Below are 57671 nucleotides of genomic sequence, written 5' to 3'. Positions count from 1 at the left end.
TCATAGCCGAACGGACGGGCGAACATACCCATGGTAAGGGCCATGATATCCCACTGCCCGTCGAACACGCGGCCCCAGAAGTCGCGGATGTTCACGCCCCGCTCGGTACCGTCGAACTGGAATACGAACTGCACCGTAGGGAGGTTTCTTTTATTGAAATGCGCGTAGTCGAAACGAACACGGCCGCGACGCAGCATGAAACGGTTGTCTGACTGGCTGCCGAAATCCCCGCCGCTGTAGCTGTCGATGCCTTTGTGAGACGCGTACTGGAACTGGGGCTGCATGTACCCGCTGATGCGCAGGTGGTCGAATTTTTTATAAATGGAAATCATGCCCTTGCCCAGGCTGGTAGAGGTATCGATCATATCCATCAGGAACTGCGCCCGGGCCGTTACCGACATAAACAAACCCAATCCAGCCAACAGTAGTATTCGCGTAATTCTCATTATAAATGCTCAAGTTTCGGGGCAAATTTAAGCATCTAAACAGAATTGTCTCCCCCAATCTGCACCCGGACGGGTACCGCAGACATTAAAAAGCCGCCCTGCGCTTTACGGGGCGGCTTTCAATCCATCTATGGTCAACGTTGTTTTTAGCTGTTCAGCCGGAACACATAAAACCCGGTGATATCTTTCACGGCGGGGTTGGCATCCGATACGAGCTCGATACGGATATTCCCTTCGGTGTACAGGTTCGGGAAATTCAGCGCCTGGTATACCTGCAGCCTCGAGAATGTGGCGCTGCCGGTGTTGGGCAGCCCCGTTCCGAGCGTGCCTTTGTACACCCCATGCTGGTACAGTTTGATCGTAACGCCGGAAGTGGTATGCAGGCTTGTATTCCAGGTCACAGTCAGGGTCTGGTCGTCTTCCACAAGGTGCACGATGTTGTTGGGGGCTTTGGCATCGGGGGAAGTGATCCATTTGTCCATCGGGTTCGACCAGGGATACAGGTACTGCACCGCCGTCACGTCGCCCGCCGAAAAGCCTGCCCAGTTGTTATTCGCGGTGCCGCTTCTCATCACAGAGTTAAAATCGTTCCAGGGGGTACCGGGAATGTGGTTGGCGCCGATGCTGCCTGCACCTTCGTTTTCCCAATCGGCGTGGCGCAGCCCGAGGCAGTGCCCCAGTTCGTGCACCATGTTGTAAACTTTAGAGGCATACGTTACCTGCTGGCCCGGATTGGACGGGTTCGGCTGGAATTCGCGGTTGATCCGGATCCGGTAACCGGGCGTTCCGGTAACGGTAGGCCACTCCGCGGCTGCGATCACGTAATAAGGCAGGGGCTCCGCCGCATCGTTCATAAAGGTGATGGACACGTTGGCATCCACCGCGAACGCGCCATAGTTCACGATGTTGATTTTTGTGCCGGCCACTTCATTCCAGTAGCGGGCCGCATCGAGAATAGCATCGTACCAGGTCCAGTCAACGCCGGCGGAAGATTGATCCTGCCGGATGATGTGAATGGCCACCGCTTCCACGTTGGCGCTGCTCACCACGTTGTTGGTATGCGCCTGGGCGATATCGCCCATCCGGCCCAGCACGGTTGCCTCGTCTGTTTTGGGTTTGCTGAAATACCGGTCCATCAGGCCGATATCGGCGTTTTTCTTGTGGAAATACATGTCTCCGTCTACCGCATAGTACTGCCCCGCATCTTTGATCCGCGCTTCGGGAATGCCATACGATTTCAGTTTCTGTAATACCAGGCCATCGTCTGTGCCGGTGGCTGTTTCGGGCTTCGAGGGAACGTCCTGTTTTTTACAGGCGGCCATGAGGGTAACAATGCACACGAGCAGTGCAATAGGGCGATTCATTGTCTTCATCGGGTTAATTTTTAACAGGGTTAATGGGAAAAAATATCTACCTAATATAGGATGAAACAACAAGGCATTTTTTAATCATGTGTTATGTTAGTATGAAGAAAATGTTACCGACAAAAAAGCGTCCCGGAATAATCCGGGACGCTGCAATCAATTCTTGATATATTAAGTACGCAGTATGATTAGTAGCTGGCGTTTTTGGGATCGAAGTTGGTCCAGCCGTTCATCCATGCATCGTTCACGTCGAGCGCACCTACGTAGGTTACTTTGGTAAAATATGCGTCGGTGGATTTACCTGCGGTAAAGGCAGCTTTACCCAGCAGCGGAGAACCTGCAACGGGGCGCACGTCGATACCGGCCAGCGAGGTCAGGTCTTTTATTTTCGCGAATTTGAAATCGTCTACGTTGTTGTAGGTGGTATCGTTACCGCGGTTGTTCATGAACCAGGTATTGATGTTCAGCGTAGAAGCGGTCAGCTTGCTGTCCAGTTTCTTTTTGGAAGCGACGCCTACGAAAGTATTGCGGATGTCCAGTTCTGCTGCGGTAGCGTCGGCTGATTTGTCACCATCGATATAGATACCGGTGGGGAAACCAACTACAACGGAGTTGTAGAGCGACTGGCGGGAATTCAGCCTGATGTGCGCGCCACGGCCGAATACGTTGTTGGAAGGAATACCGGTGCCGCCGTTGATCGCCCAGGGGCCAACGATGGTCATGTTTGAAAACACAGGCGCAGTGAAAGGTACGTTATCGGAACCAGCTGCGTCGTTATCCGATTCGAAGCTGTTGGAAGTACCGGGCAGCGCGAAGTCGGAAACGTCTTTATCGCGGATGGCCACACCGAACTGTACGCGGCCGGTAAAACCGTTGTCTGTATCAAAGTCGTCGTCCAGTGTACGGAAAGAAATAAGGTTCTTCGCGTTCACGGTACCGCCGAACCACTCGAAAGCGTCGTCGCCGCCGAAAGAGCACTGTACGTATTCGATCTTGGTCTGTTTACCTACGGCGATCATAGTGAGGCTGTTCAACTCGGTGTTCGGCGTGGCGGATAATGCCATACCTGCAAACTCGATACGAACATATTTGAAAACACCGGAGTTATCGTTGTCGTCGTCACCACCACCTACGATATCATCACCGAGGTCCTGGATCTCAGAGGTAAGGAAACCTTCCACCTGTTTTCTGCCGGGAGTACCGCCGAAGGTAGAGTTCACTTTCGCTTTACCGAGGATTACAACACCACCCCAGTCTGCCGCAGCCCTTGTGCCTGCAGCCTGGTTGGAGGTGAATACGATGGGCTTGCTGGCAGTGCCTTCAGCCATGATTTTACCGCCTCTGGCCACGATGAGCACCGCTTTCACGGTACCGCTCTTGATACCTTTGATCACTACACCGGGCTCGATGGTCAGCGTAACACCATTTTTTACAACGGCAGGGCCGTTGATATAATAAATTTTGCCGGCTTTCAGCGTTCTGTTGGCAGAGATAGCGCCCTTCAACGTGTCAGACTCCGTGTTGCCACCGGGATTCGGTGCCGGGTTATTGTTTTTGGAACAGGCGGAAATGATAATCGTTGCTAAAACAAATAAAGCGAACAAGCTTCTTTTCATAATTTATTTTTTGGATGCTCAAAATTCAGGTTACTGTATTATGCGATTGTGAACACTATCTTAATTATTCATTAATTCTTCTAGAAACGGTAGCTGAACTGCACGCCAACGTTGGTCCCGAAGTTGAATTTGTTGATCACGAGATCTTTGGACGTATCGTACTTTTTGTTGTCGTTCCGCTCCCAGTAGAACACGCTGCTCTTCGAGAGCATGTCGGACACGGTGAACTTCAGGTCCGCATTGGAAAACAGGCGCTGTGTGATCTGGAAGTCGAGGATCGGACGGGGGTTTTCCCAAACGTCCGGGAAGTCGGAGTTACCCACCTGGGCAATCCTTTTGCCGATCACGTTAAACAGTACGGAAGCGTTGGTACCTGATTTCTGATCGTCGAACTGCAGGCCGGCATTGATCACGTAAGGCGACTGGCCCTGCATGGGCCTGTTGCGCACCCCAGCAAATCCTTTCGGGAATTTCACTTCGTTTTTGATCACCGCTACGTTGGAGAAAGCGGTCAGCTTTTCGAGGAAACCCTCTTCAATAAACCCGAGGTTTTTCCTGAACTCCAGTTCCACACCAAGGCTGGTAGCGCTTTTGGCGTTCTGGTAAGAGAACGAAGGCGTGCCCTGTGCTTCGTAGTTGGTTTCGATCGGGTTCTCGAAATATTTGAAGAACGCACCGAAGGTCAGCACCTCGCCCGGGTTGGGATAAAGCTCATACCGCGCGTCTACGTTCGTGATTTTCGTACGGGTGAGGGTATTGTTACCGAACACGATACCGTTTCTTTCGAAGTCGTAGAAGTTAAAGGGAGAAATTTCCCTGAACTCCGGACGGGCAACGGTTTGTGAAGCGGAGAACCGGATATTGGTTTTGTTGTTGACCAGGTAGGTCAGGTTCAGCGACGGCAATACGTCGGTAGAAGTATTTTCGATCGCGTTGGTGTTGAGCGACTGCAGGTTCTGCAGGAAGTATTCCACGCGCACACCCCACACGAGGCGCCATTTTTCCCCGAACTGGTTGTCGAACTGGAGGAAGCCTGCGCCGAGGTTGGAGAACGCTTTATAGCTGTCTGAGTTACCGGTGAGGTCGTCGAGATAAAATTTCTCCGCGCCGTAGTTTTCCTTGGCGAAGATCTTATCGGGGCTCAGGTAGATCAGGTCTTCGCTCTGGCTGCCGCGGATGATGGCCAGCGCTCTTGCATGGAAATTACGGTCTTTACGCTGGAACAGGCCACCTACCTTCACCTGCTGCTGGTTACCCAGCCATTTGAAGGTTTTGGCGATATCGGCGGAACCGCCGTAGATGTTCTCATCGAGGTTGGAATAGAAACGGCCGGCATTTCTCGGGGCACCGGTGTTGTGCGGCACGTTCACGAAATACTCGCCACCGTTTACGGAGGTATATTTCAGCCTGCGCAGGTCGGGCATGTCCTGTTTCATCAGCGCGTAGTTGGCGTTCCAGCGGATGCGGTAGTTGCCGTTGCGGATGAAGTGGTCGCCCACCAGTTGGGTGTTGTACAGGCGGTTAGACACGAAGCTCAGTTCCTGGCTGCGGATGCCGTAGCGGATGTCGCCATCGATGTCCTCTCCGTTACGGATGGTCGTCTGGTCGTTACTGTTGATGCTGTAGGAGTTCTTCCAGTTGAATTTGCTGTTGCCTAAGCGGTAAGTCAGGTTGGCGATACCGCCCAGCAATACGTTCTGGCTGCTCAGCAGGTCGCTGTAGTTAAAGCGGGGACTGCCGTCGAGCTCATAATAATTGCGGTTGATGTTCACGAGCCTGTTCTGTTTATTATAGCTCAGGCCGAACACACCGCCGAATCCTTTGGATGCGCTTTGTTTGCTGCTGAAACCGCCGCTCACCTGGAAATTGGTATTGAGGGGAGCGCTGTTGGTGTTGGTGCTCCACACATCACTCAGCAGCTGGCCGTATTCCGCTCTTGCAGCCGCGGTAGAAGAACGCAGGTCGCCGGTGGAAGGGAAAACGGACGACAGTTTGCGGCCGTCGTCAATGCCGAGGAAGTCGAGCTTGCCGCCGTTATAGGTATGGAAGTCTTTCCCGATGGTGCGGGTGTTGAAGCCGCTACCCACTGTCATGTGCAGGAAGTTGTTGTCCGGTACGTCTTTGGTGTTGATCTGCACCAGGCCGCCGGCGAACTCGCCGGGCATTTCCGGGGTGGCCGCTTTGTTAATAATGATATTATCGATAATGGATGAAGGGAAAATGTCGAATGCGAAAGACTTCCTGTCCGGCTCTGTGCTGGGCAGCAGGGCGCCGTTGATGGTAGCCTGGTTATAGCGGTCGGCCAGACCCCTTACTACTAGGAACTTACCGTCCTGCATGGAGGCGCCGGAAACACGTTTCAGCACTTCACTGGTGTTGCGGTCCGGGGATTTTTTGATCGACTCGGCCGATACCACCTGGGCCACCGTGTTGGTATTTTTCTGGAAGGTCAGCAGCGCGTTCAGGGTTTCTGTGCGGGCAGAACCTTTCACCACAAATTCTTTCAGGTCCTGGGATTTGGGCTCGTCCAGCACCACATCCTGTGTAGCGGCCGGTCCGCCTTTTACCACTACGTCGGCGATGGACTTGGTCTGGTAGCCCATCAGTTTATATAATAAGGTATAAGTGCCGGGCTGAACGTTCAGCGTATAGCGTCCTTCCACGTCGGTTACCGCACCCAGGGATGTTCCCTGCACGAGCACGGTTACCCCGATGAGCGCTTCTCCCGATCTTTTATCGGTCACCTTGCCGGTAATTTTTCCGCCGGATTGGGCAAAACCAGTCAGGCCAATCAATACTAAAGCAAATAAAAGTGTAATGGTACGTTTCACGATCTGTTTCTATTTATGCCGCAAAACTACCGTGGCCCTATTACCGCATTGTTAAGCCAATATTACCAGAATGTTAATTGTTAAGAAATCATTAAAGAATCGTTAACACCGCAGGGGCGCTAAAGGGAGCAACTCTTGAGGGCAAAACGGGTAGCAGCAAGGATTTGAGCGAACCGCTCTGATTGCCGGCCTGGATGGCGGCAGCAAGGAGATATCGGTTTTCATCGGGTGTCTTCGCCGGATATGGATGGTTATTCATCTTCCTGTTTACCTCACACCGCCCTGTTCTGCTGGCTGTTCCCTTTTCCCTGGCGGGCCAGGAGCTCCAGTGAAATGTCCAGTTGCCGGGCGTCCGCATCGTTGCTGCAAGGCGTGATCTGGAACAGGCGGAGACTTTTGTTGGTGAACGGCTTCGAGTCTTTGTTGCACAGCTCCAGCGAAAAATTGAACTTTTCTTCCAGCTCCTCTTCAAATTCGCGGAGGCTGAGGGTTTCGTCGATAGGATGTTCTATCATCACATTTTCTTCCAGTCCCGCGTCGCGCAGGGTGTTGAATGCCCCTGCGAGGGAGTGGTGTATATAGACCGTAGCATTACAATGTAGCAACCGTTGAATCTGCATCTGTAATAAGGAAATGGTCATTAAAGGGTGTAGCTTGAGCGTCTTCATCTAAATTCATGCTGGTTTACCAAACTTACGATCAGGGCGTTAATTAAATATTAATGGTAGATTATCTAATTATGAAGAGATGGGTTAAAAATTGATGACTTTACTGGCAACGGCCCATTCCGCCACGTTCAGTTGCTCGTCTTCCTCCTCCGTCACGGCCTCCTTTTTGCCCGCCGCGTGCTGGTACAACTGCCAGCTGCCATGGCTGTATTCGAGCGCGGTGAGGCTTTCCACCCAGTCGCCGGAATTGAGATAGGTCACCATTTTACCGTTGAATTCCATGTTTTTGATAATCGGCTGGTGGATATGACCGCAGCATACCACATCAAACTCTTTGTCTACCGCAATTTCCACCACGGTCTGCTCAAAATCGGAGATGAATTTCACGGCCTGCTTCACGCTTTCCTTCACCTTTTTGGAAAACGACATTTTTTCCCGGCCCATTTTTTCGAGCATGTGGTTCACGAGGCGGTTGAGGATGATGAGGATGTCGTACCCCTTCCCACCGAGTTTTGCCAGCCATTTAGAGTTTTTCATGGTAATATCGTACACGTCCCCGTGAAAAAACCAGTGCCTTTTGCCGTCCACTTCCAGGATGAGCTTGTTGTCGATCACAAAATTGCTGAGCCCGAAGCCGGCGTATTTACGCAGGGCTTCGTCGTGGTTGCCTGTGAGGTAATAGACCTCCGTGCCTTTCCCGATCATTTTGAGGATGCGGCGGATAACCTTGGTATGGGACTTCGGGAAATACCGTTTGCTGAACTGCCAGATGTCGATGATATCCCCGTTGAGGATCAGCACCCTGGGGTCTACCGAGTCGAGGTAATTGGCCAGTTCTTTCGCATGGCAGCCGTAAATGCCGAGGTGTACATCGGATATGACAAGTATGTCTAGTGGTCGTTTACCGCTCATTATTTTGTTGCATTAAGCCCGGCCCGTACTGTTGACAGAACTTTTTCAAATACAATTTGTTACTTATATGATTTTCATTATTTCACGGTACGGGAGGCAACACAAAGGAAAAATTGCTATATTACTTTTATATTAATCCAGTGTTACCAAATTATTAATTCTTGCTTTTTGTTGGCTCCTATACCTTCTGAAAACTAATTTTGCGGCAAATTTTCATCTAATACAAACTTATATGGGAGGCTTTAATTCGATTGTCAAACTGTTCATGCCTAAAGACCGGGTGTTTTATTCACTTTTCGAGGATGTTGCGGCAAACCTGGTAGAGATGGGGAAAGTGCTGACGGAGCTGGTGGAAACAAACGATCCCCAGGTCCGCAAGGATAAAGTGCACCTGATCGAGCGGCTCGAGCACAAGAACGATGACTATACCCATCGTATTTTCGTTGAATTGGGCCAGAACTTCATTACCCCTTTTGACCGGGAAGACATTCACTACCTGGCAGCCACGCTGGATGACGTGGCTGACTACATCCACGGTTCCGCCAAACGTATCGACATTTATAAAGTAACGACCATGACCGACAGCGTGCGCAAACTGGCCGACCTGATTTACCAGGGTACGGTGGAGCTGTCACGGGCCATTCCCGAGCTGCGCAACATGGCCAACATGCGGGTGATCACCGATGCCTGCGTGAAGATCAACAGCCTGGAAAACCATGCCGACGATATCTATGACCGTGCCATTGCCGACCTTTTCGAGCAGGAGAGCAATGCCGTGGAGCTGATAAAAATGCGTGAAATCTATCAGGCGCTGGAAATTGCCACAGACAAATGTGAAGATTCCGCCAATGTGATAGAAACCATTATTATCAAATACGCATAGTAGAAGCGAAATAACATCCTGTCATGGTCTTTCTTGTAATTATCATCATACTGGCTTTCATTTTTGATTATATCAACGGTTTCCACGACGCGGCCAACTCCATTGCCACGATCGTGTCCACCAAGGTACTGACGCCTTTCCAGGCCGTGCTCTGGGCGGCGTTGTTCAACTTTGCGGCCTTCTTTGTTTCCAAATACATTTACGGGGAGTTTAAAGTGGGCAATACGATTGCCAAATCCGTATTTGAGCAGTTCATCACCCTGAAAGTGATTTTCTCCGGCCTGATTGCCGCCATCGCCTGGAACCTGCTGACCTGGTGGTACGGCATCCCCTCCAGCTCCTCGCACACACTGATCGGGGGCTTCATCGGCGCCGCGGTGGCCAATGCCGGCGGTTCTTTCGACGTGATCAACTACGCCAAGGTGCTGCCTACCGTGTATTTCATCGTACTGGCGCCCTTTATCGGCATGGTGGTGGCTTTCCTCATTACCGTACTGATCGTGAACATCTGTAAAAAAGCCAATCCTTACCGGGCCGACAACTGGTTCAAACGCCTGCAACTCGTATCGTCTGCCGCATTCAGCCTTGGCCACGGCGGTAACGATGCCCAGAAGGTGATGGGTATCATTGCAGCGGCCATGGTGGCCCACGGCGGCATCGAGGGCGTTACCACCATCAAGGACGTGCCGGACTGGGTGCCGTTCGCCTGTTTCACCGCCATCGGCCTGGGTACGCTCAGTGGCGGCTGGAAAATCGTTAAAACGATGGGCACCCGTATCACCAAAGTAACCCCGCTGGAAGGTGTGAGCGCCGAAACAGCCGGCGCCCTCACGCTGTACCTGACGGAGAGCTTCGGTATCCCGGTGAGCACCACCCATACGATCACCGGCTCCATCATCGGGGTGGGCGCTACCAAAAGGCTGTCGGCCGTTCGGTGGGGCGTTACCGTCAACCTGCTCTGGGCCTGGATACTGACCATCCCCATCAGTGCACTGCTGGCGGCCGGGGTGTTCTTTGTCGTGAACCTTTTTGTGAAATAAGATATTCCTGACTATACTGCAGGGCGGCTCCGGTTCGGGGCCGCTTTTTTATTCCCGGTAACCTCACCAACACGATTGAATCAGTTAGCCATCCTTCTGCGATCCTTGTGCAGTCCTCCTGTGTTTGTCCTGTGATCCTCCTGTCATTCTCCTGTGCCGTTCAATACCCTGGCGGGTTTGAAGGTGTTTCACAGGAGGATGACAGGAGGATCACAGAAGGATGGCAGGTTTCAGGCACACCACCCAATCTATCTATTTGATTAACAATAATTTACAACGCACTCTTTTCAGCTTGCGCCGGCCGGCCTGGCGCAAGCGGGCGGGAATCGGGTATCCGGTCGTTCAGGCCAGGCGAGCCTATTGACGATCCGGCAAACACATGTGCATTTTGAAAATATGATGCAAATCATGCCCTCATATATTTTTTTATTTTTTAAATCAAATATCTAGGGCAAATAGGAAAGACCTCCTATTTTTGTGCCTCCAAACTTAATCGTTGTCCATGAAAGGAATTATCCTTGCAGGCGGGTCCGGCACCAGGCTGCACCCCATCACATATGCCATCAGTAAGCAGATCATGCCGGTTTATGATAAACCGATGATTTATTACCCGCTTTCCACGCTCATGCTCGCTGGCATCAGGGAAATCCTGATTATCAGCACGCCCCACGATTTACCCGCATTTAAACGGCTTTTTGGCGATGGCAGCCAGTTTGGGCTGAATCTTTCCTACGCCGAGCAGGCAGTCCCCAACGGCCTGGCCCAGGCATTTGTGATCGGGAAGGAATTTATCGGGAAGGATAACGTGGCCCTGGTGTTGGGCGATAATATCTTTTACGGCGCCGGCCTTGGCACCCAGCTGGCCGATAACGCCAACCCGGAAGGAGGCATCGTATACGCCTACCAGGTATCCGACCCGGAACGTTACGGCGTGGTGGAGTTCGACGAAAAGATGCATGCAGTATCCATCGAAGAAAAGCCGGCCAGGCCCAAATCGAGCTACGCCGTGCCCGGTCTTTACTTTTACGATAACGAAGTGGTGAATATTGCAGAAAACCTGCAGCCCAGCCCCCGCGGGGAATATGAAATCACCGACGTGAACAGGGAATACCTGAAAAGAGGCCGGCTGAAAGTGTCGATTTTACCACGCGGTACTGCCTGGCTCGATACGGGTACGTTCGACTCCCTGATGCAGGCTTCCCAGTTTGTACAGGTGATCGAACAACGGCAGGGGATAAAAATCGCCTGCATCGAAGAAATCGCTTTCCGGAAGGGTTTTATCGACCGGGAACAGCTGGAAAAACTCGCCGCACCGCTCGTAAAAAGCGGGTATGGCGCGTACCTGACGAATCTGATTAAATAAACTACCAAATACTTAACTACTCAGTATGCAAAAAGTTCTTGTAACAGGCGGTTGCGGATATATAGGGGCCCATACGATCGTGGACCTGATCAACAATGGTTTTGACGTGGTGAATGTGGACAATAACATGCGCAGCACCACCAAACTCCTCGATGGGGTGGAACAGATCACCGGCAAAAAAGTGCGTAATTACAAGGTAGATCTTTGCAACCTGGAAGATACACACGCCGTGTTTCATGAAAACCGCGATATCGTGGGCGTTATCCACTTTGCGGCACTGAAAAGCGTGGGCGAATCGGTGAATGAGCCCCTGTTGTATTTTCAGAACAACATCACCTCGCTCGTGAATGTACTGAAATGTGTAAAAGAGTTCAACATTCCCAATTTTGTGTTTTCTTCCTCCTGCTCCGTGTACGGCAACTCCGCCGCCCTCCCCGTGGTAGAGGAAACGCCGCTGGGTGAGGCGCAGTCGCCTTATGCCCGCACCAAACAGATGGGCGAACAGATTATCGAGGATTTCAGCCGTGTAAACCCTACACAGTCCATTCTGCTCCGTTATTTTAATCCGGTAGGCGCGCATCCCTCCGCCCTCATCGGTGAGCTTCCCCTCGGCAAGCCGGATAACCTGGTGCCCGTGATTACGCAGGTGGCCATCGGCAAACTCCCTAAACTGACCGTGTTCGGCACCCATTACGATACGCGCGATGGTTCTTGCATCCGTGATTACATCCATGTAACGGATATCGCCAATGCACACACCAAAGCGTTGCAATACCTGCTGGAAAAACGCAACGGCACCAACTGCGAAGTGTTCAACCTGGGCACCGGTATGGGCGTAACCGTACTGGAAGCCATCAACGCCTTCGAAAAAATCTCCGGGATGAAGCTCAACTACGAGCTGGGTGAGCCCCGCCCCGGCGACGTGATCGCCATTTATGCCAACAATACCAAAGCCCGCGAAAAACTCGGATGGGAACCGAAATCAGGCATCGAAGACATGATGCGCACCGCCTGGCAGTGGGAAGTAGCGCTGCGCGACCGGGTGCTCAATAATTAAAAAATCATCACTCCATTTCTATATTTTACTAGCTTTGCGGCACAAATATCAGGGACTATGGTAAAAGACATACAGATACTGAACGAAAAAGAAACCCGTGGCGGTTTCGGCGAAGGCATACTGGAAGCCGGCAGAAGAAATCCGAATGTGGTAGCCCTTACGGCCGACCTGCTCGGTTCCATGAAACTGCAGGCCTTCATCAAGGAATTTCCCGAGCGCTTTGTTCAGTGCGGCATCGCCGAAGCAAATATGATCGGCGTGGCTGCGGGTTTGACCATCGGCGGTAAAATCCCGTATACTACCACTTTTGCCAACTTCTCCACCGGCCGCGTATACGACCAGATCCGCCAGTCTGTGGCCTATTCCGGTAAAAACGTGAAAATCTGCGCTTCCCACGCGGGCCTTACCCTCGGGGAAGACGGCGCCACCCACCAGATCCTGGAAGATATCGGCATGATGAAAATGCTGCCGGGGATGACGGTGATCGTGCCCTGCGATTTTAACCAGACGAAAGCTGCCACCATCGCCATTGCAGACCACGAAGGCCCCGTATACCTGCGTTTCGGCCGTCCGAAATGGCCCAACTTCACCCCTGAAAACCAGGAATTCCAGATCGGGAAAGCCCAGGTGCTCAACGAAGGCACAGACATCACCCTGTTTGCCTGCGGCCACCTCGTATGGAAATGCGTGGAAGCCGGCCGTATCCTCGAAGAAAAGGGCTACAGCGTGGAACTGATCAACATACACACCATCAAACCGCTGGATGAAGCGGCCGTGCTGAAATCCATCACCAAAACCCGCTGCGCCGTTACCGCCGAGGAACATAACGTGCTGGGCGGCCTGGGAGACAGCATTGCACAGGTTGCGGCCCGTCACCTGCCCATCCCCATCGAATACATCGGCACCCACGATACCTTCGGCGAAAGCGGCAAGCCCACCGAGCTGCTGACCAAATACGGCCTGGATACGCCCGATATCGTAGCCGCCGCCGAAAAGGCCCTCGCCAGAAAAAAAGGTTAAAATTTATAAACGGATTAAACTTTCCGGCTTAAAAACCATCCTAGTGATGGTTTTTATTGTTTCAGGGGGTGATGTACCGCTATTCGGTCAGTTGCATAATTATTCATATATTTATCCTGTGCATCAACCATTTACGGTCACTTCAACATACTGTTTAACCGCCTATGGCTGTAACGCAAGAAGATAAAGAACTGCTGGCACTATACGGGCATCCTGATACGAAAGAAAGGGGGTTTACACAGATTGTACGGAAATACCAGGAACGATTGTACTGGCACATCCGGCGGCTGGTAATCGACCATGAGGATGCGAACGATGTACTGCAAAATGTGTTCATTAAAATGTGGAAAGGCCTGGAGGGTTTCCGGGAAGACGCACGCCTGTATACCTGGTTATACAAAATCGCCACCAACGAAAGCCTCAGTTTCCTGGAACAGCAAAAAAGGAAATCCGCCATCTCTTTATCTGACGTAGAAACCGGCCTGAGCAACAAATTACAGGCAGACAGTCATTACGACGCCAATAAGATAGAATGGAAATTACAGAAAGCGATTTTAAGCCTGCCGGAAAAACAGCGCGCCGTATTCACATTGCGGTATTATGAAGAAATGCCGTATGAGGAAATGAGCAAGGTGCTGGATACGTCGGAAGGTGCACTGAAAGCCTCTTACCACCATGCGGTGAAAAAAGTGGAAGAGTTTTTAAAAAACAACGGACATTAAACCATCCCCGCAAATGCGGGTCTTAATATCATGACGCACAAACAGAAAGATATCGTGGACGAATTGCGGGACATAGCCCCGGCATGGAGCGATCTGGGCGCGCAGCCGCACTTTGACGTGCCGGCAGGATATTTTGATGCCTTCCCCTCAAAACTGATGGAGCGCATCCGCACCATCGAAAGCAGCGATGCGGTGACGGAAGAACTGGAAACACTCTCCCCCCTGCTCGCAGGCATCTCCCGGGAAACGCCATACAGCGTGCCCGAAGGATATTTCAGCGGGCTGGCCGGCCGGCTGGCCGACGAAAAAAACCGCGCAGCCGAAGGCCGCGTGGTAAAAATGGGCCGTACTATCCGGCTCTTCAAACAATGCCTTGCCGCAGCCTGTATAGCCGGCGTGATCGCTGCGGGCGCCGTACTGGTGTCGCGCTCGGTCAACCACTCTTCCCTGGACCGTATGCTGGCTAAAATCAGCGACCAGGAAATTGAAGAATATCTCACCTACAGCACCGACGCATTTGATAATGAGAATATCTTTACAAATGTTTCGCTGGAGGAAGAACTGCCTTCGGTATTGCCGGAGGACCTGTCTGCCAAGGATATCGACAACCTGCTGGAAGACAACCTTTTACAAGACGATCCACTTAACCAATGATAATGATGATGCGAAGTAGCAAGCTGATACGGATGGTAATCATTTTATTATGCTCGGCAGTGTTCTCCGCCGGCAGCCTGCTGGCGCAGGATGCCGACCAGAACGACGCCTCCAAGCAGGATAAAATCAAGGCCCTGGAAGTTGCCTATATAGCCAGGGAACTGGACCTTACACCGGAAGAAGCACAGAAATTCTGGCCGCTGTACAACAAATACTCCAAAGAGATACACGACCTGATCCGCGAAAGGAAAAAGAAATCGCAGGAGCTGAAAGGCAAACCGCGGACGGATGATGTGGCGGACGCCACCCTCGACAAGGAACTGAATTACGAGCGGAAACTGCTTGATATCAAAACTCGCTACCGCGAGGAATTCGGTAAAGTATTGCCGGCCCGCAAAGTGGGTAACCTCTACCGTGCGGAAAGGGAATTCCGCGGCATGATGATACGCCAGCTGAAAGAACGTAAAGATAACCGGATGATGCGCGGCAAACCGCCCCGCCAGTAACCGCTATTGAAATGTAGTGGTGGGTAACTTTGTATCGTGATAGAATAAGAAGATCCAGCCTTCCGCTTTTCCCCGCTCCATATATTGCTGACGCAGCTCCATCGTACGCTTACCATCGTAATCATACTTGGCCACAAAACGGCTTTTCATCATCGATATCTGCGGCGCCTCATCTCCCCCGAAAAACACTTTATCCTCCCCGTCGTCAATTAAAAATACCTGGTGGTATGGGCAATGCCCGCCGCTGAACTCGTAGTGGATATACCCGTCTATCGTACCGCTCCCTTCCAGGAACGCCACATTGTCGCGTTTGGGCAACAGGTTCACCTCTTCGGCCAGGTACGATTTTCCGTCGTTTTCCAATGCATACTCCAGTTCTTTCCGGCTTACATAATAGGTGGCATGGGGAAAAGAAAGGCTGCGTTCCCCCGTCATGAGGTCTTCCACGCTCACGCCGCCGGCATGGTCTTTATGCAGGTGGCTCATCAGCACTTTGGTGACTTCCATGGGATTGATGCCATGGTCGATCATGTTCTGATGCAGCTGCAAAATACCGTCCGCATTGCGAAAACCAAGCCCGGTATCGAGCAGCAGGATGTCGCGGCCGGTAATCACCAGGAACGGTTGAATCTCCACCAGCAGGGAGCCCGCCGATCTGTCTTTCATGGAATCTTTCCGGTCGTCGAAGGGAATGAATCTTTTGGTGCCGTCTACGGTAAAACTGCCTTCCGATAATGGTATGATACGTGCCATCCTGCAAAAGTAGGGCTTATCTCAATACCATTTGCCTGTCTGCATCGAGGCGAAGCATAATGAAGATGAGCATCGTGAACGTCATCAGCGACGATCCGCCGTAACTCACCAGCGGCAAGGGGATACCGATCACCGGCGCCAGGCCGATGGTCATGGAGATATTGATGAAGAGATGAAAAAATATGATACTGGCTACCCCGTAGGCATACACGCGGCTGAAGGTCGACCGTTGCCTTTCGGCGATGAATATTATCCGGAAAAGCAGCGCCACATATAGCCCGATGAAGATGATGCTGCCCACGAAACCGAAGTCTTCCCCAATGGTACAGAAAATGAAGTCGGTGCTTTGCTCGGGCACGAAGTCGAAGCGCGTTTGCGTGCCTTTGAGATACCCCTTCCCCCAGAGGCCACCGGAACCGATGGCGATCATGCTCTGGCGGGTATTATAGGTCGCCTTGGGATCGTTCTCTTTCCCCAGCATTACCTCGATACGGCGCACCTGGTAGTCTTTCAGCACTTTCGTAAAGGCAAAGGGCACCACAAACACCACGAACGCAGAGCAGAAGGCCCAGATGGACAGGATGAGCACCAGCCTGGAGCGCTTGCGCCGTATTTCGCGGCGGCTGAAATAGATCACCAGGGCGGCCACGCCGGTGAAGATGTAGAAGAGGATGTATTTGTCTACCAGCAACGCCGACAGCACGAGGATGATACCCGAAAAAGCGATCACGAGAATGATGCCCGGCAGGCCTTCGCGGAACATCACGAGAAAGAAGGCGAAGTACACCAGCGCGAGCCCCGTTTCATCCTGCAGGATGATGATGGCGCAGGGCGCCAGCACCATGGCTGCGGCAATGAGTCGCGACCGCATTTTGGTGAAATCCGTTTCCATCGAAGAAAGATATTTCGCCAGAGCGAGGTTGGTGCACAGTTTCGTGAACTCGGCCGGCTGGAAGCGGAAACCGCCCAGTTCGAGCCAGGAATTGGAGCCTTTAACGCCCGTACCGATGGCCAGTACGATCAGCAGCAGCAGGATACCGAAAGCATAAAAGAGATTGGCCGTGGCCGTAAAAAACTTGCTGTCGGTGAGCCAGATGCCCGTGGCCAGCACAACAGACACACCGAACCACAACACCTGCCGCGCCCAGTTTTTGTTCTGTTGCAGGAGGTTTTGCAGCACATGGTCGCCCTCGCGGTACTCCGCCGCAAAAATGGCCAGGAAGCCGATGAATACCAACGCCAGGTAGAGCCCGAAAATGGGCCAGTCGATGCCTGCTGTGAGTTTCGCTTGTGGGCGGTTCATGTGTATGTTTAGTTAGCGATGATCTTTCTCAATAAATCGTCCCCCTGCGCGGCAGTGTAATTCACCCGGTTGAGCGAATCCAGCTTGGATTTTGCGCGCATTTCGTTGGACATGGTAACGGTTTCCATCATCTTCTGCAGGATGGGCCTCCGTTTGGCGGAAATCGTATCCGTCAGGTATTTTTCCATGAGGATGCTGGCGATGGGCACGGCGTAGGTGCTGCCGAAACCGGCATTCTCCACGATAACGGCGATGGCGATCTTCGGATTGTCGCGCGGGGCGAAGCCCACGAACAGCGAGTGATCTTTCAGCTTTTCGATCTTGCCGTTGATGCGCGCCTTGTTTTCCGCCGTACCGGTTTTACCGCACACCGCAACGCCCTCGATCTGCGCGCCGCGGGCGGTACCTTTCGTTACCACGTCTTCCATACCCAATACCACGGAGTTGAATGCTTCGTCCGAAATATGGGCCACGGAGTGTTTCTCTTTATATTTTTTCAGGAGGTCTGAATTGTCGTTGTCGATGCTCTGCACGAAGTGCGGCAGGTAATAGTGGCCGCGGTTGGCGATGATGGCCATGGCGTTGGCCAGCTGCAGGGGCGTAACGCCGAGCAGGCCCTGGCCCATGCCTACGTACACTTCGGAACAGGAGTTCCAGAGGCCGCGGTAGCGGTAGTTCATCCTGGCGGTATCCGGCACTATACCGCGCACCTCGCTGGGAATGTCAACGCCCAGGCGTTCGCCGAAGCCCATCGCATTGAGGTATTCCACCCATTTGGCCTGGCCTTTCATGGTGCCGCCCCATTTGTTGTTGTCGACGGACAGGCGGTAGAGGTGCATGAAGTAGGCGTTGCAGGAGTTGGCCATGGCCGTGCGCATATTGGCCGCGTGGCCCGGGTTGCTGTGCGTGCATTTAATGAAACGACCGCACTGTGCGTACCCGCCGTGGCAGGGATAACCGAAGGCCGGGGTGATCACCCCTTCGTCGAGCGCAATAAGGCCGGTAATGGGTTTGAAGGTGGAACCGGGCGGATACATCGCCTGGATGGCCCGGTTGTACAGCGGGCTGGTGGTATCCTGGTAAAGTTTATTGAAGTTCTGCGCACGGTAGGAGCCTGCCAGTAGGTTCGGGTCGAACGTGGGGCCGCTCACCATGGCGAGAATGCCGCCGGTAGCCGGGTCGATGGCCACGATGCTGCCTACCTTGCCCTGCATCATTCTTTCTCCCAGCACCTGCAGTTCGATATCGAGCGAGAGGCGCAGGTTTTTACCCGCAATCGCCACCGTGTCGAACTCCCCGTTTTCCAGCGAGCCCTGCGGGCGGTTGAGGTTATCTTTCACGAGATACTGGATGCCGCGTTGGCCCATCAGGATGTTCTCATATGTTCTTTCCAGCCCCGTCATGCCAATGTAGTCGCCCTGCTGGTACGCGCTGTAGCGCCCGAGGCTGTCGGCCAGCATCGCGGGGGAGATTTCACTGATATAACCGAGGAAACTGGCGCCCACGCCATAGGTGTAAGAACGTACGGGCCGCAGCACCAGTTCGAAGCCGGGCTGGAACATGTACATGCTTTCCTGCAGTTTGCCGTATACGTCCGGCGGCAACAGGCTGGCGAAAACAGACTGCCGTACGCGGCCCTCCTTGATAATGGCTTTGGTGATGCGTTTGCGGAATTCCTCCATGTCTATCCGGAGAATCTCACAGAGGTAAGCCGTGTCTATTTTTTTAACGTTGGCGGGCGTCACCATCAGGTCGTACAGCGCTTCGTTCCGCAGGATGGCGCGGCCGTTACGGTCATAGATGATGCCGCGGCTGGGGTAAATCACTTTGCGCAGGTGCGCGTTGGCATCGGCCAGTTTGGAATATTTTGTTTCCACCACCTGCAAAAAGAACAGCCTCACCACGATGAGCGACACCATGCCGAGGACGATCAGTTGGATAACTCGTTTTCTGGGCTGATTATAAACAGACATGCAGGTATGTAAATTAAATAATTATACGCTCATTTCCTGCTGAAGAACAACAGCTCGTAAACCAGCACCAGGAAAAGACTGGCGGCTGTAGACAGCAGGATCTTGATCAGCAGGTACAAAGGGTCGGCAAAGCTGAAAACGGACAGACAAAAATACGCAATGTTGTGCAGCAGCACCAGCACGGATACATAAATGGCAAACTGCGAGGTGCCCATGCTGGTAACGCTGGGCGTGCGCTGGGTTACTTCAAAACCGCCCTGCGGCGACAGAATGTTGAGCACAAAGGGGCGCAGGTAGGCAATAAAAACGCAGGCCGCGGCATGGATGCCCATGGTGTCCGAAAACATATCCAGTGTGATGCCCAGCAAAAAGCCCAGCAGCTGCAGAGCAGGCCGAGGCAGGTTAAAAGGCAGCAGCAGGATAAAAAGCATGTAAAGGTAAGGGTTCACCAGCTGGTGAATGAGTATCTGGTCCAGCACCAATACCTGGAACAGTATCAGCAGTATAAAACGGATTATATTTTTTAGCAGTACACTCATTTCAGCAGGTTGCGTGTAGAATCTTCCAGCCTCGTCTGTTCTTCGCGCAGGAGGTTTTCGATTACATACACATATTGCAGGTTGTAAAAATTAGTGGCAAATTTCAGGCGGATGTCGTACGAGGTGCTCGACTTGTCGGTCAGGTGGAAGGTATCGATGTAACCGATGATGATGTTTTCGGGGAATACCGCGGAGAAGCCGCTGGTGATCACCGTATCGCCCTTGCGCAGTTTGGCGCTGCGGGGGATGTCTTTCATCTGGCCGATGGAAGCGTTGCCGCCGTTCCAGTTCACCGTACCGATTTCGCCGGAGGTTTTCAGCTTGGCGCTGAAGCCGAAGTTGCTGCTCGAAGAAGAGCCGCTGGATTTATAGAGCATGGAAATCACCACGGCGTAGTTTTCGCTTACGCTGCGCACAACGCCCACCACACCGTTTGGCCCTATGACGCCCATATTGGGGCGTACACCGTCTTTACTGCCGCGGCGGATGGTGATAGTATTGATTTCGCGGTTCACGGAGTTGTTGATCACCTTGGCCTCACGGTAAAGGAATTTCCGCACTTCGGTGCTCAGCAGCTTGCGCGACGTGTCGTTGCTGTATTTTCTTAAGGTGTCGAATTTGATCAGGGAAGAAGTGTCTTTTACGTCAAAACTCGAGGCCAGCTCGTTGTGGAGCCGGAGGTTTTCCTTGACCAGGCTGTCGTTCGTCGCTTTCAGGTGAAAATAGTACTGTACGTCGTTATACTTGGTGTATAACTTCCCGCTCATGCTGTTGGAGGAATTGAGGTATGCGGTACGCTGGAAATTGTTGTTCCGGAATACGAATACAAAGCACATCACTTCCAGCAGCAGAAACAGAAAGAAGTTGAAATACCGCCTTAAGAAAATGATCAGATTTCGCACTTGATTCGAGTCTTGAATTCCGGTTTCAGTACGCCGGGGCGCGGGCTCCGGCGTACTGTACTAAGATTTTATTGCATCAGGAAAGGATACTTGCCAATGTGTTTGAGGGCAATACCGGTGCCTCTTACCACGGCACGCAGCGGGTCGTCTGCCACGTGAACGGGGAGTTTGATTTTCTGGGAGAGGCGTTTGTCCAGCCCTCGCAGCAATGCACCACCTCCTGTGAGGTAGAGGCCGCGGCGGTAAATATCCGATGCCAGCTCCGGCGGCGTTGTTTCCAGCGCTTTGAGGATGGCTTCCTCTATCTTGAAGATGGATTTATCGAGCGCTTCGGCGATCTCCTGGTAAGATACCATGATCTGTTTGGGGATACCGGTTACGAGGTCACGGCCGTTTACAGGAATGTCGTCCGGCGGATTGTCCAGCTCCTTCAGGGCCGAACCGATCTGGATCTTGATCTGCTCCGCGGTTCTTTCTCCGATCAGCAGACTGTGGTAGCGGCGCAGGGCTTCCATGATGTCCGCGGTGAACTCGTCACCGGCGATACGGATACTCTGGTCGCAGACGATACCGGCCAGGGCGATCACGGAAATACCGGTGGTACCACCCCCGATATCGATGATCATGTTACCCACCGGTTCTTCCACATCTATGCCAATACCCAGGGCGGCAGCCATGGGCTCGTGAATCAGGTATACTTCCTTGGCGCCCGCCTGCTCCGCAGAGTCGCGCACCGCCCGTTTTTCCACTTCCGTGATGCTGGAAGGGATACAGATCACCATTTTCCAGCTGGGGGCAAATAACGGCTTCTTAGGATAAACCATCTTGATCAGCTCCCGGAGCATACCCTCAGCAGCATTGAAATCCGCGATCACACCGTCTTTAAGGGGACGGATGGTACGCAGGTATTCATGCGTTTTCTCGTGCATCATCATTGCCTTTTTGCCCACGGCCACGATCTTCCCGCTGGCCCTTTCAATGGCCACAATGGAAGGTTCGTCCACCACCACCTGGTCATTGTGAATGATCAGCGTATTGGCTGTTCCCAGGTCAATTGCAATCTCCTGCGTTAAAAAGTTAAAGAAGCCCATTGTTTGATACGGTCAAAAATATTTGAATGCAAAAATGAATAATTCTAACGAATATACGATGCAATTATTGGATTATTCAAGCGGAATTCTGAATAAAGTGCAGACAGTTACGATTTGCATATTTTTTCTATCCGTGAACCCTGTACGAAGTTGTCAGCTAACAAATTCATATCCAATATCCCGACGATAATACTTGCCCTCGAATTGTATGTGCGCGGCCGTTTGTTTGGAGTGCGCGAGTGCGAGCTGCAAATCGCTTGCCAAAGATGTAACGGTGATCACGCGGCCGCCGTTGGTGAGCACCTTTCCGCCCTCTTCCCTGGTGCCGGCATGGAATACCAGCTGGTCTTTGGCCGGAGCCGGGATGTCTGAAATTTCTTTCCCCTTCTCATAAGCCTCGGGGTAACCTGCGCTCACCAGCATTACGGTGGCGGCAGCCCTGGGGTCTTCAAACACTTCCACGGTATCCAGCTGCTGTTTTTGCACTGCGGCAAACAGCTCCAGCAGGTCGTTCCGGAGGCGGGGTATCACCACTTCGGTTTCGGGGTCGCCCATACGGCAATTGTACTCGATGACGTAGGGCTCACCTTCCACCTTGATGAGGCCGAAGAAAATGAAACCCTGGTACACGATCCCTTCCTGCGCCAAACCGGCCACGGTCGGGCGGATGATACGGTCGTCCACCAGCTGCATAAAGGCATCCGTGGCAAACGGCACGGGCGAAACAGCCCCCATCCCGCCGGTATTGAGCCCGGCATCGCCTTCGCCAATGCGTTTGTAATCCTTGGCGGTAGGCAGTATTTTATAGTTCTTCCCATCGGTGAGCACAAAAACGGAGAGCTCGATGCCGGTGAGGAATTGTTCGATCACTACTTTTTTGCTGGCGTCGCCGAATTTGGCGGCTTTGATCATTTCTTCGAACTCGGCCACCGCTTCGTCGTGGGAGCTGGTGATCACCACGCCTTTGCCCGCAGCCAGGCCGTCCGCCTTCAGCACGATAGGCAGGGAGTGCTGCCGCAGGTAGGCCACGCCTTCTTCAAAATTCGCCTCACTGAACTCGCGGTAAGCAGCGGTGGGGATGTTGTGCCGTTGCATGAACTGCTTGGCGAAAGCCTTGCTGCCCTCCAGCTGGGCGCCGGTTTCGGAAGGACCGATCACCGGGATGTGCTGCAGTGCGGCGTCTGCCTTGAAAAAATCGTAAATCCCCTTCACCAGCGGCTCTTCCGAGCCCGGCACGAGCATGTCGATCCGGTGCTCGATACAGAACGTTTTGATCTTTTCGAAGTCGCTCACCGCCATGTCCACATTGGTGCCGTGGGCTGCCGTGCCCGCGTTGCCGGGGGCGATGTACAGGTTGGAACATGCGGTGCTCTGTGACATTTTCCAGGCCAGTGCATGTTCCCGGCCGCCGCTACCTAAGAGTAATATATTCATCAGAATCTGAGTTCTTCTTTAAAAATGCCCGATGGAACATGCCAGTCCGGAGGAACACACATATTTCATAATGGCTTGAAACGTAATACGATGAGGGGAATCCGGTACATACAACGCCTGGCCGCATGCCCGGAAAATTTTTGCAAAGAAAGGCCAAAAAAGCCAGTTTTTCGATGCGGGATGTTGATTTTATTTATATTGCCGACCTAATTTTCGTTGAGCAACTGCTATTTGTGAGAAAATCAACTAATCTAAACTAACCATTTTATGAATACGAAGTCTGGTACATCGGGCCACCCGAAGGGGTTGTACGTATTATTTGCCACTGAAATGTGGGAGCGTTTTAACTATTATGGCATGAGGGCCATCCTCATCTATTTTATGACAGACGCATTGCTGTATGCGAAGCCCTTTGCCTCCAACCTCTATGGCGGCTATACCGGCCTTTCTTACCTGACCCCGCTGGTGGGCGGTTATATCGCCGACCGTTACTGGGGCAACCGGCATTCGATCATTATCGGCGGGCTGTTCATGGCCTTTGCGGAATTCCTGCTATTCGGTTTTGCCAGTTATTACCAGGAACTACAAAACAACCCCGACTTATCGCGGCTGCTGTTTTATACCGGCCTGGGCATCATGATCGCCGGGAACGGGTTCTTCAAGCCGAACATCTCATCCATGGTAGGGCAGTTGTACCCCAGCCAGGACAAACGGTTGGATCCAGCCTATACCATCTTCTACATGGGCATCAACGTAGGCGGCATGCTCGGGCCCTTTATCTGCGGCCTTGTGGGCAATACCGGTAACCCGGCCGACTTCAAATGGGCCTTCCTCGCCGCAGGCATCGGGATGCTGCTCAGCGTGATCACGTTCAAATACCTGAAAGACAAATATATCGTATCCCCCGAGGGAAAACCTGTCGGCATCATACCGGAGCGGATGGAAGGCAAAAAACACTTCCTTAAGAACCCGTTCTCCCTGCAGTCGCTCCTGTTTATGCTGGCACTTTCTGCCGTTGCAGTGGGGCTGTTGTACATGCACGCCGATCAGATCCCCAGTTTCATGGTAGGCTCCGTGAAGGTTGCCTTCGATATCTCCATGCTACTGCTGGTGGCCTTTATTGTAATACTGGTGCTGATTTTCTCCGACAAGTCGCTGACAAGAATCGAAGTGCAGCGTATCATCGTGATATTCATCGTGTCGTTTTTCGTGGTTTTCTTCTGGAGCGCTTTCGAACAGGCCGGCGCTTCCCTGTCGTTCTTTGCGAACGAACAGACAGACCGGTACATTCCCTTCCTCAACTTTACGGTGCCTCCTTCCTGGTTCCAGTCGCTGAACTCCGCCTTCGTGGTGATTTTTGCGCCCCTGTTTGCCGGTATCTGGCTGTTTCTGGGTAAACGCAAAATGGAGCCCAATTCCCCCGCGAAGATGGCCATCGGCCTGTTGCTGCTCGCCCTCGGGTTCCTGGTGATCGCTTACGGCGTGAAGGATCCGCACAAACAGAAAGTAAACATGATGTGGCTGACCAGCATGTACGCGCTGCATACCTGGGGCGAATTATGCCTTTCCCCGATCGGTCTTTCGCTGGTGAACAAACTGGCCCCCATCCGTTTCGCATCGTTGCTGATGGCGGTTTGGTTCATGGCCAACGCAGCTGCGAACGTGCTCGCCGGCAAACTGAGCGCGCTTTATCCGGAGCCGGGCCAAACCACGCACTTCCTCGGTTATAGCATGAGCTCGCTGTACGACTTCTTCATGCTCTTCGTCGTAATGGCGGGCGTCGCCTCTGTGATCCTCCTATTGCTGACCCGCTGGCTGGGTCGCTGGATGCACGAATCGAAATAATACATAATCTATATCTAAAAGGGATACAAGCATACTTGTATCCCTTTTAATTTAATATCCTTATATTTAGGAAATGGTACTCGAAATCTAATTCCCCTTTCTTATGTCAGAAACCAAATTCAAACCTTTTGTTGCGCCCGAAGTAAAAATGAAAGAGTTGACGCTGAAGTCCATCCTGCTGGGATGCCTTGCCGGCGTGATCTTTGGCGCAGCCACCGTATACCTGGCCCTGAAAGCGGGCCTCACCGTTTCCGCGTCTATCCCCATTGCCGTAATTGCCATTACGCTGGGGCGGAAGTTTTTCAAAACCACCATTCTCGAAAACAACATCATTCAAACCACCGGTTCGGCAGGCGAATCCATCGCCGCCGGGGTGGTGTTTACCCTGCCGGGCTTCCTTTTCCTGTCGGCCGGCAGCAACGGGGAGAATTATTTCGATTATGTGACCATTCTGATCCTCGCCATTTTCGGGGGCATACTGGGCACCCTGATGATGATTCCCCTGCGCCGCTCGCTGATCGTGAAAGAACACGATACCCTCCCCTATCCGGAAGGCACGGCCTGCGGGTCCGTATTAAAAGCTGGGGAAAAGGGCGGCGAGTTCGCCAAAACGGCCTTCCTGGGCCTCGGCTTCGCCCTGGCTTACGCCATGCTGCAAAAGGTATTTCATGTGATTGCGGAAGTGCCCACTTTTATGACCAAACAGGCCAACAAGATTTTCCCTTCGGCCAAAGTCAGCGGTGAAATCACCCCCGAGTACCTGGGCGTAGGTTACATCATCGGCCCGAAAATAGCCGGTGTACTGGTGGCAGGTGGCGTGCTGGCCTGGTTGTGCCTCATTCCCCTGCTGGCATCCCTGATACCGGGAGAAATCATTGCCACCCAGCTGGTGAAACTGGGCCTGCTGGCCAGCCTCGATACACCGGGCGGCAGCGGCACCTGGGACCCGGTAACCCGCACTTTCACCGACTATTCCACCGCCATTTACCAGGCATATGTGAAACAGATTGGCGCCGGCGCCGTGGCGGCAGGCGGTTTCATTACCCTGCTCAAAACCATCCCGACCATTATTTCCTCGTTCAAAGACAGTCTCGGCTCCCTCAAAGAAAAAGGTGGCGACGGCAATGTGCCCAGAACGGAAAAGGATATCTCTTTCAAATTCGTGATCATCGGCAGCATCGCCCTCGTTTTACTGATGGCATTCCTGCCCATGCTCCCCGGCGATTCTATCGGCAATAAACTGCTGATCGGTTTGCTGGTCGTGATTTTCGGCGCCTTCTTCGTAACGGTGAGCAGCCGTATCGTAGGGCTGATCGGCAGCAGCAACAACCCTATCTCCGGCATGACCATCGCCACCATCATGGGCACCTGCCTGATTTTTATCGCCGTGGGCTGGACCGGCAAGGTGTTCGAACCGATGGCGCTGGTAGTGGGCGGTATGATCTGTATCGCTGCCGCCAATGCGGGCGCTACCTCACAGGACCTGAAATCCGGCTACATCGTGGGCGCCACGCCCCGTAACCAGCAGATCGCGCTCTTTATCGGGGCCATCGTTTCTTCGCTGGTCATCGGCTGGACGGTGCACATCCTCGACACCCCGACGGCTGAAATGGCCGCACAGGGCATCAAACACGCCATCGGCACGGAGAAATACGCGGCCCCGCAGGCTACCCTGATGGCTACCCTGATCAAAGGCATTCTTTCGTTTAACCTCGACTGGCAGTTTGTGCTCGTAGGGGTATTTATAGCCATTACCCTTGAGCTCTGTGGCGTAAAATCCTTATCTTTCGCCGTAGGAGCTTACCTACCGCTGTCTACTACCCTGCCCATTTTCATCGGCGGCGTTATCCGCGGGCTGGTGGAATGGAAACAGAAACGCTCGGGCGTTAAGCTCACCGCAGAGGAAGAAGAGCTCGGCAAAGGCAATCTCTTTGCCACCGGCCTCGTAGCCGGCGGCGCAGTAGCCGGTGTGATCGTGGCCATTCTTTCCGTAAACGACGACGTATCAAAAGGCCTGGCCAACGTAAATGCAGAGCACGGCATTGCCGGAATGCTCGGCCATGGCGGTTACCAGATATTAGGCGTATTGTTTTTCGCCGTGATGGGTTACACCCTGTACCGCATCGGCAGGCAGAAACAAACGTCCATCGATAAGTTATAAGGACACAAAAACGTTTTCCTATGCCACGGAAATTATCCCTGCTGGCCATGCTTGGCAGCATTTTGTTACTGGCTGCCTGTTCAGACAGTCCCGACGCCCAACCCAAGCGGAAGTTCATTTCTTTCAAGCTCGACAGCAGCGTTTTACTGTCGGAGCAGCGGAACAGCGCGTATTACATGCCGGGCAACGTAACGGATTCGGATCCCGACAATGATTATTCGCAGCTGATGGTAGCCGGTTATACGGACGGCAAAGACGTGGTCAACATCCGCCTCTTCAGCGACCAGCCGCAAATCACGCCGGGCGTATATTCCAACATGCTGGGCGGCACGGCGATGTTCCTGGAAATGAAAGGCACGGGGGATATGCTCCAGGCAGACGACGACGTTGGCGACATTACTGTTATTCTTCACCAGATGGCAGACTCCGTGGCCATCGGCCAGTTTTCGGGCAACCTGATCAATCAGACCGACGGTTCCATCAAAACCGTGAAGGACGGGTACTTCAAGGTGATCTACAAGAAATTCCAATAAGTAATTGCCGATATGCAACAAAAAAGGTGTCCCGGATCGGGGGACACCTTTTTTGTTTAAAGTCCATTCGCAGAAACAACGGGCACATGTTCCGTTATTCGCTTGTGCTGCGTGGCTTCCGGCTGACGCCATGTTATGTGAAAAGGGGCACTCTCTCCTTTCATCACCTACGAATGCCCGCTCCATGACTACGCTTTTCCCCAACACAGCATTACCCGCAATTTAACCGGCACATGTTCCGTTGTGCCCTACGCCGCTTTTCTCGCTACCGGTGTTACTCTCAGTTCGATGAGGCGGCTTTGCCGGATGACGCGGATAAACTGGAATTGCCCGATTTTATCCCGGTCGAGCAGGCGGAAAAGGGTGTCCGAGGTCTCTACCGGCGTATCGTTGAACGACACGATGATATCTCCGTCGGCGATCCCGGCTTTACTGGCCGGACTGCCTGCCTCCACGCCCGTTACGAAGAGGGCGCTTTTGTTTTTCAGCTCCAGTCCGCTCCGTAGTTTGGGCACCAGGTCGATCTGCTGCAACAGCACGCCCAGGTGCGCCCTTGTTACCCTGCCCGTTTGCATCAGTTCGGCGGCGATTAACCGCGCCGTGTCGATACTGATGGCAAAACAGATGCCCTGCGCACCGCGGATCATGGCCGTGTTCACACCCACTACTTCTCCTTTGAAATTGATCAGCGGGCCGCCGGAGTTGCCGGGATTGAGGGCGGCATCCGTCTGGATCAGTCCTTCCATGGCCCTGCCCGTTTCGCCGCGCAGCGAGCGGCCCAGGGCGCTGACCACGCCTGCCGTTACGGTATGCTGAAAGCCCAACGGGTTGCCGATGGCGATCACCAGCTGGCCGATCTGCAAACCGGCGGCATCGCCCAGTTGGGCTACCTGGAAGTCGAAAGCGGTGGATTTTAAAATGGCGATATCGGTATCCGGGTCCTCGCCGGTGAGTGTGGCCGGATACACGCTGCCATCATGCAGCATCACGTTGAAAGCGCTGCCATTGTGCACAACGTGAGAGTTGGTGAAAAGATAACCGTCTGAAGAAAAGAAGAACCCCGATCCGGTACCGGTTATTTTTCCCTGGGCATCCAGCCGTTCTATTTTGACGACTGATTTGCCTGCGGCTTCCACCGCGTGATGGATGATTTCTGAATAAGCATCCATGTTACCTCCTTCTTTAATTCTGTACCTGTTGCACAAAACAAGCCACAAGAAAAAATTGTCAATTTGACAGCGCGGCATGTGCGAATCATACCTTAATTTGGGATATGAAATATCTGTTTTTATCCGCTTTCGCGGCGGCTGCAATGGCCACCAGCGCCTGCCAGCAAACGCCTAAGGCTCCTTCGGCCTCCCAGCCGGCCGAAGATTCCATCTACCGGCAAATTGCCAGTATCGCCGCCGAAGCGGGCGGAGAAGTGGGGGTTGCCGCGCTGAACTTTACGACCGGCGATTCGCTGCGCTACCTCGATACGATGCGTTACCCCATGCACAGCGTATTCAAATTCCCGATCGCCATGGCCATCCTGCACCAGGTAGACGAGGGCAAACTACAACTCCACCAACCCGTATACATCAATAAAAGCTGGCTGGTGCCCGATACCTGGAGCCCGCTCCGCGACTCATTCCCCAACGGCGACGTCAACAAACCGCTGTCGTACCTGCTGGGGCTGATGGTATCGCAAAGCGACAACATCGCCTGCGACATCCTGATCGATCTGGCGGGCGGCGAAGCGGCCATCAACGATTACGTCCACGGCCTCGGCGTACAGCACATCAATATCGCCGCCAACGAGGCGAAGATGGCATCGTCGTGGGACGTACAATTTACCAACTGGGCGTACCCATCCGCCATCATCCAGCTGCTCGACATCCTGAACAAAGGCACGGCACTCACCAAAACCAGCAACGATTTTCTGTGGAAAATCATGATCGCCACCACCACCGGGCCCAAGCGTATCAAGGGCCTGCTGCCTCCCGATGTGGTAGTGGCGCATAAAACCGGTACCTCGGGCAAACGCGACGGCATCACCTCCGCCACCAACGACGCGGGCATCATTTTTATGCCCGGCGGCGAAAAACTGGCCATCACCGTTTTTGTTACCAACTCCAAAGCGGATGAGGCCACCCGTGAAGGGGTGATCGCAAAAATCACGAAGCTGATCTACGACCGTAACCTGAAGCAATAACGATGGTGTTCCTTGCGGCATGCGCTTTCCTTATGTAACGCATGCCAAACGCCTGGCATTCTTTTTAGCGGCTCATGAGGGTGCGTTTAGCAACCGTATCGCAACCACATAAAAAAACCGGGGCTACCTGTAGCAGCCCCGGTTTTTTATGTGCATGAAGAGCGATGATCGCATTATGGTTTGACCAGCTTCTTAAATGAAGTTGAGATACTCGTACTGTTTCTTCAGAATCGCCTGGTCATCCGCACCCAGCCATTTCTTCAGCAGAGTGGCGTACACGTTTTTAAAGTCGACTTTGTACTGCAGGTCGCCCTCGTTGAGGTGCTGCAGGTCAGGGCCTTCGTTGAGCACACCCTGTTGTTTCAGGCCGCCACCGATCAAAAACATGTTGTTCGCCGTACCATGGTCGGTGCCGCCGCTGGCATTCTGCCCTACGCGACGCCCGAATTCGGAGAACGTCATCACCAGTACGTCGTCGAAACGGTGGTTCTTTTTCAGATCGGCCGTAAAAGTTTGCAGCGCATCGCTCAGCTGTTCAAACAGGCGCTGCTGCTGGCCCTGCTGGCCCACGTGGGTATCGAAACTGCCGTGTGAAACGTAGTACACAGAGGTGTTGATATCCGTCATGATCAGTTCCGCAATGGTTTTCATATTGCGGCCCAGTTCCGTATTGGGATAGGCCTCCTTGCTCTTGTAAGTCTTGAACTGCTGCTGGATGTAGGCGGCGGAAGAAATGGTTTCCGCCATGGTTTTATAGAGGTAGTCCACGTTCTGGTGTTCCTCATCGTGTTTCTTTTTGGCCAGCAGCTCTTTAAAATAACGGTCGTTACTGGCGCCGAACAGCCGCTGCGGATCGGTGAGAGCGAGGCCTTTCACCGCGTCTCCTTTCAGGGCGAGGCTCAGCGTATCGTCAATTTCAAGCGCCTGGGTGGGTTTATCGCAGCCTTTACACTGCGCGTCGAGGTAACGCCCCAGCCAGCCGGTGTTCCAGTAATCTTTGGATTCGCTGGCGCTCTGCCAGATGTCCATCGAACGGAAGTGGGAACGGTCGGGGTTGGGATATCCCACGCTGTTGAGCACACCCAGCGAACCATCGTCGTACAGGGCCTTGAAGCTTTTCAGCGCGGGGTGGATGCCCAGTTCGTCGTTGAGCGACAGTGCGGCTTCCCGCTTGATACCCAGCGTGGGGCGCATTTTATAATAAATATCGTTCCTGTAAGGGATAACGGTGTTCAAACCATCGTTGCCGCCGGATAACTGCACTACCACCAACACTTTGTTGCCGGGAGGCACCAGTTCTCCCTTTTCCATGGCTTTCAGGAATTTGGGCAGCATCAGGCTGGCAGATGCGAGGGAGCCCACTTGTAAGAAACGGCGTCTGTGAATCAGCATTGTTGTAAAATTTCGTTTAACACAATTGGTACTCCGGTGTGCTCATCACATCAATGGTAACGGTTTTGATGTAATTCTCACGGGTAGAGCTGTCTGAATATTTTTCGAGTAATTCTTTGTTGATGGAGGAGTTTTTCAGCAGCAGGGATTGCGAAATACGGTCTGCCAGCTGCTCGCGCGGCACCTCTTTGTAGGCGGCGATGTAAGGGTTCCAGTCGATGCTTGCATTCACGCGGCGGGCGTATTGTTTTTTCAGGAACTCGTTCACCTGCATCGTCATTTTATAGTTCTGCCCCTCGCCCATTTCCGGCGTGATTTCTTTGGGGCGGATATTGAACTCCTGCGAATACAAAATGATCTGCGGTACGCGCATGCGGAACATCAGGCTGGAGCTGTCGATCCACGACCTTCCGCCCGGCCATCCGGCCACGTTGGGCGGGTAAAACAGCACCTGGCCCATCACGCGCTGAAACACGAGCATCGCTTCTTCCTGCTCAAACTGCATGGGCACCGTTTTGCGCAGGCCCACCAGCAGTTCCACCGGCGATTTGATGCGGGTGCCGATGTTGCGATCATCATAAAACCAGTCCGATAAAAATATCTCCTGCATCAATGCGCGCAGGTCGTAATCAGACTGATAAAACTTATCGGCGAGTTTTGCGACGATCGCCTCATCCGGCTGATCATTCACAAAGTATTTATAGATTTTCTCTGTAATGTACTTCGCCGTCTGTTTCTGCTCTAGCAGTATTTTGATCACATCATCGCCCTGGAAATTCCCGGTTTTACCAAGGATGGTTTTGCTGCCTTCATCGTGAAAGTTTTTCCTGAAGCGGAACTGGCCCACTTCGTCATAACTCCAGCCCGTAAAGGCCCTCGCGGCTTCCTTGATGTCTTTTTCCGTGTAGTGGCCGCGGCCCATGGTGAAAAGCTCCATCACTTCCCGCGCAAAGTTTTCGTTGGGGCGTTGTTTACGGTTCTGCTGGTTGTTGAGAAAAGCCAGCATCGCCGGACTTTTAGACACTTCGGTGAGCAGCGTCCCGAAATTACCGAGGCCGTGCTGGCGTATCACCTGCAGCAGCTGCTGGTTGTACAACACGTTCTGGGTGCGGCAGGCGAAGTGGCCGTGCCAGAAAAGCGCCATTTTTTCCCGCAGCGGATGTTCGCTGCTGATCATGGCGTGCGTCCATAATACGTTCAGATCTTTGATACCATCGGTATTCATTTTCTGCACCATCTTACGTTCTTCAGCGCCCATTTTCCGGATGCGCTGGTAATCGGGCAGATCTGTTTCATCCACCACTTTCACAGGGTCGGGGCCCGCTTCAGGTCCCATGATCACTTTGCGCACTACTTCCTTGCGCCTTTTTTTGGACCATGCCTGAATAACGAGGGGACTTTCCCCGAAGCCGGCTCTCCACCCAAGGTGTTGTAATTGTTTGATTTCGGGAACAACGGCCATAAAAGAAAAGTTTAAAATGAGACGGTCGTAACAACAGGAAAGTTTAAACGACAGGATGCCGTTCATCACAAAAGATACAAAATTCGTTCCAGAGGAGGAAATCGGGGCCATGGGAACGGTTGCACGCTAAAACAGCCGCACCTTTTCAAACTGACGAGGGCCGGTTGAAAAAGTTGGAGGATGGCCCGCGAAGACGTCCTCTTATTAATACATGTTCATGTCCTCGTCGATTTCCATCGCCCAGGCATGGATGCCGCCGCTCACGTTATGAACATTGGTGAAGCCCGCCTGCAGCAGTAATTGGGCGATGGTGAGGCTGCGCATGCCGTGATGGCAAATCACCGCCAGCGGCTTCTGTCGCGGCAGATTGCTCATGGCCGCTTCCACGCGGCGCATGGGGATGTGCACGGCGCCTTCGATGTGGCAGACGTCCCACTCTTCTTTTTCCCGTACATCCAGCAGCTGGAAATCGCGGCCCTCTTCGAGCCACTGTTGCAGTTCCTGCACACTCATGGATTGCACGGAGCGGGTTTCGCAGGCAGCGTCTGTATAATCTTCCCTGAGCGTTGTGATGTTCGAATTTTCATCCACGCGCTGAAAAGTGAACACCTGCTGCGTATTGTCGAGGATGTTAAGGGTCAGCAGCTGGTTGGCCAGTGGCTCCCCGATGCCGCAAATCACTTTCACTGCCTCATTCGCCTGGTAGGTGCCCACGATGCCGGGCAAGACACCCAAAACGCCGACAGTATTACAATCCGGCGCGATGCCCGGCTCCGGGAAGAGGCAGCGGTAGGTGGCGCTTCCTTTGTAATTGAATACGCTTACCTGTCCTTCGAATCCGTAAATGGCGCCGTAAATGAGCGGTTTCCCGAGTATCACGCAGGCGTCGTTCACGAGGTAGCGGGTGGCGAAATTATCGGAACAATCCACCACCAGGTCGTAATCGCCGATCATACCGAGCGCATTGGCGGTGGTAATGAACGTGGCATGGGGCACAAACACCACATCCGGGTTCTGGGCCCGCAGGCGCTCAATGGCCACATCCAGCTTATATTTGCCGGCATCCTGCGTTTGATACAGTACCTGCCGGTGAAGATTGGTCACCGATATTTTGTCCGCTTCCGCAATACCGATTTTTCCCGCGCCCATAGCAGTGAGATATTGCAGTACGGGCACTCCCAGGCCGCCCGCGCCAATCACCAGCACTGCCGCTTTTTTCAGCAGTTCCTGCTTTTCAGCACCAAATCCTTCGAGGCGCACCTGCCGGTCGTATCTGTTCATACAGCACTTTTTTATGCCTGCGCCGCAGGCTGTTTTCAGACTATTTCGTTTTGATTTGTTGCCAGAGATTGGCCAGCGCAGCCGGTGTGGCGGCGGTGGTATCTCCTTTCAGTTCGGTTTCCACATAACGGATGCGGTTATCGAGATCCGGGTGGCTGCTCAGCCATTCCGAAGGCATGGCGCCGGCTTCGTTTTTCAGGGTGCCGAACAGCCAGATGTATCCTTCCCCGTTGATTTTACGGGCAGTGAGCAGGCGTAGCCCGTTCAGGTCGGCTTCTTTTTCCAATGTCCGTGAATATTCCAGGCTTTTCAGCGTCTGCGCATTCTCCACCAGCACGGCCCCTATGCCCGTCAGGTCACCAAACACGAGGCTCACAGCCATATAGGTGCCGAGGCTTTGCATCAGCGAGCGGGTGGTGTGCCGCAGCTCCACATGCGAAAACTCATGCGCCAGCAATGCGGCCAGTTCCTCGGGATGCCGCATCTGCTGCAACAGGCCACTGAACACCACTATGTGGCCTCCCGGCACGGCAAAAGCGTTCGCCTCCGGCTTGTCTACTACGGTAATTTTAACCGGGTATTTGGACGGGATATCCAGCGCTTTGAAAAAGCTGTTCACCTTTTCCGTTTCCCCCGGCAAAATTTTGAAGTCGCGGATCATGTTGTTGTACGCTTCTTCCCCGAATTTTATTTCATACTCCACCGGCAGCGTATTGGCTACGCGGCCCGCCAGCGCGGGAATAATCCAAAAATACGCCGCTACCAGCAGCAGCACGATAAATAATACCGTGCCGGCCACTGCGGTCACAACAGCTGGTATGCCGCGGCGCAGCGGTTGTTTCATCCGCCGGGCCACTTCATCCTGGAATTCGTACGATGCCACTTTCAGCGTCTGCAGCGGCAGACCCGTATGATGCAATGCACGATCGCCCTGTACCACGTTGTACCAGTACCAGTGGACCGTCCGGGAGTTGCCGTGCGCGTCGCGGAGATGGATCTCGATACGTTTATTCGTGACCGTTACCAGGCAGGCCTGCGCGTTATCGGGAGAATCGTATGAATATATGCCGTCGTAAGTCTTCATGGTTGGCGTTATTGCACAGGTTATAAGGATTTGATTTGCCGGCTCATGGCTATGAGATCGGTCCGCTGCCCGTTGGGCTGTACGATGCCATTGGGAATGCGGCCGTGCTCGGTGAAATTGAAATTGCGGTATAGCTGGATGGCCCTTTCGTTGGTGGCCATCACTTCAAAATGGATAATGGCGATTTTCGGGTGCGCCTCGGCCCAGCGGATGGCCGCGGTGAGCAGGCGCCGGCCGATGCCCATGTTCCAGTAACGATGCAGCACACCAATGCCCAGCAAGGCGCGGTGGTGCTGTTTGGCGAAATTACCCTGGTTGAGGCTCACGCTGCCCACCACCTCGCCTTCCACATCGGCAATCAGGAAAAGATGATCCGGATGCTGGAGATAAGACTGGATAAAGCTCTCTTCTTTCTTCAGATCAAACATCTTTGCCTCCGCCGGCGTATACAGCAAAAAATCCGTTTCCTGCGTGAGCTGCTGGAAACATTGCAGGCACGCGGCGGCATCCGCGATCTGCGGACGGCGGATGACGAGTTGTTTGCCATTGGGTAAGAAGTGCTGCATACCTACAAATATAAAAAAAGGCGGCCGAAGAAGCCGCCTGTTGAATTTCGTCGAAGCAAACTCAGGATGCTTTTGCGTATTTGGTCACAAAAGCCAGTACAGCGGCTTTCTGGTCGTCTGTGAGTTTTGCCTTGGGGGCCATTTTGTCGATCGTTTTCGGCCATTTTTCCGCCAGGCGGGTTTCCGGCAAGCGGTAACCATGGCATTTAGCGCACTTGTCACGGAAAACGGTTTTACCCGGGGAATCCTCATATTTTGCGAAAGCTTCTTCCACCTTTGCCGTATTCTCAGGGTTGAGCCCCGGAGAACATGCCCACAGCAGGGTGGCCATCAGGAATACTGAAACAAGTGTTTTCATAATTTGCATTTTTAGACCTTACAACAATAATAGTGCAAAAAATCAAAAGGCGTATAAGAATGTCTTATACGCCCTTTATATTTAATACGGTGTGTTAATACCAAACGTTGCCTATATACGGTCCGCGCCGAAATACCGGTGCAACACTTCGGGCAACAAAATCCCGTTTTCGGTCTGGTTGTTTTCCAGCAGGCAGGCCAGGATGCGGGGAAGCGCCAGAGAACTGCCGTTGAGGGAATGCACCAGCTGGTTTTTGCCGTTTTCATCCTTATAACGGATTTTCATCCGGTTGGTCTGGTAAGTTTCGAAGTTAGACACGGAGCTCACCTCCAGCCATTTGTCCTGCGCGGCGGAATACACCTCGAAGTCGTAGGTCTGGGCGGAAGCAAAGCCCATATCACCGCCGCAAAGCAGCAGGATGCGGTAAGGCAGGCCGAGCGACTGGATGAGCTTTTCCACGTGGTTTACCATTTCTTCCAGCACTTCGTACGACTGTTCGGGTTTTACCAGCTGAACCAGTTCTACTTTTTCGAACTGGTGCAGGCGGTTGAGGCCACGCACGTCTTTACCGTATGAACCGGCCTCGCGGCGGAAGCAGGGGGTATAAGCCGTCATTTTAACGGGCAGTTCGGCCTCTTTCAGGATCTCGTCGCGGTAAATATTGGTAACCGGCACCTCGGCGGTGGGTATCAGGTAAAAATTGTCTTCCGTCACAAAATACATCTGCCCTTCTTTATCCGGCAACTGGCCGGTGCCGTAGGCGGATGCTTCGTTGACCATGTAAGGCGGCAGTACTTCCGTATAACCGTTGGCGGTGTTGAAGTCGAGGAAATAGCTGATGAGTGCGCGCTGCAGGCGGGCTCCCCTGTTTTTGTACACGGGGAAACCGCTGCCGGTAATTTTATTGCCCAGCTCAAAATCGATAAGATCGTACTGTTTGGTGAGGTCCCAATGCGGCACCGCTTTGGCGTGCAGCACGGGTTTGGTACCACCGCTCCTGATTTCCAGGTTATCTTCCGGTGTTTTGCCGGCCGGCACTTTCGGGCCGGGCAGGTTGGGGAGTTTCACCAGGGTATCGTGCAGCAATTTCTCCGTGGCGATCAGCGATTCGTTGATGGGGCCGAGCGCCTGCTTCAGAGCGGCAACATCCTGCTTACGCGCTTCTGCAGCCGCTTTATCGCCCGACGCCATCAGTTTCCCGATCTCTTTCGAGGCGGTATTTATTTGTGCCTGTGTTTCATCATAATCGAGTGTCAGCTTCTTTCGCTGATCGTCCAGCGCCAGTACTTCGTCCACAATGCCGGGCTCTTTAAAATTCTTGATGCCCAGCCTTTCCAGTACCAGCTCTTTGTTCTGACGGATAAATTGTACCTGTAACATGTAATTCCTTTGAATTTCGACAAAGATAACGGGGTTATTCCCTTAACTCAAATATTTCCCTACAATCGGCACGCGGCGCCCTACACCAAAGGCTTTGGACGATACGCGGATGATGGGGCAGAACTGGTTGCGCTTGTATTCGTTGGTGTTCACCATTTTGAGGGTGCGGGCCACCAGCGCGGGGTCGAAGCCCTGCGCCACAATTTCGCGCGGTCCCTGGCGGCGCTCGATGTACTGGTAAAGTATCCGGTCGAGCACGGCGTAATCCGGCAGGCTGTCGCTGTCTTTCTGATTGGGGCGCAGCTCCGCGGAGGGAGCCTTTTCTATGATATTGAGGGGGATGACGGTTTTATCGCGGTTAATGTGCCGCGCCAGGGCGTACACCTGCATCTTGTACAGATCGCCCAGTACGGCCAGCCCGCCGGCCATGTCGCCATACAGCGTGCCGTAACCGGTAGAGAGTTCGCTTTTGTTGGACGTGTTCAGCAAAATGTACCCGAACTTGTTGGCCAGGCCCATCAGCAGGTTGCCGCGGATGCGCGACTGCGTATTTTCTTCAGCCACGTTGAAAGGCAGGCCATGGAAGAACGGATCGAGGGTATCGAGGAAACTCTCGTAAATATTGTTGATCCGGATGATATCGAAGGGATTCTCCAGGTTCCTGGACAGGGCCACGGCATCGTCTACCGAATGTTCTGTAGAATAGGGCGACGGCATGGCGATGGCGCGCACGTTTTCTTTGCCGAGCGCTTCCACGGCCAGGGCCAGCGTAACGGCGCTGTCTATCCCGCCGGAAGAACCGAGGATGGCCTGTTTGAAGCCCATTTTTCCGAAATAGTCCCGGATGCCCAAAATGAGCGCTTCGTGTATGCGGTGGATGTTGTGATCGAATTCGAGGGCGATGATGTCTGAAGTGCCGGTAAACGGTGCCACGGGCCCGTCTCCGGCTTTCGCCAGCGTATCGAGGTCCACCCCGCCGAGCGCTTCCTCGAAGAAGGGCAGCTGTTTCACCACATTGCCCTGCGCATCGAATACGAGGGAGCCGCCATCGAAAACGATTTCCGTCTGCGAGCCCACGGTGTTGCAATAGTACATGGGCAGGCGGTATTTGCGTACGTTGGCGCGGATGATTTCCTTCCGGCTTTCATCGTGATCGTAATCGAAGGGGGAGGCAGACAGGTTGATCATCACATCCGGCTGCTGTTCCATCAGCTGGTCCATGGGGCACACGCGGTAGAGAGGATTGTCGCCCAGGTTCCAGATGTCTTCACAAACGGTCACCGCCAGCTTTTTGCCTTTGAAGGGCACTACATTCCATTCGTACCCCGGCTCAAAATACCGGTGCTCGTCGAACACGTCGTAAGTGGGCAGCAACGTTTTGTGAATCACCTGCTGTATGTTGCCTTCATAAAGGAACCAGGCGGCGTTGAACAGGTCTTTGCCTTCGCGGAGGGGATTGCGGTGCGGCGCCCCTACCAGCACTGCGGTTTTATGGGTATATGCCTTGATTTCGTCGATGGCGGCGTAACTCTTGGCAATGAAGTCGTCGAATTCCAGGAAATCGCGGGGCGGATAGCCGCAGACGGACAATTCGGAAAACACCACCAGGTCGGCGCCCTGCTGCTCAGCCTGCTGTATGGCCGCAATGATCTTGGCCGTATTCGCTTCGAAATTCCCGATGTGATAGTTCTGCTGGGCTAAAAAGATGTTCATCCGGTTGTTTTTATAGTTGCGCCGGTAGCCGGCCCTGCAAAGTTACGGGAGTTAAAAATAAACCCCCAGCCGCAGGATGAAATTGTTCATATTTACACGGCCGTCGTCCCACTTACTGTTGCGGGTCACGTCGATAAAGCCGTTCTGGTAGTTGAAGCCCACCACGCCGGTGAGGGTTTCGGTGAGGGGATATTCAATCCCACCGCCAATGATCATGCCGGCATTGAGGCGGTTCACGTCGCGCAGCACATCCTGTTTATCAAACCGCTGCAGGCCGCTGATCACGTTGGCCCTGGCTCTCACCGGGAACCCGGCAAAACCGCCGAACTGGCCCCAGATGCCGATGCCGCTTTCCGTGTCGGTTTTCAGTTTGAGCGTGAAGGGAACTTCGATGTAGGTGAGGCGCAGATCATATTCGCTGGGCGAATTCCGGAAAGCCGACAAACCTTTGCCCATCTCATATTTCAGCACGCTGCCCATGGCGCTTACCTGCAGGCCCGAAGCCAGCGCGTAATTTCCCTGATCATCGAGGAAAAAATCGGCCAGCACGCCATAACTGAAATAGAAACGGCCGCTGTTGCGCTCCACACCATCGTCCTGCGGCCGCATCATGGACACACCGGGATCGAGCTTAAAACCGAGCCTCATTTTGCGGCCTGCCTTGTCAGACACCCGGTCGCTAAGCGTTTGCGCCTGTGCGGCAAACCCCATAGCGGTGCAAACAAACAGGAACATGAAAGATTTCAATAATAAGCGATGATGCAATATTTTTACCATTTCTAAAGTTTTAAAAGGCGATGCAAAATTACCCGAAAATATATATCCTATACTGCTTTTTATTTGCCGGATGGCTGGCAGCCGGTTGCAACACTGGAACAAAAGTGCCCGATGTGAGCCATATTCCCATACAGGTGAGCATTGAGCGGTTCGACCAGCAGCTTTTCCGGATCGATACCAATAACGTTGCGGCGGGCATTAAATTGCTGGACGGTACGTACCCCGACTTTGCGCCTACTTACTTTTCCGAGATACTCGGCCTGGGGCCGTTTTCCGATACCAGCACCCGTATTATCGAAGGTGTGCGCACGTTTGTGGGCAATAAAGACTTCCGCGCCCTGCAGGATTCCGTGGAAAAGCACTTCGCCGACATTTCCCCACTGGAAGCAGAACTGACGCAGGCTTTCCGCCTCACGAAATATTACCTCCCCTACTGGCAGGTTCCCAAAGTAGTGAGTTTTATCTCCGCCATCGGTAATTACGGCGCCGTAACGGTCGATTCGCTGGTAGGCATCGGGCTCGACATGCACATGGGCGCCGATTTCTCTATTTACCGCATGGTGCCTGATTACCCCGATTACATCATCCGCAAATTCACGCCCGAGTATATTCCCGTAAACGTGATGCGCGTGCTGGTGCAGGACCGGATGCCGCCCAAAAACGACGGCACCAAGCTGGTGGAGCATTTTATGGACCTCGGTCGGCAGCAGTATTTCCTGGAAAAAGTGCTGCCCCATATCCCGGAGCATATCAGGCTGGGCTATACGAAAGAACAGCTGGATTTCTGTAACGAAAACGAGCGGATGATCTGGCAGTATTTTGTGCAGAATAAGTTGCTGTACACCGCCGACTGGCAGGATGTGATGCGTTATATCGGGGAAGGGCCCAGCACACAAGGCTTACCGGGCGAAGCGCCGGGACAGATCGGGGCTTTCGTGGGTTACCGGATTGTACAGGCTTTTATGAAAAAGCACACTGATTTTACATTGGAAAAACTGGTGAACACGCAGCAGGTGATGAGCTTGTTCAACGAAGCCAGGTACAGGCCATAGGTTAGTTCATTTTGAACGGAACCACCATCTGGAATTCCGGTATCTTCACGTCGAACAGCTTTTTGTTGAGCTGGTTTTCCATCTGGTAAGTACCGTACATTTTGCCGATTTCCGTGCGCAGGTTGGAACCTGACACGTACTGATAGCTTTCTCCGGGAGCCAGCAGCGGCTGCACACCTACCACTCCTTCGCCTTCCACTTCGCGGTGCGAACCGTTTGAATCGATGATATACCAGTGGCGCCTTAGCAGTTTAATGGGAAACGTATTATTATTCTCAATGGTGATGCGGTAAGCAAACATGAACTCGCTGCCGATCGGATTAGAATAATCTGGCTGGTAGAATGTTTCCACGCTAATGGTGATGCCCTCTGTGACCTTCTTAACCATAGTAATCCGCCTTTACCGTAAAAATAAGGAAAATAACCGCGTTGTAACTTTTTTTTACAGGGCCGGGATTGTTTTAACGAATCTTTAGTGAATCAGCCATGAGGGCGGTCCCTGGCGGCCCGGTCAGACAATCTCCACCCCATCGAGCTCCCGGGCGTTGTTTTCGGCCAGCCTGGCGGCCCTTTCGAAGCGGTTATTGTAGTACCCCACCCGTATCCAGTCGGCCACGTAAAGCCATAAAAAGCCCCAGAAGCCGTACTCCCGGTATTGTTTGACATGGCACACCTCGTGCCGGACCCAGGCGGTATCCGACAGGAACTGCTGGCGGCTGACCCCGTACAGGTGTATCACCCGCCCGAAAACGATCGCGATATTGTCGCTTTTCATTTTCCAGGCGGCCAGCCTGGCCACTTTTGAATCTTCCTTTATCCGGCAGCGGAGCATACTCATCCCCGCAATTTACTAACGCCCCAGCGAAAACCGTCTTGAAATGTTGAAGCCCCACCGGAACTGGCCCTGCAGCCAGGAGGTGGTGGTTTCGGGGATGAACTGGTTTTCGAGGGTGGCGGTGGAGTTGGTGAAATTCAGGTGAAACACGTGCCCGCCCGTTTCGATCTCCACGCCGACGCCCAGCGGGTTGAAAAATTCGATGCCCTGGGTTTTATAGTAGTCTTTGCTGGCCTCGTCGCGGAAAGGCACGAAATAATCCACTACCAGGGCTACCCTTTTGGAGAAACGCAGGCGGCCGCCCACGCCCAGGGCGAACATGTCGTTCATGTCCATATACCCTACCTTGTTGCGGTGCACGTAAGAGGGCAACAGGGCCAGCGAAAAACGGTCGCCGAACTTGCGGGCGATCACGGCCTGGGCCGTGTAAGTCATGCGGGAACTGAATTTATCGAAATAGTTCACCGCTTCCTTGTCCGTATTGCTTTTCATGGAGGTTACCACGGCGTTGCCGAAGAGGGTCACGGCCAGGGGCACCCGGTTATCCATGGTTTGCTGCAGCAATTTGAATTTGCCCAGCACTTCATACAGCTGGCTGAAGGCACCGCTGCCCTTGGCGCGGCTCACGCCGGCAGTGAGGCGGTTGGTAATACCGTATTCAAATGCGATGCGGATATCGGTGGAATTATCGATCCCGAAAAAGGTAGATGCGCCCCCGTTTGCCCCGCCGATATCGCCGAAACGGTGGGCCACCCGGAAGTCGAGGTCGCCCCTGGCCAGCGTTTCATTGCTCTGGGCATTGATGATACGGGTGCTTTTGAACGTGGCGATCACCGGGTCGCGGCGTACGGAATCTTTCCCGAAAATTGCGCCGAGGTCGTCCTGCGCCATGGCCGCGGGGGCTATTAACAGGAGGGCGGTCAGTATGCGGATCTGCAACATAAGCTTCATGTGAGTTCTATTTGACAGGTTGATAGTCTGCATTCACAGTTACTTCCACCACTTCCGCGATGTTTTTGATCACGAGCGTGGGGATTTTGATATTGTGGTCGGCCACCCGCACATTGAATTTGGCGGAGGCGTTGATTTTGCCACCCTTCACGGTCAGCGTGCCTTTTTCCCGGTAGTTTTTGGTAACGCCGTGAATGTTCAGTGCGCCTTCTACCGTCACGGGGTAACTCCCGTCTTTGGTCAGATCCACCTCATCGAGCACTTTTCCCTTGAATTCGGCGAAAGGGTATTTTTCGCTTTCAAGGTAGTTTTCGTTGAAGTGTTCCTGCATCAGCTTTTTCCTGAACTGAAAGGTATTGATGGGCACTTTGAAATACACCGTTTTCGTTTTGACATTGATGGCCGAAACCCCTTGTTTGGTGGTGGCTTCAATGTCTTCCATGGGTGCGGAGGAAAAAAACCGGAATGTGGCATTACGGCAGGAATATACATCCTGTGCGGCCGCGTTAAAGGCGGACAAGAGCAGAAGCGTGGTGAGGCTTAATAATTGTTTCATAAAAACAGTTTGGTCGTTTAATCCGGCATTCCTTTGTTAACCCAGCAGGCGATAGAGTCGCGCGTGGCGCGGCTGAGGGCGGGATAGCCCATGAACTGCGGCATATCCGCCGTAAGGTCGGTCACCCGGGCACGCCAGCTGGTGCCGTTGTTGCTGATGTAGCTTTTTAACTTCGCCAGGCTTGAAAAATCCGCATTTAACGGAGCGCCCGAACCGGGGTGACAGTTCCGGTTGGTGCAGTTTTGCTGGACGATGGCGTAAATCCGGGCGCTGGTGACTACCGTGGTTGCACAATTCACGGAGGTGCCCGGCTTCGGCGCCTGTTCGGACGTACAGGCAACGTAGCCGGCACAGGTCAGCAGTACAGCAAGGCCGGTCAGAAATGATTTCATACGTTGAGTTTTCATAGGTTTATATACGCATCCGGAAAATAAAGAGTTGCCTCTGTAGAAAGATAATAAACAAAATGAGGAGATCCATTCCTTATTTTTGCAGGCAAATATGCATGCCGTGAATATTGAACAACTATATCAGCATTACCGGGCGCATCCGTCCGTGCAAACCGATACCCGCACGCTGCAGCCCGGGGACATTTTTTTTGCACTGCGGGGGCCCAACTTCAATGGCAACCAATACGCGGCCGCCGCGCTGGAAGCCGGCGCATCGCTGGCCGTAATCGACGATCCCGCCTTTGATACGGTGCCCGGTAAGACGATGCTGACGGACGATGTGCTGCACACCCTGCAGCAGCTTGCCCGGCGTCACCGGCAGCAGTTCAGTATTCCTTTTATCGCCATTACCGGCACTAACGGTAAAACCACTACGAAAGAAATGATCCGCACCGTGCTCGGCGCACATTACCGCACTTACGCCACGGCCGGAAACCTGAATAACCACATCGGCGTGCCACTCACCCTGCTGGGCATCCCGGCAGACGCGGAAATGGCCGTTATTGAAATGGGCGCCAACCACCAGCACGAAATCGAAGGGTATTGTACGGTGGCGCTGCCTACTCACGGCCTCATCACCAACATCGGCAAAGCCCACCTCGAAGGGTTCGGCAGCGAAGAAGGCGTGCGGAAAGCCAAAGGCGAGCTGTACGACTACCTGCGGGCCAACAACGGAACGGTATTCGTTTGCACGGATTATCCTTACCTGACGGAGATGAGCGAAGGCATTTCACATATCGTGACCTACGGAAGCGAACAGGCCGCCTATACCGGCAGCCCGGTTGCAGGGAGTGCCCTGCTGGAGCTGGAAACCGCCCAAACGGGCATGGTACGTACCCAGCTGGTAGGCGCCTACAACTTCTCCAACGTGATGGCCGCCATCGCCATCGGCCTGCATTTTAAAGTGCCAGCCGAAAAAATAAAGGCCGCCATCGAAGGGTATATTCCCTCCAACAATCGCTCCCAGATTGAAAAGCGTGGCAGCAACACTTTTATCATGGATGCCTATAACGCCAATCCCTCCAGCATGAAGGCCGCTGTGGAAAACTTTGCCGCAATAAATGCAGGGGAAAAGGTGTTATTATTAGGCGCCATGAAAGAACTGGGAGACGACAGCGAAAAAGAACACCAGGCACTGGCCGACCTGCTGCAACAGCGCCACTGGAAGGCCGTGGTGCTGGTAGGCACCGAATTCCGCCGCGTCAATCATCCGTACATCTATTTCGAAACAGCGGCAGACGCCAGGAAATGGCTGGAACAACAGGCCTTCGAAAACACCTACATATTGGTGAAAGGCTCCCGCAGCGTGGGTATGGAAAAGGCATTGCCATAAAAAATAAACCTGCGAGTTAAAAAACTCACAGGTTTTCATAACCTATGCCAACTTTAGAGTATCTTAAAAAGCCCACAGGGCTTGCATTCTTGTCTGATCAGGTTATTGGGTAAGGCCGCTTTCGCTGGCCATTATACCTATACAACGCGCAATTAAATAAAAGGTTTAACAGGGCGGATATTTTTTTCAGGATACCCTGTTCCCACCCGGATCATGCTTCAAATAGCTGATTTACAGCGGCTGCCGTTCCTGCGTAAGTTCTATCAAAATGCCGTTGGTGCTTTGGGGATGAAGAAAACAAACAAGCTTGTTATCCGCCCCCGGCTTGGGTTCCGGATTGATCAACACAAACCCTTCCCGTTGCAGGCGTTCCATCTCCGCATAAATGTCCGTCACCTCAAAGGCTATATGATGCATGCCTTCGCCTTTCTTTTCAATGAACCGCGCAATGGGGCTATCGTCCCTGGCCGCCTCCAGCAATTCGATCTTTGATTCGCCCTGCCTGAAAAAGGCGGTAGTAACGCCTTCTGACGCCACCTCTTCCGTTTTGTAACAGGGGGTGTTCAGCAATTTTTCAAACAGGGGAATGGAGGTGGAGAGCGATTTTACGGCGATTCCGATATGTTCCACTTTCAGCATAGCGCGGTGTTTAAGTTATAGACGCAATCGATGGCCCCATCAGTGGTTCCGATCGGCTGCGGCGGGTAAAAATAGAACTTATATCGTAATTTTGAGGAATGCTGCAGTTACCGGTATACCTCGACAATAACGCCACTACCCGCTGCGATCCGCGGGTGGTGGAAGCCATGCTCCCCTTCTTTACGGAGCATTATGGCAATGCAGCATCACGCACACACCGGTATGGCTGGGCCGCTGAAGAAGCAGTGGACCTGGCTCGCGAACAGGTGGCGCAATTAACCGGGGCGGAAAAACAGGAAATCGTTTTTACTTCCGGGGCCACCGAAGCCATCAATCTCGCGCTGAAAGGCGTAGCCGAAGCATATGCAACGAAAGGCCGGCATATCATTACCGTTGAAACGGAACATAAAGCTGTACTGGATGCCTGCAAACACCTCGAAAAACAAGGTACATCGGTAACCCTGCTAAAAGTCGGCAATAACGGCCTCATCCGCCCCGCCGATCTTGAAGCGGCCATCACGCCGCAAACCATTCTGGTTTGTGTGATGTATGCCAACAATGAAACGGGGGTGCTGCAGCCCATCCGCGAGATCAGCACCATCTGCCGTAAACACGGCGTATTGCTGATGACCGATGCCACCCAGGCCGTGGGTAAGATTCCTGTGGATGTGCAGGCAGACGGTATCGACCTGATGGCCTTCAGTGCCCATAAAATGCATGGCCCCAAAGGAGTGGGTGCCTTGTACGTACGCCGGAAACAGCCCCGGGTAAGAGTGGCCGCCCAGATCGACGGGGGCGGGCACGAAAGGGGCATGCGCTCAGGCACGCTCAACGTACCGGGTATTGTCGGCCTTGGGAAGGCCTGTGAGCTGGCAGGTGCCGAAATGGCAGCCACGGAGCTGCGGCTGGCCGTTCTCCGCAACCGCCTCGAAAAAGGCCTGCTCGCCCTGGAAAACATTACCGTCAACGGTTCCCGTGAGTTTCGCCTGCCCCATGTGACCAATATTGCCTTTGGTTATACGGAAGGAAATGCCCTGTTAACAGCGCTGAACCGCGATATTGCCGTATCTTCGGGATCGGCTTGCACCTCGGCCCTGCCAGAACCCAGCCATGTACTGACAGCCATGGGGCTGGAAGAAGAACTGGCACACTCTTCGCTCAGGTTCAGTGTAAGCCGTTTTACCACCGACGAGGAGATTGACTACGCTATCCAGGCAGTCGCCACAGTGGTAGAAACGCAAAGAAAATTGAGAATTGACATCTAATATATATCTGACCGGCCATCCGGTTAAAAAGGAAAGGAGGATAACATGATTTACGTAAGCGAAAAAGCAAGGCAAAAAGTAGAAAGCCTGCGGGCTGAAGGCTCTCTGGGCCCCGATTTCTTCCTGCGCGTGTCCGTCGTAGGTGGCGGTTGTTCCGGCCTCAGCTATAAACTGGATTTTGATAACGAGCCCAAACCGAAAGACCAGGTATTCGACAACGATGGTATCAAAGTGGTGACAGACCTGAAAAGTTTCCTGTACCTCTGCAATACCACCCTCGAATTCTCCGAAGGCCTGAACGGGAAGGGATTCTACTTCAATAATCCCAATGCCGCCCGCACCTGTGGCTGCGGCGAAAGCTTTTCAGTGTAACAACTAATTGACTTTTAAGCAATTATAGAAGCCGTTTGCGCAATGCAGGCGGCTTTTTTATGTCCCGATCCCGGCTGGCGCCGCTTTTTCGAAATAAAACCCCTTCAGTTAACAAATATTTCTAATCCCTAATTCGTTATTCCTCCATCGTAATTATATATTTGCCTGCCATGTCAGCAATTTTCAAAAAAGAAATTCACCAGTTTTTCAGCAGTATCACGGGCTATGTGGCCATTATACTGTTCCTGTTGGCCAACGGGCTGTTTTTGTTCGTATTTCCGGACACCAGCCTGCTCGACGGCGGGTACGCCAACCTGGACGGGCTTTTTGAAATGGCGCCGCTGATCTTTCTCCTACTGATACCTGCCATTACAATGCGCTCCCTGGCCGACGAGTATAAATCCGGCACCATGGAACTCCTCAGTACCAAACCGGTTACCTGGTGGCAGATCGTCTGGGGGAAGTATTGGGCCTGCATCACCATTGTAGTGATCGCGTTGATCCCGACTGCGGTGTATTACCTGGCCATGGCGCAGCTGGCTGCTACCAACAATGCGCTCGACCACGGCAGCATCATCGGCTCTTACCTCGGCCTATTCCTGCTGGGCAGCACCTTTACCGCCATCGGCCTCTGGGCCTCGTCGCTTACCGGCAATGCCGTAGTAGCCTTTCTCGTGGCCATTTTTACCTGTTATATTTTCTATAACGGCTTCGACGCCCTTAGTAAAGTGCCCGTATTTTCGGGCGGGGCCGATTATTACCTGCAAATGGCAGGCATCCGTTATCATTATAATTCCATCAGCCGCGGGGTGGTAGACAGCCGCGACGTGATTTATTTTCTGAGTGTAACCGGGCTCATGCTCTATCTCACCAAAATATCGCTGGAACGCAAGATCTGGCAGGGTTAAATTATGGAACTGACGAAAAAGGAAAAAAGGAAAAAATACCTGCAACGTACATTTGGGATACTGGTTTTACTGGTAGCGGTGAACGTCGCAGCTTCGTATATACATACGCGTTGGGACCTCACGGCTGAAAAGCGGTACACACTGGCCCCTTCCACCCGAGAACTGCTCCGCCGCCTCGATGCGCCGGTTTATATCGAGGTGTATCTGAAAGGCAAGTACCCTGCAGGCTTCCGCCAGTTGGGCGATGCCACCCGCGAGTTGCTGGAGGAGTTTCAGCAATATGGCGGCAAAAATATCCGCTTCACATTCGTGAACCCCGGCACCGACCTGCCGGATTCGCTGCGGATGGGTTTCCAGGACAGCCTCATGGCCAAAGGCATCCTTCCTTTTAACTTACAGGTGCAGGAAGAAGGCAACGACGCCTTCGCAGAGCGCCTCATTTTTCCGGGCGCCCTCGTTACGCATAAAGGCCGCGAAACCAGTGTAAACCTGCTCAAAAGCCAGGGCGGCATGGATCCCATGCAGGCCCTCAACAGCTCCGAAGCCTTGCTGGAATATAAGTTCGCCAACGCCATTTACCAGCTGCAGCAAACAGAACGCCCGCTGGTAGGCTATATGCTGGGCCACGGCGAACCTGAGGGCCCGAACGTATACGACGCACTCAAAACCCTGCACGAACATTACCAGGTAGATACCGTCAACCTCCGGGCGGACAGCCACATTCCGTCCGAATTCAATGCCATTATGTTTGTGCGGCCGGTGGAAACCTTTACCGATGCCGATAAACTGAAAATAGACCAGTACGTGATGAACGGCGGGAAAGTGCTGTGGTTCATCGATAACCTCACCGCCTCGGCCGATAGTCTCCGTGGCCGCGAGTTTGTGGCGTTCGACCGCAACCTTCAGCTGGAAGACCTGCTGTTCAAGTACGGCGCACGCGTAAACCTCAACCTGGTGCAGGATCTGCAGAGCGACATGATCCCGCTCGTGGTGGGCAATATCGGCGACAAACCGCAGATCAGGCCCGTTCCCTTCCCCTTCTTCCCGCTGCTGACACCCGGCAATACACACCCCATCGTCAAAAATATGGACCTGATCATGAGCCGCTTTGCGAGCTCTATCGACACCATCAAAGGCGGGGACATCCGGAAAACCGTTTTGTTGGCCACTTCCGACCACAGCCGCGTGCTGGGCGGGCCGGTGCAGATCAGCCTGGAAAGCGTACAGCAAGCACCCAACCGCCGCGATTTCCGGCAAAAAGCAATACCGGTGGCCGTTTTGCTGGAGGGGCGCTTTCCTTCCCTGTTCAATCACCGCCTCGGCCAGCAGGAGCTCCAGGCACTGCAAACCGCAACCGGGAAAGCCTACAAACCCGTCGGCGATACTATCAACCGCATGATCGTTGTGGGCGACGCCGACATCGTGACCAACGCCGTGTCCCGGAAAGATGGTCCCCTGCAGATGGGCGTAAATGAGTTTAATCCGCAATATGTATTCGCCAATAAGGAGTTTTTCCTCAACAGCATGGAATACCTGACCAGCAGGGCCCCCATCATGGACACGCGTAGCAAGGAAGTGACACTGCGCCTGCTCGACGGCGAAAAAGTAAAAAAAGATAAAACTATGTGGCAGGTATTGGCCTTCGTGGCCCCTATCGGCGCCATACTGCTGTTCGCAATGGTGTTCCAGTTCATACGCCAGCGTAAATACGCAGCATAAGCAACCGGAATCCATTATCTTTGCTGTTCAATAAAATTTTCCGTTTGCATGACACCGCAGCAATGGACGTATGCCGTCTTTGGAATTGTTATCATTCTTGCCCTTATTTTCGACCTTGGGCTCCTGAGTAAAAAAGGTGAAGTCATCTCTATTAAAAAAGCCCTTATTCAAACCTGCTTCTGGGTTGCGCTGTCATTCGGTTTCTTCGCATTCGTATGGTACGAAGACGGCTCGAAAATGGCGGTGGAGTACCTTAGCGCGTATCTGATGGAATGGTCACTTTCCATCGATAACATTTTTGTATTCATTCTCATTTTCGGGTTCTTCAAAATCAAGGAAACCGCCTATGCGCGGGTGCTGCTTATCGGTATCCTGATGGCCATCGTGTTCCGCGCGATCTTTATCACCGTGGGCGTGGCGCTCATCGCACAGTTCGGCTGGATCCTCTATGTTTTCGGCGCTTTCCTCGTGTACACCGGTATCAAAATGTTCCTGGTAGACCAGCATGAGGAATTCAAACCCGAAGAAAATATTGCCTACCGCTTTATGCAGAAGTATATGCGCATTTCGCATGCGGACCCGCACGGCCGCTTTACCATCAAACAGAACGGGAAAGTGTATTTCACCTCCCTGGCCGTAGTAGTGGTGATGCTGGCGGTAACCGACATCGTGTTTGCGCTCGACTCCATTCCCGCGGTATTTGCGATTTCCAAAGAACCGCTGGTGGTGTACACCTCTAACATCTTCGCGGTGCTGGGCCTTCGCTCGCTGTTCTTCCTGCTGCGTGGCGCAGTAGACAAATTTGATTACCTGCAGCAGGGCATCGCCATCGTGCTGGTATTCATCGGTCTTAAAATGCTGGCGGAGATCTGGCACTTCAAGCTGCCGGTTTGGGTTTCGCTGGTAGTGATCGTAACCTGCCTGGCGGGTTCCATCGTTTATTCTATCCTGTTCCAGAAAAAATTACCGGTTCAGCCGGAAATCGATATTGAAAAGTAGTAGACCGTAAAAAGCGTCCTGGTGAGAGTCCCGGGACGCTTTTTTTATTAAAACCATATAAAATTGTATACCGCAGAAAGTATCAGCAAGATCCTGAAGGGCGAATTGTTGCAACAGACGGGGCATCCCGAGATCGAACATATTTTGCTGGATAGTAGAAAACTGCTAGTTGCAGAAACCTCTGTGTTCATCCCACTTGTTAGCGAACGCCGCAATGCCCACCAGTACATCGACGAATTGTATAAAAAAGGCGTCAGTAATTTTATCGTAAGTGAGCCCGTGTCGATCGGTTTATATCCGAAAGCCAACATCATACAGGTAAAAAACACCCTGCAGGCGCTCCATGCCCTTGTGGCCTGGCATCGCCATCAGTTCCAGATCCCGGTTATCGGTATCACCGGCAGCAACGGGAAAACCATTGTAAAAGAATGGCTGTACCAGCTGCTCGAAAAAGACTACAACATCGTCCGCAGCCCGAAGAGCTACAACTCGCAAATCGGCGTGCCGCTTTCCGTATGGCAGATGAAAGCGGAAAACGACCTCGCCATTTTTGAGGCCGGTATTTCACAGCCCGGTGAAATGGTGAACCTCGAAAAGGTGATCCGGCCCACCATCGGCATCTTTACCAACATCGGCGAGGCGCACAACGAAGGTTTCCTCAACATCCGCCAGAAAGTCAACGAAAAGCTCATCCTTTTTATGAAAAGCGATGTGCTCATCTACTGCAAAGATTACCTGGCCCTGAACGAATGCGTGAACAACTTTCACAACCTCGTGGGCAAAAGGGAAATCGACAACGACCTGCAGCTGCTGACCTGGAGCCGAAAAACGGATGCCGACCTCCGCGTGATCGGTGTCGACAAAAACAGCAACCACACCCGCATCGATGCCTTGTATAAACAGGAGCCCATCTTCATCCGTATCCCGTTTGTAGATGAAGGCTCCATCGAAAACGCCATTCACTGCTGGGCGCTGATGCTTTACCTGGGCAAACCGCAGCAGGTGATACAGGAACGCATGGATCACCTGGGCAATATCGCCATGCGCCTGGAAATGAAGCAGGGCATCAACAACTGCAGCATCATCAACGACAGTTATAATTCCGACCTCGGCTCGCTGGCCATTGCGCTGGAGTTTTTACAACAGCAGCGCCAGCACCCCGTGCGTACCGTCATTCTCAGCGACATCCTGCAGAGCGGCAAAAGCGAAGGCTCTTTGTACGAAGAAGTGGCAGGCATGCTGGAACAGAAAGGCATCCAGAAACTCATCGGCATCGGGAAAAACATCTCCCGCGAAAAACAAAGCTTCAGTAAAGTGAAGGCCAGCTTTTTCGCCAACACCGAAGAGTTCCTGCAACAGGTAAACCCGAACGAGTTCCAGAACGAATCCATCCTCGTGAAGGGGGCCCGGATTTTCCAGTTCGAGCGCATCGGTAAACTGCTGGAGCAGAAAGCCCACCAGACCATCCTCGAAATCAATCTCAACGCAATCGCCCATAATATCAAGGCTTACCAGGCCCTGCTGAAACCGGGCATTAAACTGATGGCCATGGTCAAAGCCTTCTCCTACGGTAGCGGCAGCTTTGAAATTGCAAGCCTGCTGCAGTTCCATGGGGTAGACTACCTGGCTGTGGCGTATGCAGACGAAGGCGTAGATCTCCGACGCGCGGGTATCACCCTGCCCATCATGGTCATGAATCCCGAGCCCACCACCTTCGAAGCCATCCTGCAATGGAACCTCGAACCCGAGCTGTATTCCATGCACATCCTGGACCAGTTTGAAGAAGTGGTGCGGTACGCCAATAAAAGCAATTACCCGGTACACATCAAACTCGATACGGGCATGCACCGCCTCGGCTTTGAGCAGTCCGACCTCCCCGTATTGGTACAGCGTTTGCAACACGAGGGCCTCTTTAAGGTGCAATCCATCTTCAGCCACCTCGCGTCGAGCGAAGACCCGGCCAAAGACGATTTCACCAAAAAACAATACGAGCGGTTCATTAAAATGAGCGCTACGTTGCAGCAGCAGCTGGGGTATGCCGTGATCAGGCACATCGCCAACAGCGCCGCCATTCACCGCCACCCGGATATGCAGCTCGACATGGTGCGCCTCGGCATCGGGATGTATGGGGTAGACAGCGCTGCCTCGTTCCAGGACAAACTGCGGAACGTGAGCACGCTCAAAACTACCATCGCGCAGCTGAAGCATATCCCCGCCGGCGACAGTGTGGGCTACGGCGGCCAATGGACCGCCACTGCCCCGGCAGTGACCGCTACCGTGCGCATCGGGTATGCAGACGGGTATTCCCGCAAGCTCGGCAACGGCAACGGCAAAATGCTGATCCGCAATAAACTGGCGCCTGTTGTGGGCGTGGTAGCCATGGATATGCTCATGCTGGACGTCACGCACATCCCGGACGCGGCAGAGGGCGATGAAGTGATCGTATTCGGGGAAGCGCTACCCGTGCAGGAAGTAGCCGATTGGGCCGGCACTATTCCCTACGAAATACTCACCGGCATTTCACAGCGCGTGAAACGGGTGTATTTCCAGGAATAAAACATATGCTAACGGGTTATCATCTTTGAAATAATACATTATTTTTGAGAAAATTTGAAGTTTTGAAGTATCGTCATATCATAATTATTGTAGTACTGATTCTGCTGGTAGACCAGGTGTTGAAATTCTGGATTAAGACCAACATGACCATTGCGGAACAATTCCCCGTGATTTCCGACTGGTTTTTTATTCATTTCATTGAGAATGAAGGAATGGCCTATGGCCTGAAATTCGGCGGGGAGTTCGGGAAGATCGCCCTCACCCTTTTCCGCCTGATTGCCGTGGTAGTAGGTTTTTTCTATATGAAGAAGCTGGTGAAAGAACAGTACCACAATGGTTTGCTCGTTTGCGGCGCCCTTATTCTGGCGGGAGCGGCCGGCAACCTGATCGACAGCATGTTTTACGGGATGATCTTCTCTGAAAGCACCCGTTACGAAGTAGCGCAGTTCATGCCTGCCGGCGGCGGTTACGGTACTTTCCTGCACGGCAACGTGGTGGATATGCTGTATTTCCCCCTGTTCGACGGCACTTTCCCGAGCTGGATACCCTTCTGGGGCGGCGAACACTTCGTGTTCTTCCGGCCGGTGTTTAATATCGCCGATGCTTCCATTTCCGTAGGCGTGATCGCTATTTTACTTTTCCAGAAACGATTCCTCACCCGGAAAACGGACGAACCCGGTGGCGCTATTGAAACCGGGGCTATCGTAGACGATACCCGGCAGGTGATGTAACAATCCGCAATAAAATAATTGAACGGCGCAGTTGTACTGCGCCGTTTTTTTTACAGTTCCTTGAAAATGAAGGAGAAAGACTTCATTGCGTGCCAGCGTTCGGGTACCAGTAGGCTACTTTACGTCGTTGCCCTGCCCTGGCTCCCTGATTCGGGAACAGGAGAGCGTTTCTCCCGCGTATCGCGCTACGCGGCTCCCGCCTGACCAAAAATGCGAGCCTCAGCTTTCTTCCTGCTCCCTCCCTGCATCTTTGACGCAGCGAACCCGTCACGAAACCAGCCACCATGGCTCATTTAAAAAATATATCCCTCACTCTCTTGCAAAATCAGTATTTCCATTCTACATTTGTCCACAATTCCTATAGACTAATAGTAGTATCAATCAAAACCAGTATGAAAATTACAATCAATAGCATAAAAGCAATTTGGCTGCTATCTTTCTTATTCATCACCGTGGCTGCTTCCGCGCAGGAAAGCAATATCATCCAGATTTCAGGCCGCGTAAAAGACCAGGGCACGGGTGAACCGCTGCCCGGCGTGAGCATTCAGATCAAAGGCACCGTATCCGGCACCACTACGGACAAAGACGGCGGCTTTGTACTCAAAACGCGGCTGAAATTCCCCTTCACCCTCGTTTTCTCCAGCCTCGGCTTCCAGGTACAGGAATTTGAAGTGACAAGCACCGGCTCGAAGCTGGATATTGGCCTGGCCACCCAAACCCTGCTGGGCAAAGAAGTGGTGGTAACGGCCTCCCGTGTGGAGGAAGAAGCTCTCAAATCGCCGGTAGCCATCGAGAAGCTCGACATCCGGGCCATCAAGGAATCGCCCGCTCCCAGCTTCTACGACGCCCTCGAAAACGTGAAAGGCGTACAGATGACCACTTCCAGCCTCACCTTTAAAGTGCCCAATACCCGCGGCTTCAATATCCCGAACAACTTCCGCTTCATGCAGCTGGTAGACGGGGTGGATATGCAGGCGGCTACCCTGGGCGTGCCGCTGGGCAACGCCATCGGGCCCACCGAGCTCGACATCCAGAGCGTGGAAATCACACCGGGCGCGGCTTCCGCCCTGTACGGCATGAACGCCATCAACGGTATGGCCAACCTTCAGACCAAAAGCCCCTTCCTGTATAAGGGGCTCAGCGTATACCAGAAAATCGGCGTCAACCATGTAGACGGCATTGACTATGACCCGAGCGTTTTAACGGAAACGGCTGTACGGTATGCACAATCGTTCCGCGACCGGTTTGCCTTCAAAGTCAATGTGAGCTACCTGCGCGGCACCGACTGGCGCGCCAGCACCGCTACCGATCAGAATGCCGCCGCCAACAGCCGCTTCCCCGCGCTGAACGGCGCAGCCAATAACCCGGCATACGACGCGTGGAACAAGTACGGCGATGAAAATAACAACAACGTATCCGTGGCGGTGCAGCTCAACGGCAGAACGGAAACTTTCAACGTGCGCCGCACCGGCTACTGGGAAAAAGACCTTGCCAACCCGGTTGTTGAAAACATCAAATTCGATGTGGGGTTATACTGGCGCGTTACCTCAAAGGCCGAACTGTCATACACCTTCCGCCACGGGCAAATGGACGGCCTCTTCCAGCGCGGTAACAAAATACAGCTGAACGATGTGGTGGTGCAGAACCACAAACTGGAACTGAAAGGCTCCGACTATTTCATCCGCGGTTATGTGATGCTGGAAAACACCGGCGATTCCTATAACCTCAAACCGCTGTCTGATAACCTCGACCTCACGAACAAATCCAACAACGCCTGGAGAGACGCCTTCCGGACTAAACTGCAAACGGAAATCAATGCCGGCACCGAACTGGCGCAGGCTATGCGCCTCGCCCGCACGGAAGCCGACAGGGGCCGGGTGGAACCCGGTACCGCCGCTTTCCGCGACCTGAAAAATACCATTATCGGCATTAATAACTGGGACCACGCCAACGTGGTATCCGGCGCCCCTTCTACTGGCGGTGCCTGGCTCGACCAGCACAGCCGGGTATATCATGTGGACGCGCAATGGGACCTGAGCAAAAAAGTGGGCATCTTCAACCTGCTGGTGGGAGCGGACGGGCGCATTTATGAAGTCATCCCCGACGGCAATAACTTCGTGGATTTCACCAAACCGCTGAAAGACCGTACCACACCGGGCGGGAAAAATGTATACTATAAAAAATACGGCGCCTTCGCCCAGGCGAGCAAAACGTTCTTTGAAGATAAGCTCAAGCTGGTAGGCTCTTTGCGCGTGGATTACAACCCGGAATTTGATCCGAAAATCAATCCCCGCATCGCTGCTGTTTACACGCTGGCGCAGAAACATAACTTCCGCGCGTCGTGGCAGAACGGTTTCCGCTTCCCTGCGCTCTTTGAAGCACTTTCGTTCGTGAATAACGGCAACGTAAGAAGGGTGGGCGGCCTGTCTTATATCAACGAAGGCCTCGGCTACCTCGAAAACTCCTATACGCTTGCATCTGTGAATACCTTTAACAATGCGGTGAACCGGGATGTGGCAGATGGTTTGACCCCTAATGCAGCCGCACTGAAAAACCGCGCGCTGCTGGAAATCACCAATCTCTCCCCCACCCGCCCCGAGCGTATCAATTCGTTTGAAGTGGGCTACCGCAGTGTATTGCTGGGCAATAAGATAGTGGTAGACGCAGATGCATATTATAATCGCTACGACGGGTTCCTCGGGCAGGTGGAAGTGGCAGTGCCCGCTACAAACAAAGTGGGTACAGACGAATCTGTTACCGACATGCTGGCTGCCAACCGCTCCAAACAAACCCGCTACCGCGTATACACGAATGCTAAAAACACTTACGATAACTACGGGGCGTCGCTGGGCGTTACTTACAACTTCCATAAAAAGTGGACGGTGGCTGGTAACCTGAACTACAACGCCATCGTGGAAAACAAGGAAAAAGACGTGTTCGCCACCGGTTTCAATACTCCTAACTGGGTGTCCAACATCTCTTTCGGCAACCGAGAGCTGTTCAAGAATTTCGGGTTCAACGTGGTATGGAGATGGCAAAACACCTTCTATTGGGAAAGCCCGCTGGCCAACGGTGACGTACCGGCTTACAATACGGTGGATGCCCAGGTGAACTACCGCATCCCCAAACTCAAAACGACGATCAAAGTGGGCGGCGCCAACCTCTTGAATAACCGCTATATCCAGTATGCCGCCGGTCCTACCATCGGCGGGCTGTACTACGCAGCGATTGCGGTGGAAGGTCTGCTCACGAAGTAATACAAGGGATTTCACGGAAACCCGTTATCACAAAAACCAACCTGCACAAAACGGAGGCCCATTTCGGCCTCCGTTGTTTTTTTGTTCTGTGGACAAGCTGATGAGGCATTCCGCTGTCTGCACTATTTGGGCCTGCCGGTTCATCCCTGCGAAACGACACTCCGGTCCGCATTAATCGCCGGAATCGCCGGATGTACTGATGTAGCCCCTCACGCTGGGAGCCATT

At 53.1% G+C, this 57671-nt stretch carries 51 protein-coding genes (1 of these 51 running past the window's edge); 22 read left to right on the top strand and 29 right to left on the bottom strand.

Features of this window, described 5'->3' with window-relative positions:
- The 6 genes from EGT74_RS10995 to EGT74_RS10970 form a co-directional block, all read right to left on the bottom strand.
- Positions 1–401, bottom strand: the beginning of a protein-coding gene (locus tag EGT74_RS10995) for a porin (protein WP_220392840.1). Its footprint begins 871 nt before the window's first position; only the first 401 of its 1272 coding nucleotides appear in the window; its start codon is at positions 399–401; the stop codon falls past the left edge of the window.
- Between the two features lie 191 nt (positions 402–592).
- Positions 593–1819 (bottom strand): M57 family metalloprotease, encoded by a 1227-nt coding sequence (locus EGT74_RS10990; RefSeq protein WP_123846548.1) that lies wholly within the window; start codon positions 1817–1819, stop codon positions 593–595.
- A 179-nt stretch (positions 1820–1998) separates the two neighbouring features.
- The gene (locus EGT74_RS10985) at positions 1999–3426 is read right to left on the bottom strand and encodes a hypothetical protein (protein ID WP_123846547.1); all 1428 of its coding nucleotides are present in this window, start codon (positions 3424–3426) and stop codon (positions 1999–2001) included.
- 80 nt (positions 3427–3506) lie between these two features.
- Positions 3507–6257: a TonB-dependent receptor gene (locus EGT74_RS10980; protein ID WP_123846546.1), complete on the bottom strand. Its 2751-nt coding sequence runs from the start codon at positions 6255–6257 to the stop codon at positions 3507–3509.
- A 272-nt stretch (positions 6258–6529) separates the two neighbouring features.
- On the bottom strand, positions 6530–6898 hold the full coding sequence (locus EGT74_RS10975; RefSeq protein ID WP_123846545.1) for a hypothetical protein: 369 nt from the start codon (positions 6896–6898) through the stop codon (positions 6530–6532).
- A 111-nt stretch (positions 6899–7009) separates the two neighbouring features.
- On the bottom strand, positions 7010–7837 hold the full coding sequence (locus tag EGT74_RS10970; RefSeq protein WP_123846544.1) for a UDP-2,3-diacylglucosamine diphosphatase: 828 nt from the start codon (positions 7835–7837) through the stop codon (positions 7010–7012).
- Between the two features lie 232 nt (positions 7838–8069).
- On the opposite strand from EGT74_RS10970, the gene EGT74_RS10965 reads away from it, so the two are divergent.
- From EGT74_RS10965 to EGT74_RS10930, 8 genes are all read left to right on the top strand, one after another.
- Positions 8070–8720 carry a DUF47 domain-containing protein gene (locus EGT74_RS10965; protein WP_123846543.1) on the top strand — a complete coding sequence of 217 codons (651 nt, stop codon included), beginning with the start codon at positions 8070–8072 and terminating at the stop codon, positions 8718–8720.
- Between the two features lie 23 nt (positions 8721–8743).
- Positions 8744–9760: an inorganic phosphate transporter gene (locus EGT74_RS10960; protein WP_123846542.1), complete on the top strand. Its 1017-nt coding sequence runs from the start codon at positions 8744–8746 to the stop codon at positions 9758–9760.
- Between the two features lie 502 nt (positions 9761–10262).
- On the top strand, positions 10263–11123 hold the full coding sequence (gene rfbA / locus EGT74_RS10955) for a glucose-1-phosphate thymidylyltransferase RfbA (RefSeq protein WP_123846541.1): 861 nt from the start codon (positions 10263–10265) through the stop codon (positions 11121–11123).
- A gap of 25 nt (positions 11124–11148) precedes the next feature.
- Complete coding sequence (gene galE, locus EGT74_RS10950) at positions 11149–12180, top strand: UDP-glucose 4-epimerase GalE (protein WP_123846540.1); 1032 nt, start codon at positions 11149–11151, stop codon at positions 12178–12180.
- A 57-nt stretch (positions 12181–12237) separates the two neighbouring features.
- Complete coding sequence (locus EGT74_RS10945; protein ID WP_123846539.1) at positions 12238–13200, top strand: transketolase family protein; 963 nt, start codon at positions 12238–12240, stop codon at positions 13198–13200.
- Positions 13201–13364: 164 nt separating this feature from the next.
- Entirely contained in the window at positions 13365–13922 is a 558-nt protein-coding gene (locus EGT74_RS10940; RefSeq protein WP_123846538.1) for an RNA polymerase sigma factor, read from the top strand.
- 30 nt (positions 13923–13952) lie between these two features.
- Complete coding sequence (locus EGT74_RS10935) at positions 13953–14576, top strand: hypothetical protein (RefSeq protein ID WP_123846537.1); 624 nt, start codon at positions 13953–13955, stop codon at positions 14574–14576.
- A 2-nt stretch (positions 14577–14578) separates the two neighbouring features.
- The gene (locus EGT74_RS10930; RefSeq protein WP_123846536.1) at positions 14579–15082 is read left to right on the top strand and encodes a hypothetical protein; all 504 of its coding nucleotides are present in this window, start codon (positions 14579–14581) and stop codon (positions 15080–15082) included.
- Between the two features lie 3 nt (positions 15083–15085).
- Here the strand turns inward: EGT74_RS10930 and EGT74_RS10925 are convergent, their stop codons facing one another.
- From EGT74_RS10925 to purD, 7 genes are all read right to left on the bottom strand, one after another.
- Positions 15086–15835: an MBL fold metallo-hydrolase gene (locus EGT74_RS10925; protein WP_246008180.1), complete on the bottom strand. Its 750-nt coding sequence runs from the start codon at positions 15833–15835 to the stop codon at positions 15086–15088.
- Between the two features lie 16 nt (positions 15836–15851).
- Positions 15852–17138 (bottom strand): rod shape-determining protein RodA, encoded by a 1287-nt coding sequence (gene rodA, locus EGT74_RS10920; RefSeq protein ID WP_123846535.1) that lies wholly within the window; start codon positions 17136–17138, stop codon positions 15852–15854.
- Between the two features lie 8 nt (positions 17139–17146).
- Positions 17147–19111, bottom strand: a complete 1965-nt coding sequence (gene mrdA / locus EGT74_RS10915) for a penicillin-binding protein 2 (RefSeq protein WP_123846534.1) — start codon at positions 19109–19111, stop codon at positions 17147–17149.
- Between the two features lie 29 nt (positions 19112–19140).
- The gene (locus EGT74_RS10910; RefSeq protein WP_123846533.1) at positions 19141–19650 is read right to left on the bottom strand and encodes a rod shape-determining protein MreD; all 510 of its coding nucleotides are present in this window, start codon (positions 19648–19650) and stop codon (positions 19141–19143) included.
- On the bottom strand, positions 19647–20552 hold the full coding sequence (mreC, locus tag EGT74_RS10905) for a rod shape-determining protein MreC (protein WP_158618089.1): 906 nt from the start codon (positions 20550–20552) through the stop codon (positions 19647–19649). The genes EGT74_RS10910 and mreC overlap by 4 nt, the downstream gene beginning before the upstream one ends.
- A gap of 68 nt (positions 20553–20620) precedes the next feature.
- Positions 20621–21643 carry a rod shape-determining protein gene (locus EGT74_RS10900; RefSeq protein ID WP_119078103.1) on the bottom strand — a complete coding sequence of 341 codons (1023 nt, stop codon included), beginning with the start codon at positions 21641–21643 and terminating at the stop codon, positions 20621–20623.
- Between the two features lie 153 nt (positions 21644–21796).
- Positions 21797–23077 carry a phosphoribosylamine--glycine ligase gene (purD, locus tag EGT74_RS10895; RefSeq protein WP_123846531.1) on the bottom strand — a complete coding sequence of 427 codons (1281 nt, stop codon included), beginning with the start codon at positions 23075–23077 and terminating at the stop codon, positions 21797–21799.
- Between the two features lie 267 nt (positions 23078–23344).
- Here purD and EGT74_RS10890 point away from each other — a divergent pair, with 267 nt between their 5' ends.
- The 3 genes from EGT74_RS10890 (at position 23345) to EGT74_RS10880 (ending at position 27616) form a co-directional block, all read left to right on the top strand.
- Positions 23345–24922: a peptide MFS transporter gene (locus EGT74_RS10890; RefSeq protein ID WP_123846530.1), complete on the top strand. Its 1578-nt coding sequence runs from the start codon at positions 23345–23347 to the stop codon at positions 24920–24922.
- Between the two features lie 103 nt (positions 24923–25025).
- Positions 25026–27083, top strand: coding sequence for an OPT family oligopeptide transporter (locus EGT74_RS10885; RefSeq protein ID WP_123846529.1), 2058 nt, complete (start codon positions 25026–25028; stop codon positions 27081–27083).
- A gap of 20 nt (positions 27084–27103) precedes the next feature.
- Positions 27104–27616 carry a hypothetical protein gene (locus tag EGT74_RS10880; protein ID WP_123846528.1) on the top strand — a complete coding sequence of 171 codons (513 nt, stop codon included), beginning with the start codon at positions 27104–27106 and terminating at the stop codon, positions 27614–27616.
- Positions 27617–27864: 248 nt separating this feature from the next.
- On the opposite strand, the gene EGT74_RS10875 is transcribed toward EGT74_RS10880, so the two are convergent.
- Positions 27865–28785 carry a S1C family serine protease gene (locus EGT74_RS10875; protein WP_123846527.1) on the bottom strand — a complete coding sequence of 307 codons (921 nt, stop codon included), beginning with the start codon at positions 28783–28785 and terminating at the stop codon, positions 27865–27867.
- A 104-nt stretch (positions 28786–28889) separates the two neighbouring features.
- Here EGT74_RS10875 and bla point away from each other — a divergent pair, with 104 nt between their 5' ends.
- Complete coding sequence (bla, locus tag EGT74_RS10870; protein ID WP_123846526.1) at positions 28890–29810, top strand: class A beta-lactamase, subclass A2; 921 nt, start codon at positions 28890–28892, stop codon at positions 29808–29810.
- Between the two features lie 192 nt (positions 29811–30002).
- Here the strand turns inward: bla and EGT74_RS10865 are convergent, their stop codons facing one another.
- The 9 genes from EGT74_RS10865 to EGT74_RS10825 form a co-directional block, all read right to left on the bottom strand.
- Positions 30003–31202 (bottom strand): DUF1501 domain-containing protein, encoded by a 1200-nt coding sequence (locus EGT74_RS10865; RefSeq protein ID WP_123846525.1) that lies wholly within the window; start codon positions 31200–31202, stop codon positions 30003–30005.
- A 16-nt stretch (positions 31203–31218) separates the two neighbouring features.
- A complete protein-coding gene (locus EGT74_RS10860; RefSeq protein ID WP_123846524.1) occupies positions 31219–32664 on the bottom strand; it encodes a DUF1800 domain-containing protein in 1446 nt (481 codons plus the stop codon).
- Positions 32665–32868: 204 nt separating this feature from the next.
- A complete protein-coding gene (locus EGT74_RS10855) occupies positions 32869–33945 on the bottom strand; it encodes a ThiF family adenylyltransferase (protein ID WP_123846523.1) in 1077 nt (358 codons plus the stop codon).
- Between the two features lie 40 nt (positions 33946–33985).
- The gene (locus tag EGT74_RS10850; protein WP_123846522.1) at positions 33986–35029 is read right to left on the bottom strand and encodes a M48 family metallopeptidase; all 1044 of its coding nucleotides are present in this window, start codon (positions 35027–35029) and stop codon (positions 33986–33988) included.
- Between the two features lie 20 nt (positions 35030–35049).
- Complete coding sequence (locus tag EGT74_RS10845; protein WP_123846521.1) at positions 35050–35595, bottom strand: GNAT family N-acetyltransferase; 546 nt, start codon at positions 35593–35595, stop codon at positions 35050–35052.
- 61 nt (positions 35596–35656) lie between these two features.
- Positions 35657–35953 carry a c-type cytochrome gene (locus tag EGT74_RS10840; protein WP_123846520.1) on the bottom strand — a complete coding sequence of 99 codons (297 nt, stop codon included), beginning with the start codon at positions 35951–35953 and terminating at the stop codon, positions 35657–35659.
- A 111-nt stretch (positions 35954–36064) separates the two neighbouring features.
- On the bottom strand, positions 36065–37333 hold the full coding sequence (serS, locus tag EGT74_RS10835; protein ID WP_123846519.1) for a serine--tRNA ligase: 1269 nt from the start codon (positions 37331–37333) through the stop codon (positions 36065–36067).
- Positions 37334–37375: 42 nt separating this feature from the next.
- A complete protein-coding gene (locus EGT74_RS10830; protein ID WP_123846518.1) occupies positions 37376–39046 on the bottom strand; it encodes an NAD+ synthase in 1671 nt (556 codons plus the stop codon).
- 51 nt (positions 39047–39097) lie between these two features.
- Positions 39098–39823, bottom strand: a complete 726-nt coding sequence (locus EGT74_RS10825) for a porin family protein (RefSeq protein ID WP_123846517.1) — start codon at positions 39821–39823, stop codon at positions 39098–39100.
- A 20-nt stretch (positions 39824–39843) separates the two neighbouring features.
- Between EGT74_RS10825 and gldB the strand changes: the two genes are divergently transcribed.
- Positions 39844–40875, top strand: coding sequence for a gliding motility lipoprotein GldB (gene gldB, locus EGT74_RS10820; protein WP_449384910.1), 1032 nt, complete (start codon positions 39844–39846; stop codon positions 40873–40875).
- Position 40876: 1 nt separating this feature from the next.
- On the opposite strand, the gene apaG is transcribed toward gldB, so the two are convergent.
- The 5 genes from apaG to EGT74_RS10795 form a co-directional block, all read right to left on the bottom strand.
- A complete protein-coding gene (apaG, locus tag EGT74_RS10815) occupies positions 40877–41263 on the bottom strand; it encodes a Co2+/Mg2+ efflux protein ApaG (RefSeq protein WP_109699698.1) in 387 nt (128 codons plus the stop codon).
- Between the two features lie 123 nt (positions 41264–41386).
- Positions 41387–41713: a DUF4157 domain-containing protein gene (locus EGT74_RS10810; protein ID WP_246008179.1), complete on the bottom strand. Its 327-nt coding sequence runs from the start codon at positions 41711–41713 to the stop codon at positions 41387–41389.
- A 12-nt stretch (positions 41714–41725) separates the two neighbouring features.
- On the bottom strand, positions 41726–42661 hold the full coding sequence (locus tag EGT74_RS10805) for a DUF5777 family beta-barrel protein (RefSeq protein ID WP_246008178.1): 936 nt from the start codon (positions 42659–42661) through the stop codon (positions 41726–41728).
- Positions 42662–42668: 7 nt separating this feature from the next.
- Entirely contained in the window at positions 42669–43217 is a 549-nt protein-coding gene (locus EGT74_RS10800; protein ID WP_123846515.1) for a YceI family protein, read from the bottom strand.
- A gap of 17 nt (positions 43218–43234) precedes the next feature.
- Positions 43235–43609 carry a hypothetical protein gene (locus tag EGT74_RS10795; protein ID WP_123846514.1) on the bottom strand — a complete coding sequence of 125 codons (375 nt, stop codon included), beginning with the start codon at positions 43607–43609 and terminating at the stop codon, positions 43235–43237.
- A 118-nt stretch (positions 43610–43727) separates the two neighbouring features.
- Here EGT74_RS10795 and EGT74_RS10790 point away from each other — a divergent pair, with 118 nt between their 5' ends.
- Positions 43728–44999 (top strand): UDP-N-acetylmuramoyl-tripeptide--D-alanyl-D-alanine ligase, encoded by a 1272-nt coding sequence (locus EGT74_RS10790; protein WP_123846513.1) that lies wholly within the window; start codon positions 43728–43730, stop codon positions 44997–44999.
- Positions 45000–45230: 231 nt separating this feature from the next.
- Here the strand turns inward: EGT74_RS10790 and mce are convergent, their stop codons facing one another.
- Complete coding sequence (mce, locus tag EGT74_RS10785) at positions 45231–45638, bottom strand: methylmalonyl-CoA epimerase (RefSeq protein WP_123846512.1); 408 nt, start codon at positions 45636–45638, stop codon at positions 45231–45233.
- 98 nt (positions 45639–45736) lie between these two features.
- On the opposite strand from mce, the gene EGT74_RS10780 reads away from it, so the two are divergent.
- The 8 genes from EGT74_RS10780 to EGT74_RS10745 all read left to right on the top strand — a co-directional run bounded on the left by EGT74_RS10780 (position 45737) and on the right by EGT74_RS10745 (position 57445).
- A complete protein-coding gene (locus EGT74_RS10780) occupies positions 45737–46903 on the top strand; it encodes an IscS subfamily cysteine desulfurase (RefSeq protein ID WP_181954738.1) in 1167 nt (388 codons plus the stop codon).
- 45 nt (positions 46904–46948) lie between these two features.
- A complete protein-coding gene (locus EGT74_RS10775) occupies positions 46949–47275 on the top strand; it encodes a HesB/IscA family protein (protein ID WP_123846511.1) in 327 nt (108 codons plus the stop codon).
- Positions 47276–47445: 170 nt separating this feature from the next.
- The gene (gene gldF / locus EGT74_RS10770) at positions 47446–48183 is read left to right on the top strand and encodes a gliding motility-associated ABC transporter permease subunit GldF (RefSeq protein ID WP_123846510.1); all 738 of its coding nucleotides are present in this window, start codon (positions 47446–47448) and stop codon (positions 48181–48183) included.
- 3 nt (positions 48184–48186) lie between these two features.
- Positions 48187–49902: a gliding motility-associated ABC transporter substrate-binding protein GldG gene (gene gldG / locus EGT74_RS10765; protein ID WP_123846509.1), complete on the top strand. Its 1716-nt coding sequence runs from the start codon at positions 48187–48189 to the stop codon at positions 49900–49902.
- 48 nt (positions 49903–49950) lie between these two features.
- On the top strand, positions 49951–50901 hold the full coding sequence (locus EGT74_RS10760) for a TerC/Alx family metal homeostasis membrane protein (RefSeq protein WP_123846508.1): 951 nt from the start codon (positions 49951–49953) through the stop codon (positions 50899–50901).
- A 63-nt stretch (positions 50902–50964) separates the two neighbouring features.
- Complete coding sequence (locus EGT74_RS10755) at positions 50965–53457, top strand: bifunctional UDP-N-acetylmuramoyl-tripeptide:D-alanyl-D-alanine ligase/alanine racemase (RefSeq protein WP_123846507.1); 2493 nt, start codon at positions 50965–50967, stop codon at positions 53455–53457.
- A 62-nt stretch (positions 53458–53519) separates the two neighbouring features.
- Positions 53520–54188 carry a lipoprotein signal peptidase gene (locus EGT74_RS10750; protein WP_123846506.1) on the top strand — a complete coding sequence of 223 codons (669 nt, stop codon included), beginning with the start codon at positions 53520–53522 and terminating at the stop codon, positions 54186–54188.
- 392 nt (positions 54189–54580) lie between these two features.
- Positions 54581–57445 (top strand): TonB-dependent receptor, encoded by a 2865-nt coding sequence (locus EGT74_RS10745; protein WP_123846505.1) that lies wholly within the window; start codon positions 54581–54583, stop codon positions 57443–57445.
- Positions 57446–57671: the final 226 nt, after the last annotated feature.

Source organism: Chitinophaga lutea (genome assembly GCF_003813775.1).
Lineage (GTDB): Bacteria > Bacteroidota > Bacteroidia > Chitinophagales > Chitinophagaceae > Chitinophaga > Chitinophaga lutea.
This window is presented reverse-complemented; position numbering and strand designations above follow the sequence as displayed.

Coding starts and splice junctions, on each gene's coding strand:
- EGT74_RS10990 (WP_123846548.1), bottom strand. CDS start 1,819: ATGAAGACAATGAATCGCCCTATTGCACTGCTCGTGTGCATTGTTACC.
- EGT74_RS10985 (WP_123846547.1), bottom strand. CDS start 3,426: ATGAAAAGAAGCTTGTTCGCTTTATTTGTTTTAGCAACGATTATCATT.
- EGT74_RS10975 (WP_123846545.1), bottom strand. CDS start 6,898: ATGACCATTTCCTTATTACAGATGCAGATTCAACGGTTGCTACATTGT.
- EGT74_RS10970 (WP_123846544.1), bottom strand. CDS start 7,837: ATGAGCGGTAAACGACCACTAGACATACTTGTCATATCCGATGTACAC.
- EGT74_RS10965 (WP_123846543.1), top strand. CDS start 8,070: ATGGGAGGCTTTAATTCGATTGTCAAACTGTTCATGCCTAAAGACCGG.
- EGT74_RS10960 (WP_123846542.1), top strand. CDS start 8,744: ATGGTCTTTCTTGTAATTATCATCATACTGGCTTTCATTTTTGATTAT.
- rfbA (WP_123846541.1), top strand. CDS start 10,263: ATGAAAGGAATTATCCTTGCAGGCGGGTCCGGCACCAGGCTGCACCCC.
- galE (WP_123846540.1), top strand. CDS start 11,149: ATGCAAAAAGTTCTTGTAACAGGCGGTTGCGGATATATAGGGGCCCAT.
- EGT74_RS10945 (WP_123846539.1), top strand. CDS start 12,238: ATGGTAAAAGACATACAGATACTGAACGAAAAAGAAACCCGTGGCGGT.
- EGT74_RS10940 (WP_123846538.1), top strand. CDS start 13,365: ATGGCTGTAACGCAAGAAGATAAAGAACTGCTGGCACTATACGGGCAT.
- EGT74_RS10935 (WP_123846537.1), top strand. CDS start 13,953: ATGACGCACAAACAGAAAGATATCGTGGACGAATTGCGGGACATAGCC.
- EGT74_RS10930 (WP_123846536.1), top strand. CDS start 14,579: ATGATGATGCGAAGTAGCAAGCTGATACGGATGGTAATCATTTTATTA.
- EGT74_RS10925 (WP_246008180.1), bottom strand. CDS start 15,835: ATGGCACGTATCATACCATTATCGGAAGGCAGTTTTACCGTAGACGGC.
- rodA (WP_123846535.1), bottom strand. CDS start 17,138: ATGAACCGCCCACAAGCGAAACTCACAGCAGGCATCGACTGGCCCATT.
- mrdA (WP_123846534.1), bottom strand. CDS start 19,111: ATGTCTGTTTATAATCAGCCCAGAAAACGAGTTATCCAACTGATCGTC.
- EGT74_RS10910 (WP_123846533.1), bottom strand. CDS start 19,650: ATGAGTGTACTGCTAAAAAATATAATCCGTTTTATACTGCTGATACTG.
- EGT74_RS10900 (WP_119078103.1), bottom strand. CDS start 21,643: ATGGGCTTCTTTAACTTTTTAACGCAGGAGATTGCAATTGACCTGGGA.
- purD (WP_123846531.1), bottom strand. CDS start 23,077: ATGAATATATTACTCTTAGGTAGCGGCGGCCGGGAACATGCACTGGCC.
- EGT74_RS10890 (WP_123846530.1), top strand. CDS start 23,345: ATGAATACGAAGTCTGGTACATCGGGCCACCCGAAGGGGTTGTACGTA.
- EGT74_RS10885 (WP_123846529.1), top strand. CDS start 25,026: ATGTCAGAAACCAAATTCAAACCTTTTGTTGCGCCCGAAGTAAAAATG.
- EGT74_RS10880 (WP_123846528.1), top strand. CDS start 27,104: ATGCCACGGAAATTATCCCTGCTGGCCATGCTTGGCAGCATTTTGTTA.
- EGT74_RS10875 (WP_123846527.1), bottom strand. CDS start 28,785: ATGGATGCTTATTCAGAAATCATCCATCACGCGGTGGAAGCCGCAGGC.
- bla (WP_123846526.1), top strand. CDS start 28,890: ATGAAATATCTGTTTTTATCCGCTTTCGCGGCGGCTGCAATGGCCACC.
- EGT74_RS10865 (WP_123846525.1), bottom strand. CDS start 31,202: ATGCTGATTCACAGACGCCGTTTCTTACAAGTGGGCTCCCTCGCATCT.
- EGT74_RS10860 (WP_123846524.1), bottom strand. CDS start 32,664: ATGGCCGTTGTTCCCGAAATCAAACAATTACAACACCTTGGGTGGAGA.
- EGT74_RS10855 (WP_123846523.1), bottom strand. CDS start 33,945: ATGAACAGATACGACCGGCAGGTGCGCCTCGAAGGATTTGGTGCTGAA.
- EGT74_RS10850 (WP_123846522.1), bottom strand. CDS start 35,029: ATGAAGACTTACGACGGCATATATTCATACGATTCTCCCGATAACGCG.
- EGT74_RS10845 (WP_123846521.1), bottom strand. CDS start 35,595: ATGCAGCACTTCTTACCCAATGGCAAACAACTCGTCATCCGCCGTCCG.
- EGT74_RS10840 (WP_123846520.1), bottom strand. CDS start 35,953: ATGAAAACACTTGTTTCAGTATTCCTGATGGCCACCCTGCTGTGGGCA.
- serS (WP_123846519.1), bottom strand. CDS start 37,333: ATGTTACAGGTACAATTTATCCGTCAGAACAAAGAGCTGGTACTGGAA.
- EGT74_RS10830 (WP_123846518.1), bottom strand. CDS start 39,046: ATGAACATCTTTTTAGCCCAGCAGAACTATCACATCGGGAATTTCGAA.
- EGT74_RS10825 (WP_123846517.1), bottom strand. CDS start 39,823: ATGGTAAAAATATTGCATCATCGCTTATTATTGAAATCTTTCATGTTC.
- gldB (WP_449384910.1), top strand. CDS start 39,844: ATGCAAAATTACCCGAAAATATATATCCTATACTGCTTTTTATTTGCC.
- apaG (WP_109699698.1), bottom strand. CDS start 41,263: ATGGTTAAGAAGGTCACAGAGGGCATCACCATTAGCGTGGAAACATTC.
- EGT74_RS10810 (WP_246008179.1), bottom strand. CDS start 41,713: ATGAGTATGCTCCGCTGCCGGATAAAGGAAGATTCAAAAGTGGCCAGG.
- EGT74_RS10805 (WP_246008178.1), bottom strand. CDS start 42,661: ATGAAGCTTATGTTGCAGATCCGCATACTGACCGCCCTCCTGTTAATA.
- EGT74_RS10800 (WP_123846515.1), bottom strand. CDS start 43,217: ATGAAACAATTATTAAGCCTCACCACGCTTCTGCTCTTGTCCGCCTTT.
- EGT74_RS10795 (WP_123846514.1), bottom strand. CDS start 43,609: ATGAAATCATTTCTGACCGGCCTTGCTGTACTGCTGACCTGTGCCGGC.
- mce (WP_123846512.1), bottom strand. CDS start 45,638: ATGCTGAAAGTGGAACATATCGGAATCGCCGTAAAATCGCTCTCCACC.
- EGT74_RS10780 (WP_181954738.1), top strand. CDS start 45,737: ATGCTGCAGTTACCGGTATACCTCGACAATAACGCCACTACCCGCTGC.
- EGT74_RS10775 (WP_123846511.1), top strand. CDS start 46,949: ATGATTTACGTAAGCGAAAAAGCAAGGCAAAAAGTAGAAAGCCTGCGG.
- gldF (WP_123846510.1), top strand. CDS start 47,446: ATGTCAGCAATTTTCAAAAAAGAAATTCACCAGTTTTTCAGCAGTATC.
- gldG (WP_123846509.1), top strand. CDS start 48,187: ATGGAACTGACGAAAAAGGAAAAAAGGAAAAAATACCTGCAACGTACA.
- EGT74_RS10760 (WP_123846508.1), top strand. CDS start 49,951: ATGACACCGCAGCAATGGACGTATGCCGTCTTTGGAATTGTTATCATT.
- EGT74_RS10745 (WP_123846505.1), top strand. CDS start 54,581: ATGAAAATTACAATCAATAGCATAAAAGCAATTTGGCTGCTATCTTTC.